Source organism: Escherichia sp. MOD1-EC6475 (assembly GCF_003046645.1).
Lineage (GTDB): Bacteria > Pseudomonadota > Gammaproteobacteria > Enterobacterales > Enterobacteriaceae > Escherichia > Escherichia ruysiae.
Map to the genome: position 1 here is coordinate 57,672 of NZ_PZKQ01000052.1, position 51,074 is coordinate 108,745.

The 51,074-nt window shown below is 51.1% G+C and carries 55 protein-coding genes, 1 other RNA gene and 2 pseudogenes (1 of these 58 only partly in view); 28 read left to right on the forward strand and 30 right to left on the reverse strand.

The window, feature by feature from the left end; genetic code table 11:
• Positions 1–220, reverse strand: the 5' portion of a protein-coding gene (pepP, locus tag A7589_RS16700) for a Xaa-Pro aminopeptidase (RefSeq protein WP_001280374.1). Its footprint begins 1,106 nt before the window's first position; the window shows 220 of its 1,326 coding nt (coding positions 1–220); its start codon is at positions 218–220; its stop codon lies off the left edge, out of view.
• 25 nt (positions 221–245) lie between these two features.
• The gene (gene ygfB, locus A7589_RS16705) at positions 246–824 is read right to left on the reverse strand and encodes a UPF0149 family protein YgfB (protein WP_001295378.1); all 579 of its coding nucleotides are present in this window, start codon (positions 822–824) and stop codon (positions 246–248) included.
• Between the two features lie 166 nt (positions 825–990).
• Here ygfB and zapA point away from each other — a divergent pair, with 166 nt between their 5' ends.
• The 3 genes from zapA (at position 991) to A7589_RS16725 (ending at position 2,168) form a co-directional block, all read left to right on the forward strand.
• On the forward strand, positions 991–1,320 hold the full coding sequence (zapA, locus tag A7589_RS16715) for a cell division protein ZapA (protein ID WP_001276008.1): 330 nt from the start codon (positions 991–993) through the stop codon (positions 1,318–1,320).
• Between the two features lie 41 nt (positions 1,321–1,361).
• Positions 1,362–1,545: non-coding RNA, 6S RNA (gene ssrS, locus A7589_RS16720), on the forward strand.
• Between the two features lie 20 nt (positions 1,546–1,565).
• On the forward strand, positions 1,566–2,168 hold the full coding sequence (locus A7589_RS16725; RefSeq protein ID WP_000192750.1) for a 5-formyltetrahydrofolate cyclo-ligase: 603 nt from the start codon (positions 1,566–1,568) through the stop codon (positions 2,166–2,168).
• 100 nt (positions 2,169–2,268) lie between these two features.
• Here A7589_RS16725 and A7589_RS16730 read toward each other — a convergent pair whose 3' ends face one another.
• From A7589_RS16730 to rpiA, 4 genes are all read right to left on the reverse strand, one after another.
• On the reverse strand, positions 2,269–2,328 hold the full coding sequence (locus A7589_RS16730; protein WP_100635201.1) for a type I toxin-antitoxin system Ibs family toxin: 60 nt from the start codon (positions 2,326–2,328) through the stop codon (positions 2,269–2,271).
• A 333-nt stretch (positions 2,329–2,661) separates the two neighbouring features.
• Complete coding sequence (ibsC, locus tag A7589_RS16740) at positions 2,662–2,721, reverse strand: type I toxin-antitoxin system toxin IbsC (RefSeq protein WP_071524576.1); 60 nt, start codon at positions 2,719–2,721, stop codon at positions 2,662–2,664.
• Between the two features lie 238 nt (positions 2,722–2,959).
• On the reverse strand, positions 2,960–4,192 hold the full coding sequence (gene serA / locus A7589_RS16745) for a phosphoglycerate dehydrogenase (protein WP_001151617.1): 1,233 nt from the start codon (positions 4,190–4,192) through the stop codon (positions 2,960–2,962).
• 258 nt (positions 4,193–4,450) lie between these two features.
• Positions 4,451–5,110, reverse strand: coding sequence for a ribose-5-phosphate isomerase RpiA (rpiA, locus tag A7589_RS16750; RefSeq protein ID WP_024191163.1), 660 nt, complete (start codon positions 5,108–5,110; stop codon positions 4,451–4,453).
• A 439-nt stretch (positions 5,111–5,549) separates the two neighbouring features.
• Between rpiA and argP the strand changes: the two genes are divergently transcribed.
• The 5 genes from argP to scpC all read left to right on the forward strand — a co-directional run bounded on the left by argP (position 5,550) and on the right by scpC (position 12,077).
• Positions 5,550–6,443 carry a DNA-binding transcriptional regulator ArgP gene (argP, locus tag A7589_RS16755; RefSeq protein WP_000828352.1) on the forward strand — a complete coding sequence of 298 codons (894 nt, stop codon included), beginning with the start codon at positions 5,550–5,552 and terminating at the stop codon, positions 6,441–6,443.
• A gap of 201 nt (positions 6,444–6,644) precedes the next feature.
• Positions 6,645–8,789, forward strand: coding sequence for a methylmalonyl-CoA mutase (scpA, locus tag A7589_RS16760; protein ID WP_000073218.1), 2,145 nt, complete (start codon positions 6,645–6,647; stop codon positions 8,787–8,789).
• Complete coding sequence (gene meaB / locus A7589_RS16765; RefSeq protein ID WP_021551343.1) at positions 8,782–9,777, forward strand: methylmalonyl Co-A mutase-associated GTPase MeaB; 996 nt, start codon at positions 8,782–8,784, stop codon at positions 9,775–9,777. Before scpA ends, meaB begins: the two co-directional genes overlap by 8 nt.
• 10 nt (positions 9,778–9,787) lie before the next feature.
• A complete protein-coding gene (gene scpB / locus A7589_RS16770) occupies positions 9,788–10,573 on the forward strand; it encodes a methylmalonyl-CoA decarboxylase (protein ID WP_000122067.1) in 786 nt (261 codons plus the stop codon).
• A 10-nt stretch (positions 10,574–10,583) separates the two neighbouring features.
• On the forward strand, positions 10,584–12,077 hold the full coding sequence (gene scpC / locus A7589_RS16775; RefSeq protein WP_491624857.1) for a propionyl-CoA:succinate CoA transferase: 1,494 nt from the start codon (positions 10,584–10,586) through the stop codon (positions 12,075–12,077).
• Here the strand turns inward: scpC and srsR are convergent.
• The 7 genes from srsR to epd all read right to left on the reverse strand — a co-directional run bounded on the left by srsR (position 12,074) and on the right by epd (position 19,355).
• Entirely contained in the window at positions 12,074–12,970 is an 897-nt protein-coding gene (gene srsR, locus A7589_RS16780; protein WP_000350789.1) for a LysR family transcriptional regulator SrsR, read from the reverse strand. The genes scpC and srsR overlap by 4 nt on opposite strands.
• A 167-nt stretch (positions 12,971–13,137) precedes the next feature.
• Positions 13,138–13,878, reverse strand: a complete 741-nt coding sequence (locus A7589_RS16785; RefSeq protein ID WP_000669826.1) for an oxidative stress defense protein — start codon at positions 13,876–13,878, stop codon at positions 13,138–13,140.
• 92 nt (positions 13,879–13,970) lie between these two features.
• On the reverse strand, positions 13,971–14,606 hold the full coding sequence (gene argO, locus A7589_RS16790; protein WP_000493354.1) for an arginine exporter ArgO: 636 nt from the start codon (positions 14,604–14,606) through the stop codon (positions 13,971–13,973).
• Positions 14,607–14,744: 138 nt separating this feature from the next.
• A complete protein-coding gene (gene mscS / locus A7589_RS16795; protein ID WP_000389808.1) occupies positions 14,745–15,605 on the reverse strand; it encodes a small-conductance mechanosensitive channel MscS in 861 nt (286 codons plus the stop codon).
• A 345-nt stretch (positions 15,606–15,950) separates the two neighbouring features.
• Entirely contained in the window at positions 15,951–17,030 is a 1,080-nt protein-coding gene (gene fbaA, locus A7589_RS16805; protein ID WP_000034374.1) for a class II fructose-bisphosphate aldolase, read from the reverse strand.
• 92 nt (positions 17,031–17,122) lie between these two features.
• Complete coding sequence (gene pgk / locus A7589_RS16810) at positions 17,123–18,286, reverse strand: phosphoglycerate kinase (protein WP_000111269.1); 1,164 nt, start codon at positions 18,284–18,286, stop codon at positions 17,123–17,125.
• Between the two features lie 49 nt (positions 18,287–18,335).
• The gene (gene epd, locus A7589_RS16815) at positions 18,336–19,355 is read right to left on the reverse strand and encodes an erythrose-4-phosphate dehydrogenase (RefSeq protein ID WP_000218494.1); all 1,020 of its coding nucleotides are present in this window, start codon (positions 19,353–19,355) and stop codon (positions 18,336–18,338) included.
• A gap of 371 nt (positions 19,356–19,726) precedes the next feature.
• Here epd and A7589_RS16825 point away from each other — a divergent pair, with 371 nt between their 5' ends.
• The 5 genes from A7589_RS16825 to A7589_RS16845 are packed head-to-tail and all read left to right on the forward strand — an operon-like array spanning position 19,727 to position 22,803.
• Positions 19,727–20,158 carry a PPC domain-containing DNA-binding protein gene (locus tag A7589_RS16825; RefSeq protein WP_000988686.1) on the forward strand — a complete coding sequence of 144 codons (432 nt, stop codon included), beginning with the start codon at positions 19,727–19,729 and terminating at the stop codon, positions 20,156–20,158.
• Positions 20,159–20,180: 22 nt separating this feature from the next.
• Positions 20,181–20,759, forward strand: a complete 579-nt coding sequence (locus A7589_RS16830) for an ECF transporter S component (RefSeq protein WP_105282866.1) — start codon at positions 20,181–20,183, stop codon at positions 20,757–20,759.
• Positions 20,760–21,467, forward strand: coding sequence for an energy-coupling factor transporter transmembrane component T (locus A7589_RS16835; RefSeq protein ID WP_000553237.1), 708 nt, complete (start codon positions 20,760–20,762; stop codon positions 21,465–21,467). It abuts the gene before it with no gap.
• Positions 21,455–22,132, forward strand: coding sequence for an ABC transporter ATP-binding protein (locus tag A7589_RS16840; RefSeq protein WP_000256983.1), 678 nt, complete (start codon positions 21,455–21,457; stop codon positions 22,130–22,132). The genes A7589_RS16835 and A7589_RS16840 overlap by 13 nt, the downstream gene beginning before the upstream one ends.
• Positions 22,126–22,803 (forward strand): ABC transporter ATP-binding protein, encoded by a 678-nt coding sequence (locus A7589_RS16845; protein ID WP_010358665.1) that lies wholly within the window; start codon positions 22,126–22,128, stop codon positions 22,801–22,803. The genes A7589_RS16840 and A7589_RS16845 overlap by 7 nt, the downstream gene beginning before the upstream one ends.
• On the opposite strand, the gene A7589_RS16850 is transcribed toward A7589_RS16845, so the two are convergent.
• The 6 genes from A7589_RS16850 to cmtB are packed head-to-tail and all read right to left on the reverse strand — an operon-like array spanning position 22,775 to position 28,129.
• Positions 22,775–23,488, reverse strand: coding sequence for a nucleoside/nucleotide kinase family protein (locus A7589_RS16850; protein ID WP_105282864.1), 714 nt, complete (start codon positions 23,486–23,488; stop codon positions 22,775–22,777). The two genes, A7589_RS16845 and A7589_RS16850, sit on opposite strands and share 29 nt — an antisense overlap.
• Positions 23,485–23,994 carry a fumarase E gene (fumE, locus tag A7589_RS16855; protein ID WP_000224150.1) on the reverse strand — a complete coding sequence of 170 codons (510 nt, stop codon included), beginning with the start codon at positions 23,992–23,994 and terminating at the stop codon, positions 23,485–23,487. The genes A7589_RS16850 and fumE overlap by 4 nt, the downstream gene beginning before the upstream one ends.
• A 21-nt stretch (positions 23,995–24,015) precedes the next feature.
• Entirely contained in the window at positions 24,016–24,981 is a 966-nt protein-coding gene (gene glpX / locus A7589_RS16860) for a class II fructose-bisphosphatase (RefSeq protein ID WP_000987284.1), read from the reverse strand.
• On the reverse strand, positions 24,978–26,255 hold the full coding sequence (locus A7589_RS16865) for a zinc-binding dehydrogenase (RefSeq protein ID WP_108188930.1): 1,278 nt from the start codon (positions 26,253–26,255) through the stop codon (positions 24,978–24,980). The genes glpX and A7589_RS16865 overlap by 4 nt, the downstream gene beginning before the upstream one ends.
• A gap of 14 nt (positions 26,256–26,269) precedes the next feature.
• Entirely contained in the window at positions 26,270–27,658 is a 1,389-nt protein-coding gene (gene cmtA, locus A7589_RS16870) for a PTS mannitol transporter subunit IICB (protein ID WP_000428776.1), read from the reverse strand.
• 27 nt (positions 27,659–27,685) lie between these two features.
• On the reverse strand, positions 27,686–28,129 hold the full coding sequence (gene cmtB, locus A7589_RS16875) for a PTS mannitol transporter subunit IIA (protein ID WP_001236692.1): 444 nt from the start codon (positions 28,127–28,129) through the stop codon (positions 27,686–27,688).
• 352 nt (positions 28,130–28,481) lie between these two features.
• Here cmtB and A7589_RS16880 point away from each other — a divergent pair.
• Positions 28,482–28,796 (forward strand): annotated as a pseudogene (locus tag A7589_RS16880) (SPFH domain-containing protein); the annotation flags it as partial.
• 216 nt (positions 28,797–29,012) lie between these two features.
• On the opposite strand, the gene tkt reads toward A7589_RS16880, so the two are convergent.
• Complete coding sequence (gene tkt, locus A7589_RS16885; protein WP_000098617.1) at positions 29,013–31,004, reverse strand: transketolase; 1,992 nt, start codon at positions 31,002–31,004, stop codon at positions 29,013–29,015.
• 277 nt (positions 31,005–31,281) lie between these two features.
• On the opposite strand from tkt, the gene loiP reads away from it, so the two are divergent.
• Complete coding sequence (gene loiP, locus A7589_RS16890) at positions 31,282–32,040, forward strand: metalloprotease LoiP (RefSeq protein ID WP_010350362.1); 759 nt, start codon at positions 31,282–31,284, stop codon at positions 32,038–32,040.
• A 149-nt stretch (positions 32,041–32,189) separates the two neighbouring features.
• Here the strand turns inward: loiP and speB are convergent, their stop codons facing one another.
• The 6 genes and pseudogenes from speB to A7589_RS23530 all read right to left on the reverse strand — a co-directional run bounded on the left by speB (position 32,190) and on the right by A7589_RS23530 (position 36,837).
• Positions 32,190–33,110, reverse strand: a complete 921-nt coding sequence (speB, locus tag A7589_RS16895) for an agmatinase (protein WP_000105566.1) — start codon at positions 33,108–33,110, stop codon at positions 32,190–32,192.
• Between the two features lie 135 nt (positions 33,111–33,245).
• Positions 33,246–33,977 carry a hypothetical protein gene (locus A7589_RS16900; protein ID WP_105282889.1) on the reverse strand — a complete coding sequence of 244 codons (732 nt, stop codon included), beginning with the start codon at positions 33,975–33,977 and terminating at the stop codon, positions 33,246–33,248.
• Between the two features lie 143 nt (positions 33,978–34,120).
• Positions 34,121–36,097, reverse strand: coding sequence for a biosynthetic arginine decarboxylase (gene speA / locus A7589_RS16905; protein WP_010347927.1), 1,977 nt, complete (start codon positions 36,095–36,097; stop codon positions 34,121–34,123).
• Between the two features lie 8 nt (positions 36,098–36,105).
• Positions 36,106–36,237: an acid stress response protein YqgB gene (gene yqgB / locus A7589_RS16910; protein ID WP_001338822.1), complete on the reverse strand. Its 132-nt coding sequence runs from the start codon at positions 36,235–36,237 to the stop codon at positions 36,106–36,108.
• 94 nt (positions 36,238–36,331) lie between these two features.
• Positions 36,332–36,475: a small protein YqgG gene (gene yqgG / locus A7589_RS23525; protein WP_272941840.1), complete on the reverse strand. Its 144-nt coding sequence runs from the start codon at positions 36,473–36,475 to the stop codon at positions 36,332–36,334.
• A 110-nt stretch (positions 36,476–36,585) separates the two neighbouring features.
• Positions 36,586–36,837 (reverse strand): annotated as a pseudogene (locus tag A7589_RS23530) (hypothetical protein).
• A gap of 55 nt (positions 36,838–36,892) precedes the next feature.
• On the opposite strand from A7589_RS23530, the gene metK reads away from it, so the two are divergent.
• From metK to ruvX, 8 genes are all read left to right on the forward strand, one after another.
• On the forward strand, positions 36,893–38,047 hold the full coding sequence (gene metK / locus A7589_RS16925; protein ID WP_001062128.1) for a methionine adenosyltransferase: 1,155 nt from the start codon (positions 36,893–36,895) through the stop codon (positions 38,045–38,047).
• A 470-nt stretch (positions 38,048–38,517) separates the two neighbouring features.
• Entirely contained in the window at positions 38,518–39,912 is a 1,395-nt protein-coding gene (gene galP / locus A7589_RS16930; RefSeq protein ID WP_001112301.1) for a galactose/proton symporter, read from the forward strand.
• 76 nt (positions 39,913–39,988) lie between these two features.
• Positions 39,989–40,486 carry a SprT family zinc-dependent metalloprotease gene (locus A7589_RS16935; RefSeq protein ID WP_000858392.1) on the forward strand — a complete coding sequence of 166 codons (498 nt, stop codon included), beginning with the start codon at positions 39,989–39,991 and terminating at the stop codon, positions 40,484–40,486.
• Positions 40,487–40,580: 94 nt separating this feature from the next.
• A complete protein-coding gene (endA, locus tag A7589_RS16940; protein WP_000286194.1) occupies positions 40,581–41,288 on the forward strand; it encodes a deoxyribonuclease I in 708 nt (235 codons plus the stop codon).
• Positions 41,289–41,367: 79 nt separating this feature from the next.
• The gene (gene rsmE / locus A7589_RS16945) at positions 41,368–42,099 is read left to right on the forward strand and encodes a 16S rRNA (uracil(1498)-N(3))-methyltransferase (protein WP_010354526.1); all 732 of its coding nucleotides are present in this window, start codon (positions 41,368–41,370) and stop codon (positions 42,097–42,099) included.
• Positions 42,100–42,111: 12 nt separating this feature from the next.
• Positions 42,112–43,062, forward strand: coding sequence for a glutathione synthase (gene gshB, locus A7589_RS16950; RefSeq protein WP_000593296.1), 951 nt, complete (start codon positions 42,112–42,114; stop codon positions 43,060–43,062).
• Between the two features lie 108 nt (positions 43,063–43,170).
• Positions 43,171–43,734: a YqgE/AlgH family protein gene (locus A7589_RS16955; RefSeq protein ID WP_010354528.1), complete on the forward strand. Its 564-nt coding sequence runs from the start codon at positions 43,171–43,173 to the stop codon at positions 43,732–43,734.
• A complete protein-coding gene (gene ruvX, locus A7589_RS16960; protein ID WP_000017111.1) occupies positions 43,734–44,150 on the forward strand; it encodes a Holliday junction resolvase RuvX in 417 nt (138 codons plus the stop codon). The genes A7589_RS16955 and ruvX overlap by 1 nt, the downstream gene beginning before the upstream one ends.
• Before the next feature lie 207 nt (positions 44,151–44,357).
• On the opposite strand, the gene A7589_RS16965 is transcribed toward ruvX, so the two are convergent.
• Positions 44,358–45,338 (reverse strand): PilT/PilU family type 4a pilus ATPase, encoded by a 981-nt coding sequence (locus tag A7589_RS16965; RefSeq protein ID WP_010354531.1) that lies wholly within the window; start codon positions 45,336–45,338, stop codon positions 44,358–44,360.
• A gap of 17 nt (positions 45,339–45,355) precedes the next feature.
• On the opposite strand from A7589_RS16965, the gene yggS reads away from it, so the two are divergent.
• From yggS to hemW, 5 genes are read left to right on the forward strand one after another with little or no spacing between them, the layout of a single operon-like run.
• A complete protein-coding gene (yggS, locus tag A7589_RS16970; RefSeq protein ID WP_010354533.1) occupies positions 45,356–46,060 on the forward strand; it encodes a pyridoxal phosphate homeostasis protein in 705 nt (234 codons plus the stop codon).
• Positions 46,061–46,077: 17 nt separating this feature from the next.
• The gene (gene yggT / locus A7589_RS16975; protein WP_001094831.1) at positions 46,078–46,644 is read left to right on the forward strand and encodes an osmotic shock tolerance protein YggT; all 567 of its coding nucleotides are present in this window, start codon (positions 46,078–46,080) and stop codon (positions 46,642–46,644) included.
• A complete protein-coding gene (yggU, locus tag A7589_RS16980; protein WP_001277222.1) occupies positions 46,641–46,931 on the forward strand; it encodes a DUF167 family protein YggU in 291 nt (96 codons plus the stop codon). The genes yggT and yggU overlap by 4 nt, the downstream gene beginning before the upstream one ends.
• A gap of 7 nt (positions 46,932–46,938) precedes the next feature.
• Positions 46,939–47,532, forward strand: a complete 594-nt coding sequence (locus tag A7589_RS16985; RefSeq protein ID WP_001174759.1) for an XTP/dITP diphosphatase — start codon at positions 46,939–46,941, stop codon at positions 47,530–47,532.
• Entirely contained in the window at positions 47,525–48,661 is a 1,137-nt protein-coding gene (hemW, locus tag A7589_RS16990) for a radical SAM family heme chaperone HemW (protein ID WP_000239985.1), read from the forward strand. Before A7589_RS16985 ends, hemW begins: the two co-directional genes overlap by 8 nt.
• Positions 48,662–48,725: 64 nt before the next feature.
• Here hemW and A7589_RS16995 read toward each other — a convergent pair whose 3' ends face one another.
• The 3 genes from A7589_RS16995 to A7589_RS17010 form a co-directional block, all read right to left on the reverse strand.
• Complete coding sequence (locus A7589_RS16995) at positions 48,726–49,733, reverse strand: DUF1202 family protein (protein WP_000745198.1); 1,008 nt, start codon at positions 49,731–49,733, stop codon at positions 48,726–48,728.
• 116 nt (positions 49,734–49,849) lie between these two features.
• A complete protein-coding gene (gene ansB / locus A7589_RS17000) occupies positions 49,850–50,896 on the reverse strand; it encodes an L-asparaginase 2 (protein ID WP_000394132.1) in 1,047 nt (348 codons plus the stop codon).
• Positions 50,897–50,936: 40 nt separating this feature from the next.
• Positions 50,937–51,074 (reverse strand): IS1 family transposase (locus A7589_RS17010; RefSeq protein WP_021514769.1); only part of this gene is annotated, 138 nt, incomplete at its 5' end.

Consider the following 51,074-nt stretch of genomic DNA (forward strand, 5'->3'; position numbering starts at 1 on the left):
GGTTATGAGTGTCATCGCTTTTAATCAGCACCAGCACCGCTTCCGGTTCGTTAAAGCCGGTGAAGTACCAGAAGTCACTGTTTTGACGATACGGATATTCGCTGTCGGCGCTACGGGTCACTTCCGGGGCAGCAAAAATCAGCGCGGCGCTGCCGGGTTGCATTTGCTCCACCAGAACCTGACGGCGACGCTGAAATTCTTGCGGGGATATATCACTCATAACACTCTCCTTACGTTTTTTGTTTTTAGTGTAGAGTCGGTTTTTGTACTTCTGGCGCGGTCGGTTGCGGATGAGTAAAGGTGTCGTGGCATAACAGCGCGGCAACACGGACGTACTCGATGATCTCTTCAAGCGACATTTCCAGCTCTTCCTGATCTTCGTCTTCGTCATATCCCAGTTGCGCAATGTTACGCAGATCGTCGATGGCTTCACCGGTTTCGCCAGTCACTTTATCCAGCTTCGGCTGAGTCACGCCAAGACCAAGCAGGAAGTGATTTACCCAGCCTGCCAGCGCATCAGCGCGATCGAAAACGCTGACATCATCGCCATCAGGCAGATAAAGCTGAAAAAGGAAGCCGTCATCTTGCAGGGCATCGCTGGTGGCTGAGTGCATTTTGCGCAATGCCTGTGCCAGCTCATGACCGAAAGCCATGCCTTCGTTCGTCAGGTCGTGAAGCAGCGGCAACCATGAACTGTCATCATTACCACCGCAAATCATCCCGCTGATTAAACCGTGCATCTCAGCAGGGGTCAGACCCGTCCCTTGTTGGTTCAGATACTGGTTCATTTCGTTGTAACCAGGCATTTCGTTCTGTATAGACATAAGCATTCGTCATCAAAGGGAGGAAGATTCATGATATGCTACCACTTTGGACCCTGGTGAACCAGAAAAGGGCTTGTCTCTTCTCATCAGGGTAGCTATAGTTCGCCCCTTCGCAGACCATGGGTCTGAAGACGAAGGAAGCGCAGTCAATCAGCAGGAAGGTGGCATGTCTGCACAACCCGTCGATATCCAAATTTTTGGCCGTTCACTGCGTGTGAACTGCCCGCCTGACCAAAGGGATGCGTTGAATCAGGCCGCAGACGATCTGAATCAGCGGTTGCAAGATCTGAAAGAACGCACTAGAGTCACAAATACTGAACAGTTGGTCTTCATTGCTGCATTGAATATCAGCTATGAGTTAGCGCAAGAAAAAGCGAAGACTCGTGACTACGCGGCAAGTATGGAACAGCGTATTCGGATGCTGCAACAGACCATAGAACAAGCGTTACTTGAACAAGGTCGCATCACCGAAAAAACGAACCAAAACTTTGAATGACACTTTTCGGTTTACTGTGGTAGAGTAACCGTGAAAACAAAATTTCTCTGAGATGTTCGCAAGCGGGCCAGTCCCCTGAGCCGATATTTCATACCACAAGAATGTGGCGCTCCGTGGTTGGTGAGCATGCTCGGTTCGTCCGAGAAGCCTTAAAACTGCGACGACACATTCACCTTGAACCAAGGGTTCAAGGGTTACAGCCTGCGGCGGCATCTCGGAGATTCCCTTCTTATCTGGCACCAGCCATGACGCAACTACCAGAACTCCCACTGACATTATCCCGACAAGAAATCCGTAAAATGATTCGGCAACGTCGTCGTGCGTTAACGCCGGAACAACAGCAAGAAACGGGGCAACAAGCCGCTACCCGGATGATGACTTATCCCCCTGTTGTAATGGCGCATACGGTTGCCGTTTTTCTCTCATTTGATGGCGAACTCGACACCCAGCCGCTCATAGAACAACTCTGGCGCGCCGGTAAGCGCGTGTATCTTCCAGTTTTGCATCCCTTTAGTGCCGGTAACTTACTATTCCTGAATTACCATCCGCAAAGTGAACTGGTAGTGAACAGGTTAAAGATCCACGAGCCAAAACTGGACGTGCGCGATGTGCTTCCCCTTTCCCGGTTAGATGTGCTGGTCACACCGCTGGTCGCCTTTGATGAGTACGGTCAACGCCTGGGAATGGGCGGCGGTTTTTATGATCGGACATTGCAAAACTGGCAGCACTACAAAATGCAGCCAGTAGGTTATGCGCATGATTGTCAGTTAGTAGAAAAACTGCCGGTTGAAGAGTGGGATATCCCACTGCCTGCGGTGGTTACGCCGTCGAAAGTCTGGGAGTGGTGAGGGCGATACTCCCGCATCGCCCTGATTGACATCGTTGATTCTTTAACCTAATTTAGTGAGTAAGGGTAAGGGAGGATTACTCCTCCCCTGAGACTGACTGTTAATAAGCTGGCAAACTTATCAGTAACAGTACAATCAGTATGATGACAAGTCGCATCATAACCCTTCTCCTTTAAGCCCTCGCTTCGGTGAGGGCTTTACCGTTACAGCCCTGTGCTGCCCCGCCATCGTAAACTCTCTTTAAATAACCACAACGCTTTGATCTGGCTTTAAATCTTTTCTTCGAGCGCGCTCGTAAAACATCATGCAAGGTATGAATACATTGTGGGCAAAAGAGATTTATTACGGCAGTAAACGAGGACAGTGATGTGACTATCAAAAAGATCGGTTCAGGGCGACGCCTCCCGCATCGCCCTGATTGACATCGTTGATTCTTTGACCTAATTTAGTGAGTAAGGGTAAGGGAGGATTGCTCCTCCCCTGTGACTGACTGTTAATAAGCTCCGAAACTTATGAGTAACAGTACAATCAGTATGATGACAAGTCGCATCATAACCCTTCTCCTTCAAGCCCTCGCTTCGGTGAGGGCTTTACCGTTACAGCCCTGTGCTGTCCCGCCATCGTAAATCCTCTTCGAATAAAGGCAACGCATTGATCTGGCTTTGATTTATTTCTTCGAGCAGACTCGCAAAGGCGATTGCAGCACACTGCAAATGCAGTGATAAGCGCGGGAAAAAGGATAAAAAAACGGGCAAGTCAGCGACCTGCCCGTTGTTTGTCAGAGAAGGGAATCAGTACAGCAGACGGGCGCGAATGGTGCCCGGAATCGCTTTCATTGCCTGTAATGCTTTTTCAGCAACGTCTTCATCTGCTTCAATATCAATAACTACGTAGCCCATCTGAGCAGACGTTTGCAGATACTGCGCGGCGATGTTAACGCCCTGCTCTGCAAAGATTTTGTTCAGCGCAGTCAGCACGCCCGGACGGTTTTCGTGGATGTGCATCAGACGGCGGCCACCGTGCAGCGGTAGCGAGACTTCCGGGAAGTTCACCGCAGAGAGCGTGGATCCATTGTCAGAGTACTTGATCAATTTACCCGCAACTTCCAGGCCGATATTCTCCTGCGCTTCCTGAGTCGAACCGCCAATGTGCGGCGTCAGCAGGACGTTGTCGAATTCGCACAGTGGTGAGGTAAACGGATCGCTGTTGGTCGCCGGTTCTGTTGGGAATACGTCGATTGCCGCACCAGCCAGATGTTTGCTCGCCAGTGCGTCACACAGCGCCGGAATATCGACCACAGTACCGCGCGAAGCGTTAATCAGCAGCGAGCCGGGCTTCATCAGCGAGATCTCTTTCGCGCCCATCATGTTTTTGGTGGACGGGTTTTCAGGCACATGCAGGCTCACCACGTCACTCATATTCAGCAGGTCGGAAAGATGTTGCACCTGCGTCGCGTTGCCCAGCGGCAGTTTGTTTTCAATATCATAGAAGTAAACATACATCCCCAGCGACTCCGCCAGAATGCCAAGCTGCGTACCGATATGACCATAACCAATGATACCCAGCTTTTTGCCGCGCGCTTCAAAAGACCCCGCCGCCAGTTTGTTCCACACGCCACGGTGCGCTTTGGCGTTGGCTTCCGGCACTCCGCGCAATAGCAGCAGAAGTTCACCAATCACCAGCTCAGCGACAGAACGCGTATTCGAAAACGGTGCGTTAAATACCGGAATCCCGCGTTTTGCCGCAGCATTTAAATCAACCTGGTTTGTGCCTATGCAGAAACAGCCAATAGCGACCAGCTTTTCTGCGGCATTAATCACTTCTTCGGTCAGATGGGTACGGGATCGCAGGCCGATGAAGTGGGCATCGCGGATGGATTCTTTTAATTGTTCATCATCCAGCGCGCCTTTATGAAATTCGATGTTGGTGTAACCTGCCGCGCGAAGACTTTCCAGCGCCTTTTGGTGCACGCCTTCTACCAGCAGAAACTTAATCTTGTCTTTCTCCAGCGATACCTTTGCCATTTACCCAATCCTGTCTTTGAAATGTTGTGTGTGGATTTACATCCGCCTTTCAACATATCAAAAAATAATAATGCGGCAATATGAACGTTTGCGTCGCGATGTTGAGGAAATATCACGAGAGGTTGATTAACAGAAGAAAATGCTGAAGATGAGACTTTCTTTAGCGAGTTAGGCAAAAGTGAGTTAAAAACGTGATAGATGTCACCAAATTTAACAATGCAAAAAATTTTTAACGGGGGAACGAACTCCCCCGTCAGATCATTTCACAATGGTTTTAACGCCGTCAGGCGTGCCAATCAGCGCGACGTCCGCACCACGGTTGGCAAACAGACCAACAGTAACCACACCCGGAATCGCGTTAATCGCATTTTCCATCGCCACCGGATCAAGGATTTCCATACCGTGGACGTCGAGGATTACGTTGCCGTTATCAGTCACCACGCCCTGACGATATTCCGGACGACCGCCAAGTTTCACCAGTTGACGAGCCACTGCACTACGCGCCATCGGAATCACTTCCACCGGCAACGGGAATTTGCCCAGAATATCGACCTGCTTGGAGGCGTCCGCGATGCAGATAAATTTCTCTGCAACCGAGGCGATGATTTTTTCACGCGTCAGCGCCGCACCGCCGCCTTTGATCATCTGCATATGACCGTTGATTTCATCTGCACCGTCAACGTAGATGCCGAGGCTGTCAACTTCATTGAGGTCAAATACATGAATGCCAAGGCTTTTTAGTTTTTCAGTGGATGCATCCGAGCTGGAAACTGCCCCTTCAATCTGACCTTTCATCGTGCCGAGTGCATCAATAAAGTGTGCGGCGGTGGAACCTGTACCAACACCAACAATGGTTCCGGGCTGAACATACTGAAGTGCCGCCCATCCTACTGCTTTTTTCAATTCATCCTGCGTCATGATCGTTTCGCCTGTGGTATGAAATTTCAGACGCATTATATACAAAAAAAGCGATTCAGACCCCGTCAGCAAGTCGTACGGATAACTCATCCATGAAATAACAGACAATGGCGGACATCCCCTTTCACCCCGGCAAAGCTGGGTATCAGGAGGCATCAGAATTACCCTTCTATCCCCCAGTCTGCATATCTGAAACTACGCCGATAAAGGTGAAGCTCTGTAATACAATTAATTGATAATATTACCAATAAAAATCACATCCAGTGCCAGTAACTCGCCCACAGAACCTTGCCTGTACGCTCCACAAAGCCTAAAAAAACACGGTGTTGTCAGTCAAAATTTCCATTATGGCTGCTTTTGTATACGTTAAATGCTCTGTACCCAAAGCAAAATTATGTCATAGTTCGGCATAAGAAAATTTGAGGAGCAGGTTAAAGCAATGAAACGCCCGGACTACAGAACATTACAGGCACTGGATGCGGTAATACGTGAACGAGGATTTGAGCGCGCGGCACAGAAATTGTGCATTACGCAATCAGCCGTCTCACAGCGCATTAAGCAGCTGGAAAATATGTTCGGGCAGCCGTTATTAGTGCGTACTGTCCCGCCGCGACCTACAGAACAAGGGCAAAAACTGCTGGCACTGCTTCGCCAGGTCGAATTGCTGGAAGAAGAGTGGCTGGGGGATGAACAAACCGGTTCAACCCCGCTACTACTTTCACTGGCGGTCAACGCTGACAGTCTGGCAACCTGGCTGCTACCGGCGCTGGCTCCGGTGCTGGCTGATTCCCCTATTCGTCTGAACTTGCAGGTGGAAGATGAAACCCGCACCCAGGAACGTCTGCGTCGCGGTGAAGTGGTTGGCGCGGTGAGTATTCAACATCAGGCGCTGCCCAGTTGTCTTGTCGATAAACTTGGCGCGCTCGACTATCTGTTCGTCAGCTCCAGACCATTTGCTGAAAAATACTTTCCCAATGGAGTAAGCCGCTCCGCGCTGCTCAAGGCACCGGTGGTGGCGTTTGACCATCTTGACGATATGCACCAGGCATTTTTACAGCAAAACTTCGATCTCCCGCCAGGTAGCGTGCCGTGCCATATCGTTAACTCGTCTGAAGCCTTCGTTCAACTCGCTCGCCAGGGAACAACCTGCTGTATGATCCCACACCTGCAAATTGAGAAAGAACTGGCGAGCGGCGAGCTGATCGACCTTACGCCAGGGCTGTTTCAACGGCGAATGCTCTACTGGCACCGCTTTGCCCCAGAAAGCCGCATGATGCGTAAAGTCACCGATGCTTTGCTCGACTATGGTCACAAAGTGCTTCGTCAGGATTAATCAATCACTTAATGCCTGGTAGCACATATCAGGCATTTTCCTTTTTTCTTTTTACCTTCTTTGAACAACGTCACGAAACAGACAAATCTCACGCGGCAAAAAACGACGTCCCAATGCATTTTTTTTGCTGGCGACAACCCCGTGTAAAAAGCTCACCGTAAGCGCATCCCACCATTTTGATTGCGTTTTATGGAGCAAATAATGTCTAACGTGCAGGAATGGCAACAACTTGCCAACAAGGAATTGAGCCGTCGGGAGAAAAACGTCGACTCACTGGTACGGCAAACGGCGGAAGGGATAACCATCAAGCCGTTGTATACCGAAGCCGATCTCGACAATCTGGAAGTAACCGGCACCCTTCCAGGCTTGCCCCCCTACGTTCGTGGTCCACGTGCCACCATGTATACCGCTCAACCGTGGACCATTCGTCAGTATGCTGGTTTCTCCACGGCAAAAGAATCTAACGCCTTTTATCGCCGTAACCTCGCTGCCGGGCAAAAGGGCCTTTCCGTTGCCTTTGACCTCGCCACCCACCGTGGTTACGACTCTGACAATCCGCGCGTTTCAGGCGACGTCGGTAAAGCAGGCGTCGCTATCGACACCGTTGAAGATATGAAGGTGCTATTCGACCAGATCCCGCTGGATCAAATGTCGGTATCGATGACTATGAACGGGGCGGTGTTGCCGGTCCTGGCGTTTTATATTGTGGCCGCTGAAGAGCAAGGCGTTACACCCGATAAACTCACAGGCACCATCCAGAACGACATTCTGAAAGAGTACCTCTGCCGCAATACCTATATTTATCCGCCAAAACCGTCTATGCGTATTATCGCTGACATCATCGCCTGGTGTTCCGGCAATATGCCGCGCTTTAATACCATCAGTATTAGCGGTTACCACATGGGCGAAGCGGGAGCTAACTGCGTGCAGCAGGTGGCGTTTACTCTCGCTGATGGAATTGAGTACATCAAAGCTGCACTTTCTGCTGGCCTGAAAATTGACGACTTTGCCCCGCGCCTGTCGTTTTTCTTTGGCATCGGTATGGATCTTTTCATGAACGTCGCCATGCTGCGCGCCGCACGTTATCTCTGGAGTGAGGCGGTAAGCGGATTTGGAGCCAAAGATCCAAAATCACTGGCACTGCGCACCCACTGTCAGACCTCAGGCTGGAGTCTCACCGAGCAAGATCCCTATAACAACGTTATCCGCACCACCATTGAAGCGTTGGGCGCCACACTTGGCGGTACACAATCACTGCATACCAACGCTTTTGATGAGGCTCTTGGGCTGCCAACCGACTTCTCGGCACGTATAGCCCGTAATACTCAGATAATCATTCAGGAAGAGTCAGAAATCTGCCGCACCGTCGATCCGCTGGCCGGATCTTATTACGTTGAGTCGTTGACCGATCAGATCGTTAAACAAGCCAGAGCTATTATCCAACAGATCGATGAGGCTGGTGGCATGGCGAAAGCGATCGAAGCGGGTTTGCCAAAACGAATGATCGAAGAAGCGTCTGCGCGTGAGCAGTCACTGATCGATCAGGGCAAACGAGTGATTGTTGGTGTTAACAAGTACAAGCTGGATCACGAAGACGAAACCGATGTCCTTGAGATAGACAACGTGATGGTACGTAACGAGCAGATTGCTTCACTGGAGCATATTCGCGCCACCCGCGATGATGCTGCCGTAACCACCGCACTGAATGCTCTGACTAATGCGGCACTGCAAAACGAAAACCTGCTGGCTGCTGCTATTAATGCGGCACGCGTTCGCGCGACATTGGGTGAAATCTCCGATGCGCTGGAAGCCGCTTTTGACCGTTATCTGGTGCCGAGCCAGTGTGTTACCGGCGTGATTGCGCAAAGCTATCATCAGTCGGAAAAATCAGCTTGCGAATTTGATGCGATTGTTGCGCAAACGGAACAGTTCCTCGCGGATAACGGCCGTCGCCCGCGCATTCTGATCGCCAAAATGGGGCAGGATGGACACGATCGCGGGGCCAAAGTTATTGCCAGCGCCTATTCCGATCTTGGATTTGACGTTGATTTAAGTCCGATGTTCTCGACACCAGAAGAGATCTCCCGCCTGGCGGTGGAAAACGACGTTCATGTGGTGGGGGCGTCCTCACTCGCTGCCGGGCATAAAACACTGATCCCGGAACTGGTAGAAGCCCTCAAAAAATGGGGACGCGAAGATATCTGCGTAGTCGCTGGCGGCGTTATTCCACCGCAGGATTATGCCTTCCTGCAAGAACGTGGCGTGGCAGCGATTTATGGTCCGGGTACTCCCATGCTCGACAGCGTACGTGATGTACTGAATCGGATTAGCCAGCGTCATGATTAACGAAGCCACGCTGACAGACAACATTCGGCGCTTACGTCAGGGTGAGCGTGCCACGCTCGCCCAGGCGATGACGCTGGTAGAAAGCCGTCATCCACGTCATCAGGAACTAAGTACTCAGTTGCTCGACGCCATCATGCCGTTTTGTGGAAATGCACTGCGCCTGGGCGTTACCGGCACACCTGGCGCGGGGAAAAGCACCTTTCTTGAAGCTTTCGGTATGTTGCTGATTCGCCAGGGGCTGAAAGTCGCGGTAATTGCCGTCGATCCCAGCAGCCCAGTGACCGGTGGCAGCATTCTTGGCGATAAGACCCGGATGACCGAACTGGCGCGTGCCGATACGGCATTTATTCGCCCGGTTCCATCATCCGGTCATCTGGGCGGCGCCAGCCAGCGGGCGCGGGAGTTAATGCTGTTATGCGAAGCGGCGGGTTATGACGTGGTGATCGTTGAAACCGTCGGCGTCGGGCAGTCAGAAACCGAAGTAGCCCGCATGGTGGACTGTTTTATCTCACTGCAAATCGCCGGTGGTGGTGATGATCTCCAGGGCATTAAAAAGGGGCTGATGGAGATGGCAGATCTGATTGTCATTAACAAAGACGATGGAGATAACCACGCGAATGTCGCCATTGCCCGCCACATGTACGAGGGCGCTCTGCATATTCTGCGTCGCAAATATGACGAATGGCAGCCGCAGGTTCTTACCTGTAGCGCGCTGGAAAAATGCGGTATCGATGAGATTTGGCGCGCAATTATCGATTTCAAAACCGCACTTACCGCCAGCGGTCGTTTGCAACAAATGCGGCAACAACAATCGGTGGAATGGCTGCGTAAACAAACCGAAGAAGAGGTGCTGCACCACCTGTTCGCGAATGAAGATTTCGATCGCTATTACCGCCAGACGCTATTAGCAGTCAAAAACAATACGCTCTCGCCGCGCACCGGTTTGCGGCAGCTCAGTGAATTTATCCAGACTCAATATTTTGATTAAAGGAATTTTTATGTCTTATCAGTATGTTAATGTCATTATCATCAACAAAGTGGCGGTCATTGAGTTTAACTATGGCCGCAAACTCAATGCATTGAGTAAAGTCTTTATTGACGACCTGATCCAGGCACTAAGCGATCTCAACCGACCCGAAATTCGCTGTATCATTCTGCGTGCCCCGAGTGGTTCCAAAGTATTCTCCGCAGGCCACGACATCCATGAATTGCCATCAGGCGGTCGCGATCCTCTCTCTTACGATGATCCGCTACGGCAAATTACCCGTATGATCCAAAAATGCCCGAAACCGATTATCTCAATGGTCGAAGGTAGCGTCTGGGGAGGTGCTTTTGAAATGATCATGAGTTCCGATCTGATCATCGCCGCCAGCACATCGACCTTCTCAATGACCCCAGTTAACCTTGGCGTACCGTATAACCTGGTGGGCATCCACAACCTGACCCGCGACGCGGGCTTCCACATCGTCAAAGAACTGATATTTACTGCTTCGCCAGTCACCGCCCAACGCGCGCTGGCTGTTGGCATTCTCAACCACGTTGTTGACATCAGCGAGCTGGAAGATTTCACCCTGCAAATGGCGCACCACATTTCCGAAAAAGCACCGCTGGCGATCGCGGTAATCAAGGAAGAACTGCGCGTGCTGGGCGAGGCGCACACGATGAATTCAGACGAATTTGAACGTATTCAGGGGATGCGCCGAGCGGTTTATGACAGCGAGGATTATCAGGAAGGTATGAACGCTTTCCTGGAAAAACGTAAACCTACTTTCGTCGGGCATTAATGCTCAGCGAATGAAGGAGCAAAAGATGAATATGATCTGGGCAAGGATGACCGCCGATGAAGCGGCGGAAATTATCCAGCACAATGATATGGTAGCATTCAGCGGCTTTACCCCTGCGGGTTCACCTAAAGCTCTACCTGTCGCTATTGCTCATCGTGCCAACGAACAACATGAGGCGAAAAAACCGTACCAGATTCGCCTGCTAACCGGAGCGTCAATTAGCGCCGCCGCCGATGACGTGCTCTCTGAAGCTAACGCCGTTTCATGGCGCGCTCCGTATCAAACATCATCTGGGTTACGCCAAAAGATCAATCAGGGGGCAGTCAGTTTTGTTGATCTACACTTGAGCGAAGTCGCGCAAATGGTTAACTACGGCTTCTTCGGCGACATTGATGTTGCGGTAATTGAAGCCTCAGCCATCGCGCCGGATGGACGTGTCTGGTTAACCAGTGGGATCGGTAACGCTCCGACCTGGTTACTGCGGGCCAAGAAAGTAATCATTGAACTCAATCACTATCATGATCCGCGCGTTGCGGAACTGGCGGATATTGTGATTCCTGGCGCACCACCGCGACGCAATAGCGTTTCGATCTTCCATGCGATGGATCGCGTCGGTACTCGTTATGTGCAAATTGATCCGAAAAAGATTGTCGCGGTCGTGGAAACCAACTTACCTGATGCAGGTAAGCTGCTGGATAAGCAAAATCCCATGTGCCAACAGATCGCCGACAATGTGGTTACCTTCTTATTACGTGAAATGGCACAGGGGCGCATTCCGCCGGAATTTCTGCCACTGCAAAGTGGGGTAGGCAACATCAATAATGCGGTAATGGCGCGTCTCGGGGATAACCCGGATATTCCACCGTTTATGATGTATTCGGAAGTGCTACAGGAATCAGTAGTTCATCTTCTGGAAACTGGAAAAATCACCGGAGCCAGCGCCTCCAGTCTGACTATCTCTGCCGATTCACTGCGTAAGATTTATGACAATATGGACTATTTCTCCTGTCGCATTGTGTTACGTCCGCAGGAGATTTCCAATAACCCGGAAATTATCCGCCGCCTTGGTGTTATCGCTCTGAACGTCGGCCTGGAGTTTGATATTTACGGGCACGCCAACTCAACGCATGTTGCCGGTGTTAATTTAATGAACGGTATCGGCGGCAGCGGTGATTTTGAACGCAATGCTTATCTGTCGATCTTTATGGCGCCGTCGATCGCCAAAGAAGGAAAAATATCAACCATCGTGCCGATGTGTAGTCATGTTGATCACAGCGAGCACAGCGTGAAAGTGATCATCACTGAACAAGGGATCGCCGATCTGCGCGGCCTCTCTCCACTTCAGCGCGCACGCGCTATCATCGATAACTGCGCCCATCCCATGTATCGTGACTATCTGCATCGCTATCTGGAAAATGCCCCTGGCGGGCATATTCACCACGATCTTAGCCACGTTTTCGATCTGCATCGTAACTTGATCGAAACGGGTTCAATGCTGGGTTAATTGCTCGTACCATCACGATCTTCAGCAATTTGCTGTAGCATCGTGGCGGTATAGCGATGATTTTTCAGTGAATAGAGATATTCCTGCATATACATTGGCGTATGCGGCGCATCAAAATATTTCAGCGTTGCCGGATTCACCAGTCGCCAGGCAAAATGTGGAATGACTGTCAGAAAATGTCCGCGCTCAACGGCGCTGATTTTGGCCATAAAACTGTAGGGGCGATAAATAATTGTTGGATTGATCCCACAAGGGCGCATGTTCGCATCAATCATCGCTTCATAGTTAGCGCGATTCTGAAAGCGCATCTGTAACCACGGTAGCTCCTGTAATAACTCCTGCTCCTGACGTTCTTCAAAACGGCGGGAAACAAGAAACCCTAGCCGCAGCGGCGACAGTTCGCTGATAGTTAGATTTTCCAGCCCCTTTACTCGGGCGGATACATGCTGCGGAGAGATAATAAAATCAAACTGACGGTAGAAGAGATTATCGATAACCCCATTTTCGCTAAACTCAACCGGCTGAGCAGTCACCCCTTCATATTTATCACCAAGACTGATTAGCTGATCAAAAATAATCGTCGGATAAGTATTATCGATGCCAATGACAATTTCATGAGAATGACGCCCGGAATTATGAATTTCATTATCAATAGCAGAAAGTCGTTGGTAAACCGGGAATAGTTTTTGATAAAGTTCCTGCCCGGCTTTATTAAGGCTAATGTTGTTATCTTTACGGGTAAACAGCGTATAACCAATTTGCTCCTCCAGCGCGGCAATACTTTTGCCAAACGGTGAAGCCGTCATATGAATCTTTTCTGCTGCCCGAGCAATATTATTGGTTTGCGCTAATAAAATAAAATTGCGCATCTTTTTTGAAATAAAAATATCCATACCCTCTCCCAAACATCACTGTCCGCTTAACCGTTTCAGTTATTCAATCTTTGATGAAATTGCGAGCAAAGATAGGTAATTGCATCATGGTTTTACAGAAAATTACAGAAAAAGGAGACGATATAAGGTGAAGACATTAGCCCGACAAATGAGTCGGGCTAAATGTATTATTGTGCGGTAGGTGTTTTTGCAGGTTGCTGATCAACGGGTTCTAACTGGAAGACCACATCCACCTGATCATCAAACTGAATAGCGGCCTGCTCGTAAGTTTCCTGAGCAGAAACCGGCGCGGCATCAGCTTTCATCATCCGAACCATCGGGCTGGGCTGATAGTTGGAAACATGGTAGCGCACGCTATACACCGGTCCCAGTTTGCGATTAAAGCCATTTGCCAGCTCCTGCGCCTGATGAATCGCGTTATCTATCGCTGCCTTACGCGCTTTATCTTTATAGGTATCCGGTTGCGCTACGCCCAACGAAACAGAACGAATTTCGTTAAGACCGGCCTTCAGCGCACCATCCAGCAACGAATTCAGTTTGTCTAACTGACGAACTGTTACTTCTACCGTTCTCACTGCCCGATAGCCTTTCAGAATACTTTTGCCATCCTGGTAATCGTAATCTGGCTGGGTACGTAAATTCGCAGAACTGATATCTTTTTTCGCGATCTGATTGAGTTCAAGGAAAGAGATATATTGCGCCACGCGCTCATCCGCTTGTTTCTTGGCGGTAGCAGCATCCTTCGCTGCCACATTAACTTCAATAGCAAGAGTGGCAATGTCTGGCACTGCATCTACGCTTGCCGTTCCTGAAGTGACAATGTGCGGACCATCCGGTAGTTCATTGGCCTGTACTGCCATCCCGCTGAAACCCATCAATGCCGCCAGGGCGATAACTTTGAACTTCACGTTAGTCTCTCCGTGTTAATTTACTTGCCCAAAATTCAAAACCTCTGTAGGCAAGCTTAGCGTCTCTGTTTTTATTTTCCATAAGATAGCGCCTAACTGAACAAGGCTTGTGCATGGGCAATACCATCTCTCGCCAGCTGTAGGGCGATAAACCACATTACGCCACCAACAATAATATTAATAATACGCTGCGCTTTGGCGGTACGCAGACGCGGTGCCAGCCAGGCAGCGAGAAGCGCCAGACCAAAGAACCACAAGAAAGAGGCGCTAATCGTCCCAAGCGCAAACCAGCGTTTTGGTTCGACGTCGAGCTGCCCGCCGAGGCTCCCCAATACCACAAAGGTATCCAGATAAACATGGGGATTCAGCCAGGTCACTGCCAGCATGGTGGCAATAATTTTCCAGCGTCCCTGTTTCATGACTTCAGCACTAACCAGCTCAATATTACTGCTCATCGCCGTTTTAAAAGCGCCAAAGCCATACCACAACAAGAAGGCAACGCCGCCCCAGGTCACTAAGGCCAATAACCACGGTGACTGCATCAGTAACGCGCTACCGCCAAAAATCCCGGCGCAAATCAGAACCAAATCGCTGATTGCACAAAGTAAGGCAATCATAATGTGGTACTGGCGGCGAATACCCTGATTCATCACAAAAGCATTTTGTGGACCGAGCGGCAGGATCATAGCCGCACCAAGTGCAAGACCTTGAAAATAATAAGAAAACACGTTAAACATTCCGAATTAATTATCTGATGCAGAGACTATAGCGCGGGATTGTTATTAGCGGAAATTGATAATATTAATTGGCAATCAGAATAACTAATAAGAGAGAGGCCAGATAGTATTATCTGGCCTCAGTGTTGATTATGCAGCTTTGTCCTCTTTCACCCGCTTAAAATTCACATCCATTTGCGGGTACGGGAAGCTGATACCAGCGGCATCAAATTCGCGTTTAATACGCTCCAGCACATCCCAGTAAACGTTTTGCAGATCGCCGCTGTTGCTCCAGACGCGGACCACGAAATTAATCGAGGATGCACCAAGCTCGTTCAGACGCACGGTCATTTCGCGATCTTTTAAAATGCGATCGTCAGACTGGATAATATCGGTCAGGATCTGCTTCACCTGATCGATATCGGAATCATACGCCACACCAATGATAAATTCGTTACGGCGCGCAGGCTCGCGAGAGAAGTTAATAATATTACCGGCAATAATTTTACCGTTCGGGATAACGATAATTTTACCGTCTGCGGTGCGCATAGTCGTAGAGAAAATCTGCACGCTCTGCACTGTACCGGCAACACCGCCGAGGTCGACATATTCACCGGCACGGAACGGGCGGAACAGTACCAGCAACACGCCAGCGGCCAGGTTAGACAGAGAACCCTGCAACGCCAAACCTACAGCTAAACCTGCGGCACCCAGCACGGCGATAACCGATGCGGTTTGAACGCCCACGCGACCTAACGCTGCGATCAGCGTAAAGGCAATAATCGCATATCGGGCTAATGCAGAGATAAAATCAGCTACGGTGGCATCTATGTTACGGGAGATCATCAGGCGATTCACCGCGTTGGAGATCATCCGCGCGACAATCAAACCGATAATGATAATCGCGAGAGCCGCCACGATGTTTACAGCATAACTCAGCAACAGCGCCTGGTTGTTCACCAACCAGGAACCTGCACCGTGTATGCTATCGACAACATTCAAATCTTCCATTCAATATTCCTTTTTAACTGACTCAAAATGGAGAAATACACTCCGCCGCCTTATGACGGGCGGTCTGACAAGGGTAAACAATAAAGTATAATTTTGCCAAATAGATCACAAAATTCTCATCTGCATCACCTTGCTTTTGGCGAAAAAAAGCCCGCTATGCTGGCCTCCTCAGATTGTTGACAAGGTGCGCTTTGTTCATGCCGGATGCGGCGTAAACGCCTTATCCGTCCTACGAAAGCATTTAAGTTCACGTAGGCCTGATAAGCGTAGCGCATCAGGCAATTTTTCTTTTGGCGAAAAAAAAGACCCGCAAAGCGGGTCTTGAGATAAGCAAAAAGGAATATCTTACAGAACGTCGATCGCGTTCAGTTCCTTGAATGCTTTTTCCAGACGAGCGATCATCGAAGTCTGACCGGCACGCAGCCATACGCGCGGATCGTAGTATTTCTTGTTCGGCTGATCTTCGCCTTTCGGGTTGCCCAGCTGACCCTGCAGGTAAGCTTCATTTTCTTTGTAGTAGTTCAGAACACCTTCCCAGGTTGCCCATTGGGTATCGGTATCGATGTTCATTTTCACTACACCGTAGCTTACGGAGTCTTTGATTTCCTGAGCTGTAGAACCGGAACCGCCGTGGAATACGAAGTTCAGGCTGTTGTGCGGCAGGTTGTGTTTCTTAGAAACATATTCCTGAGAATCGCGCAGGATAGTCGGGGTCAGAACCACGTTACCCGGCTTGTAAACGCCGTGTACGTTACCGAAAGAAGCAGCGATGGTGAAACGCGGGCTGATTTTGCTCAGCTCGGTGTATGCGTAATCAACGTCTTCCGGCTGGGTGTACAGTGCAGAAGCGTCCATGTGGCTGTTGTCCACGCCGTCTTCTTCACCACCGGTGCAACCCAGTTCGATTTCCAGAGTCATGCCGATTTTGGACATGCGCTCCAGGTATTTAGAGCAGATTTCAATGTTCTCTTGCAGAGATTCTTCAGACAGGTCGATCATGTGAGAAGAGAACAGTGGTTTACCGGTAGCAGCGAAGTGTTTTTCACCTGCGTCCAGCAGACCGTCGATCCACGGCAGCAGTTTCTTCGCGCAGTGGTCAGTGTGCAGGATAACCGGAACACCGTAGTGTTCAGCCATCTGGTGTACGTGATGTGCACCAGAGATCGCGCCCAGGATAGCAGCACCCTGCGGAACGTCAGATTTCACGCCTTTACCAGCGATAAAAGAAGCACCACCGTTGGAGAACTGAACGATAACCGGCGCTTTAACTTTAGCAGCGGTTTCCAGTACGGCGTTGATGGAGTCAGTACCGACACAGTTTACTGCTGGCAGTGCGAAGTTGTTTTCTTTTGCTACCTGGAAAACTTTCTGTACGTCATCACCAGTGATTACGCCAGGTTTTACGAAATCAAAAATCTTAGACATGTTTCTTTGTCCTGTATCGTCGGGCTGTAGAAAAAGTGCGTGCTTTAAAAGCGCGCTGAAACAAGGGCAGGTTTCCCTGCCCTGTGATTTTTTTACTTCTTAGCGCGCTCTTCGAGCATCGCTACTGCAGGCAGTACTTTACCTTCCACGAATTCGAGGAATGCGCCGCCGCCAGTGGAGATGTAGGAGATTTTGTCAGCAATACCGAACAGGTCGATTGCTGCCAGAGTGTCGCCGCCACCAGCGATGGAGAACGCTTCGCTGTCTGCGATAGCGTTAGCCACGATTTCAGTACCTTTACGGAAGTTCGGGAATTCGAACACACCAACCGGGCCGTTCCACAGAATGGTTTTCGCATTCTTCAGGATTTCAGCCAGTTCTTGCGCAGAAGCGTCACCGATATCCAGGATCTGCTCGTCAGCTTTCACGTCGTTAACAGATTTCAGAGTAGCCGGAGCAGTTTCAGAGAACTCAGTTGCTACGCGAACATCAGACGGAACCGGGATGTTGCAGGTGGTCAGCAGACGTTTTGCTTCGTCAACCAGGTCTGCTTCGTACAGAGATTTACCCACATCGTGGCCTTGTGCCGCGATAAAGGTGTTAGCAATACCACCACCAACGATCAGCTGGTCAGCGATTTTAGACAGGGAGTCCAGAACGGTCAGTTTGGTAGAAACTTTAGAACCACCAACGATAGCCACCATCGGACGAGCTGGTTCTTTCAGTGCTTTACCCAGCGCGTCCAGTTCAGCCGCCAGCAGCGGGCCTGCGCACGCAACGTCAGCGAATTTACCGATACCGTGAGTAGAAGCCTGCGCGCGGTGAGCAGTACCGAATGCATCCATTACGAACACGTCGCACAGTGCAGCGTATTTCTTGGACAGAGTTTCGTCGTCTTTCTTCTCGCCTTTGTTGAAGCGAACGTTTTCCAGAACAACCAGTTCACCTTCAGCAACGTCAACGCCGTCGAGGTAATCTTTAACCAAGCGAACCGGGTTAGACAGTTTGTCTTTCAGGTAGTTAACAACCGGCAGCAGAGAGAATTCTTCATTGTACTCGCCTTCGGTAGGACGACCCAGGTGGGAAGTTACCATCACTTTAGCGCCTTGTTTCAGAGCCAGTTCGATGGTCGGCAGAGAAGCACGGATGCGTGCGTCGCTGGTTACTTTCCCGTCTTTTACTGGTACGTTCAGATCCGCACGGATAAATACACGTTTCCCAGCAAGATCCAGATCGGTCATCTTAATTACAGACATGGTGAATCCTCTCGTTGATTCTAAAAGTTTTGCAGACGCTGCTTGCGTCTTACCTGAAAGCAACAGTAGCCATCGCTAACGTCGTGTCGAGCATTCGGTTAGCAAAGCCCCATTCGTTATCGCACCAGACCAACGTTTTGATCAGGTGTGCGCCACTGACCCGGGTTTGGGTGCCATCGACAATGGCACTGTGCGGATCGTGGTTAAAATCTACAGAGACCAACGGTAATTCCGTATAGTCAACTATACCATGAAATGCACCTTGTGCCGCCTTTTGCAGCAACTGGTTGACTTCATTGGCTTTTACAGGTTTCTTCACCGTCACGCTTAAATCAATTGCCGTCACATTTATGGTTGGCACGCGTACCGCAATCGCTTCAAAACGATCGTTAAACTGCGGGAAAAAACGCGTGATACCAGCGGCCAGTTTTGTATCGACCGGAATAATCGACTGACTGGCTGCCCGGGTGCGACGCAGGTCAGGATGGTATGCATCAATAACCTGTTGATCGTGCATGGCGGAGTGAATTGTGGTCACAGTGCCGGACTCAATACCGTACGCATCATCTAACAATTTGATGACGGGAATTATGCAATTCGTAGTACAGGAAGCGTTAGAAACGATGCGGTGTTCCGCACGAAGTTGATCCTGATTGACGCCGTAAACAACGGTCGCGTCGAGATCGTTACTGCCAGGATGTGAAAAGAGCACTTTTTTGGCCCCGGCGGCAATATGCGCTTCGCCATGTTCGCGGGAGCCATATACGCCAGTGCAGTCGAGAACCACATCGACGCCAAGTTCACGCCAGGGAAGCGATTGCAGTGAACGTTCATGCAATACGCGGATGGCGTCATCACCAACAAAGAGTTGATCGCGTTCCTGACGTACTTCCCATGCAAAACGGCCATGGCTGGTGTCATATTTCAACAAATGCGCCATGCCCGCAGCATCCGCCAATTCGTTGATTGCCACCACGGTGATTTCCGCCCGGCGTCCGGATTCATACACAGCACGAACCACATTACGCCCGATGCGACCGAAGCCATTTATCGCTACGCGTACGGTCATAGGTCTCCTGCAAGGCTTTCTCTAAGCAAATTTGCCAGACAGAGTAGTCCAGCAAATCGTTCGGGAAAACCTTACCTGTCGCAAATCGCGACTGATTGGTTAATTGTCGAACATTTAATCGACTGAAACGCTTCAGCTAGGATAAGCGAAACGCGGAATAAAAGGAATGATTGTCCAGTCAAAGAAGACAATTATCTGACTTACGTCACGTTTTTCGCTCTGGTTCACCAGGAATTATTCCACCTGGCAGAATCACGAATAAGCGTAGCAAAATCTTTTCGTTGTGCCGTCATAAACCCTGACTTATATCAGAATATGACTGATGCAGCGTCGATATCATCCGCAATACGTCCGAGTTTCGGAGTACTTCAATGATGACATTGCCTCCCCCTTATTCTTCAACTGCACGCTTTTACGCGCTGCGCCTGCTTCCCGATCAGGAAGTTTTCTCTCAATTACGCGCCTTCGCACAGCAGCAACAGCTTCACGCTGCGTGGATTGCTGGTTGTACCGGCAGTCTGGCTGATGTTGCTTTGCGCTATGCCGGGCAAGAAAACACCACCCTTCTAAGCGGTAAGTTTGAAGTGATCGCACTGAACGGCACGCTGGAACAGACGGGCGAACATCTTCATCTCTGCGTTTCCGACCAACACGGCGCGATGCTTGGCGGTCATATGATGCCCGGCTGTACCGTGCGCACCACGCTTGAACTGGTGATCGGCTGCCTGGAAGAACTGGCATTTAGTCGCCAACCTTGTGCACTTTCTGGTTACGACGAGTTGCATATTTCCCCCGTTAACTAACTATTTTCAGAGAGGTTTTCTTATGGCGCTTCGCCACTTTTCCAGTCAGGCTCTGGTGCTGATCGTTATCTCTATCGCCATCAATATGATCGGCGGGCAACTGGCCAGCATGGTCAAACTACCTATTTTTCTCGACTCCATCGGCACGCTTATTAGCGCGGTACTGCTTGGGCCGGTGGTCGGTATGTTGACCGGCTTACTGACCAATTTACTTTGGGGATTATTGACCGACCCGATCGCCGCCGCTTTTGCCCCCGTAGCGATGATCATTGGTCTGGTCGCGGGCTGGCTGGCGCGGGTGGGTTGGTTTCGCACCCTACCGAAAGTCGTTGTCAGCGGCGTGATTATTACCCTGGCGGTCACAGTCGTTGCTGTACCGTTACGTACTGCGCTGTTCGGCGGCGTAACCGGTAGCGGAGCCGATTTGTTCGTTGCCTGGATGCACTCTATGGGGCAAAACCTGGTGGAATCGGTGGCGATTACGGTGATAGGCGCGAACCTGGTCGATAAAATTCTCACGGCGGTGATTGTCTGGCTTTTACTGCGACAACTGCCGATTCGCACTACGCGCCATTTTCCAACGATGGCAGCCGTGCGCTAAATGCATCCGTTTACCTCATTAACGCTGTGGGCGCTGGCGGCCTGCACCACGCTAATCCTGCCCGCGCAGACCATTTTGCCGGTCTATAGCGCGGCGACCTTTCTCTGCCTTATTGCGTTAAAAGCCACGCGGCGACGGGCAAAATATGTCGCCTGGCTGATGTTTTCGCTGGGGGTCGGGCTGTGGCTAGTGCACGGTGGCTGGCTGACAGAATGGATAAGCGGAACGCCGCGCAATCCTGAACGTTGGGCATTTGCTATTACGCTCTGGCTGCGCATTCTGGCTATTGTTTCCACTTCGCAGTTGTGGATGCAGTACGTACCCGTGCAATGTTTTATCCGCGCTTTGTTTGCTTCTCGCCTGCCGCCGGGCGTCGCTTATCTGTTTGCCGGACCGCTGCTGGTCGTTGAGCAGTTAAAACGACAATTAGCAATTATTCATGAAGCACAGCGTGCGCGTGGCGTGCCGCTGGATGAAGGCTGGTATCAGCGTTTACGTGCGATGCCGGCGTTAATTATTCCGCTAACACACAATGCGCTTAACGATCTGGCAATCCGTGGTGCGGCGCTGGATATGCGGGCATTTCGCTTACATAACCGGCGCACTACGCTATGGGCACCACCTGACAGTAAATTACAAAAAGTGTCTCGTTACACCATGATATTGCTGATACTGGCAGAACCCGGAGTGTGGCTATGGTTACGTTAGAACAGTTTCGCTATTGCCCGACGCACTCAACGCACTCTCCGTTCTGTTATGACTTTCACTATGACAAACCGGGGATGGTCGCCATCTTTGGGGACAACGGCAGCGGCAAAAGCACGCTGGCGCAGCTGATGGCGGGTTGGTATCCGGACTTCCTGCCGGGTGATATCGCTGGCATGGGAATGCTCCTCAATACGCCTATTGGGCAACTCTCACTAAACGAACAAGCCGCTACCATTCAACTCGTCCAGCAATCTCCCTATTTGCAGCTTTCTGGCTGTACCTTCAGCGTGGAAGAGGAAATTGCGTTTGGACCAGAAAATCTGTGTCTGGAAGAAGCCGAGGTTATGGCGCGCATTGACGCCGCCCTGACCCTGACCGAGTGCCAGCCGTTGCGCCATCGTCATCCAGCAACGCTCTCCGGCGGAGAGACCCAACGCGTGGTCATCGCCTGCGCTATCGCCATGCAACCAAAACTATTAATTCTTGATGAAGCCTTTAGCCGACTGACGTCGCAAGCCAGCGAAATGCTGTTGCAGCGTTTACAACACTGGGCGCTGGAATGTGATTCGCTGATTATTCTTTTTGAACGTCATCGCACACCTTTCCTGAACTATTGCCAGCAAGCGTGGCAACTGCAAAACGGAGTGCTCCGGTCATTATGTTAACGTTAAATCAGGTAACTTATCGCTGGCCAGGTGCGGCAACGGATTGTCTTTGCGACATTTCTCTGCAACTCAAACAAGGTGAATGGCTGGCGCTGACCGGCGACAACGGCGCGGGTAAATCGACACTGTTACGCATCATGGCGGGTCTTCTTCCCCCATCTTCCGGTACAGTAATATTGCAACAACAGGCATTACATACGCTTAAGAACCGCCAACGCGCGGCAAAGATTGGCGTGCTGTTTCAGGAAGTGGAAAACCAGCTGTTTCATAGCACCGTCGCTGAAGAGGTCGCGTTTGGCCTGAAATTACAAAAATACTCACCCGCAGACATCGCGAAACGCACCGAATACGCCCTGCAATGTTGTCAGTTAGCAGACGTTGCCAGCGCGCATCCATTGGATCTGCATAGCGCACAGCGAAGGATGGTCGCCGTCGCCAGTCTGGAAGCTCTCGCCCCGCCGCTGTTATTACTTGACGAACCGAGCCGGGATTTTGATGCCCAATGGCTGGCGGTATTTGAAAGCTGGCTGGAAAAGTGCCACCAGCGTGGTGCAAGCGTGGTGGCAATCAGCCATGACGCCGCGTTTACCCGGCGTCATTTTTCTCGCGTTGTGAGACTGGAAGGCGGTGTAGTGAGAGACATCAATCCGCCAGACGATATTCACCGCTAGCCGTCATCATTAAGGTCAAATTTGCCGGCAGACTCTGTTCCAGCACCCGGCGAACATTTGGGCCGTCGGTACGTTCATAAAAGGCTTCAGCGTCTGCCAGCGATAACCCTCCCGCCAGCTTGCGCCCCACCAGCCGTTCCCGTAACGCAGCTGCGGGCGCGTTGATAAAGATCGAGAAATCACAAAATTGCGCAAGCGTGCGCCACTTCTCGTCATCCAACAACAGCCAGTTTCCTTCTACGATAATGATCGGTGCAGTAACGTGTAACGCATCTTCTACGGGATCATGCTTTTGTCGATCGTACTGCGGCCACGTACAATCCCCTTCCACTGCCCGGCGCAGATTTTCCGCCAGTTTCGCCACGTCAAACGTCTGCGGTGCGCCTTTATAAGGGCGAAGCTGATGCTCATCCAGCCAGCCATTGTAATGGTGAAAACCATCCATCGGGAGCGTCTGAATAGCGGGTAATTCGGGATCTTGTTGTGCAAGATATTCCCAGAAGGTCGTTAGCGTAGATTTGCCCGTCCCCGGTGGAGCGCAAAGAAATACCACCGTGCGCCGCTGCGGATTTACCGCCTGCAAGGCGGCCAACATGCGCAGCAATGGTTTATGCACGTGTTTTATCTCTTCATCATGGTACTGCGCTTGCACGTTCAGCCCATTCACCGTTAATTCAATTTTCACGGCGTTAATTCCTTTAAGGTTGTCGTTACTGCCAGCGTCAACGCCGTTTTGACCATCCCGGTAAAACGCCCCTCTGACCAGACGGCGAAATCGGCGAACTTCATCGCCTTTAACGCATCATAGAGAGTCGCATTGCGGGTTATACTATTGACGTTGCTGATAAAATCCCAGGTTATGTCATCGGCAAATCCTGGGGGGGAATCCTGTTCGTTCAGGTAATGCCAGAACTGGGAAAAGTGCGTGATATCGGCGTACAGCCATTTATCCATTTTCCCCAGCGCATAAATCAAACGCAGCGCAACATCAATATCGTCAAGCGGGCCGCTTTGGGCGAGTAACGGCTTCACTGCATATTCCACGATCTCTTCATCGTTATCGATAAACAGCGACGGCAGAAACTGGCGTATTCCCTGGAGCAAAATGGTATGCGTAGTTTTCATAAATGAAAATAAATTGTCCTGTGCGTCCAGTTGCTCAAGCACATCATCTTCTGTCAGCGTCGCCATTCGTCTTCCGATAGATCACCATCAATGCAGGGAATCTATTATATTACACGTTTGGTCCGCGCCGCCGATCAGTAATGTCTGCGTCCGCACCCCATTCGCCGTCTGTTGTATACCGTTCACCAGCTCTCCGCCCGTGACGCCCGTGGCACTAAAGAGGATATTTTTTCCCCTCACCAGTTCGTCGAGTGAGTACACACGGTTAACGTCAACACCCATTTCCTTACTCCGCTTGCGCTCCTGCTCTGCAATTTGTCGATTTTCGGTGTAGTCACCTTTGGCCTGGCAAAAATCGATTAATTCCGCCTGCATATCCCCGCCTAATGCTTTAACAGCACAAGCAGAAATAACGCCTTCCGGCGCGCCGCCGATGGTGTACATCACGTCGTAAGGATTATCCTGCCAGCAGGTCAGCACGCTGGCGGCGACATCGCCATCCGGCAGAGCAAAAACCTTCACGCCAAGCTGCGTCGCTTCCTCAATCGCGGCACTCAGGCGCGGTTTATCCAGCGTAACCATACGTAACCGATCCAGTGGTTTACCTAACGCTTTCGCTACGTTGCGCAAGTTTTCTGTAAGGGGCAAAGACAGATCGATTGCCCCGGCAGCCAGTCGATTAACGACCAGTTTTTTCATATACATATCGGGCGCGTGTAACAGGCTGTCTCGTGGGGCGAAAGCCATGACCGCCAGCGCATTGCTCTGCCCCATCGCCACCATCCGGGTGCCTTCAATCGGGTCAACCGCGATATCGACTTCTGGCCCATCGCCTTTGCCCACCTCTTCGCCAATCCACAGCATCGGCGCATGGTCAATTTCCCCCTCGCCGATAACCACTCGCCCACGAAAAGCGACATCGTTTAATGCCTGGCGCATCGCTGTGACCGCCAGGCCATCAATTTTATTTTTGTCGCCACATCCGGTTTGCGGCCAGGCAGCCAACGCTGCCTGCTCCGTAACGCGAAATAATGGCCACGCCAGGGACATCATTGCGCGGCCTCCCCGATATCAACGCCAAATTGCGCCAGCAGATATTTCTCGGCCTGCTCATTCCAGATACCGTGCGTTTCCTCAACCAGCCGCGCCAGCTCTTTAAACAGCGGATCTGTTTTGCCTTTTTCGGCAAAATCGCTAATGGCGGTGAGCGGCATGGTGACGCCGTTGTAGATGAGTTTTTTACCGCCGGGGATATCCGGCAGATTGAGCACGGTTTCTGGCACCGCATCCAGCCCACCGATATGGGTAACCATAAACGACGGCTGCAACTGCCCCGTGGCGCTTAGCGCAATCGCCTCTTTCATATCGTCCGTTGAACCGCCGGATGTACCGACGACGTGGATACTGTTGTAATGGACGTTGTAGAAATTAAATGGCACTTTGAAGTTTTTATCCGTTGGCCCGGCAAAGAAGTTCAGGCAGCCATCTTCCGCCAGTAATTCGTCAGCCATCTCAACGACAGCAGGCACCGCCGCATAGACAAACACGTCATCGAACCCGGCATCTCCTGTCAGCGTCCGTAGCGTCTGGACTGGATCGCTCATCCCTTTGGTATTCACATACACCAGCTCAATGCCCTTGCTTGCAGCCAGTTCCACCGGCAACAACTTCTGCACCTGCGCCAGGCGTTTTTCGTCGATATCGACCACCACTACCCGCGACGGTTGTACGCCGCCGTTAATGGCGTAATCTATAGCGCCAATTCCCATCGGGCCAGCACACGCCAGCAGCGCAATATTGCCACCAGGTTTGACGCCCATGCGATGCTCATAAACATATTGTGTGGTGTGATAATTGGCATGATAAGCGCCAATAATGCAGCACATCGGCTCCGCCAGCGACGCCGCTGCAAAATAAGAACCGTGATACGGTAATACACAGCCCAGGTTAATGGCGATTTCGGGAATAATCATATAGGTGGCATTACCGCCGAAATATTCGTAGCTGTATCCGGCTGAATATCCACTGGGTAATCCCATTGCCGGTTGCAGTACAAAACGTTGGCCTTTTTTATATTTGTCGGTGAGATTTTTACCCACTTCGACAATAACCCCGGCACATTCATGCCCGGTAATGACCGGATGATTTTCTAAATCGTCAGGCACCCGTTTATGTTCGCTACCGAGTAACGCCGCTTTCCAGGTCGATAAACAAACGCTGTCAGAAATTACACTCACTAACAGTTCATTATCGGTAATTTCTGGCAGTTCAAATTCGCGCAGACGGACATCCCGCTTGCCATAAATAGCAGCAACTTTGGTTTTCATTTTTACCTCTGTAATCAGTGTTTATGTTCGGCGGTTAATTGATTAAATAAAGTGTCGAGCTTTGGATCACCAATATAGTTATTAATCAATATCAGCGGTTTATCCGTCACACGTTTCACGCGTCCTTCCAGACTGGCGTGTGTGACCACAATATCGGCATCCGCAGGCACGTTTTCTATCGCGTAATGTTTTACTTCTATTGCCAGCCCCGCTTTTTCCAGGCGCTTACGGAAGGTGGTTGCGCCCATCGCGCTGGAGCCCATCCCCGCATCGCAAACAAAGGCAATGCGTTTCACACGGCTTAACGAAAATGCGCCTTCCTGCTTCATTGCTTTAACCGCATTGGCTGACTCGGTGAACTCATCTTCACTCTCAGTCTCCACCGTTTTTTCCATCTTCAGAATCAGAGAAGTGATGACAAAGGAGACCAGGGTGCCGACCGTAACACCGGCAATTGTCGCAAGGAACGAGCCTTTCGGCGTCAGTGCCAGGTACGCAAAGATAGACCCCGGACTTGGGCCTGCAACTAAACCGCCATCCAGTAAGTTAAACATCCAGGTGCCAGACATACCGCCCGCAATCATGGCAATAATGGTCAGTGGCTTCATCAGCACATACGGGAAATACAGTTCGTGGATGCCGCCAAGAAAGTGAATAATCATCGCACCTGGCGCAGAACGTTTACTCATTCCTTTACCAAACAGACTAAACGCCAGCAGCAACCCCAACCCAGGCCCCGGATTCGACGCCACCATAAAGAAGATGGATTTGCCGTTAACCGAAGCCTGTTGCATACCCAACGGGTAATAAACACCCTGATCGATCGCGTTATTGAGGAAAAGCACTTTCGCAGGTTCATTGATAACAGACAGCAGAGGCAGATAGCCCGCATGTACCAGCGCCTCAATACACTCTTTGACGAAAGTATTGGCTATTAACACCGCTGGACCGATAACTTCAAAACCTAACAGGCAGAGAGCCATACCGGCGATACCTAATGAGAAGTTATTGATAACCATCTCAAAACCAGCGGGGATGCGTTTTTCCAGTGCCTTATCGACATATTTAATCATCAGGCCGCCAAGCGGTCCCATAATCATCGAACCCAGGAACATGGGGATCTCAGCACCAACAATTACGCCAATCGTCCCTATGCCCCCCATCACCGCACCGCGTTTACCGCCGACAAGGTGGCCACCGGTAGAACCAATCATCACCGGTAATAAATAGGTAATCATTGGGCCGACAATTTTGGCGAAATGTTCATTCGGCAGCCAGCCGGTAGGAATAAATAATGCAGTAATAAAACCCCAGGCAATAAAAGCTCCGATATTGGGAATGACCATAGCGGTCAAAAAGCCCCCAAAAGCCTGAACCTTTGCACGAGCAGACTTGTTTTCCATAATATTATCCTGTAGAGGAGAGAGTCATTATTCGCGGCTGATAATGTCCGCTAATTGTTTTTCTGATGATGCTGTTAAGAGTTGTTCAAGTATTTCTTCTTCGCACAGTAATTCACTTAACGCCTGAATAGCGCCAATGTGCGAATCGGCATCGGCAGCAGAAAGCCCGATGAGTAATTTAATCGGTTCGTCATTCCCGGAAAAATAAACACCTTGTTTAAGTAACGTCAAAGACATCCCGGTTTTGAGCGCCCCACATTCCGGTCGCGCATGAGGCATTGCCACGCCTGGTGCGAGAATATAATAAGGGCCATTGCTAATGGTGGAATCTTTAATAGCCTGAATGTAATTCTCGCTGATATAGTCTTTTGTTAATAATGATGCCATCGAAAAATCAATAGCCTCCTGCCAGTCTTTAGCTGCATGTATCACTGAGATTGATGATTCTGGAAAATAATCAATAAGCCGCATAAATTATCCCTATTTTTAGAGTACCGACTGTCGGTGAAAATAAAATACGCGCGCAAAAAATTGAAAGCAATTGGGCTAAAAAGGCGAAACACCAGAAGAGGGAAAACAAACAAGCCATAAATAACAACAGGTTGCGATTAGTAATTATAAAGTCAACTTTCTGTTTGTGAGTTGAATTGCAAATAAGACAAATTTATGATTATTGTGTTTGTGATCATGCTCACCATTTATAGCTTGAAAGTACGAAAACAGATAAAATTAAATCTTACAGCCCCTTCTTTATAGATTCTTAATATTCGGGGTTGACTGTTATCCTCACATCAGAGGGGGCATATTCCTTGCTTTGCTCAATTCTGACGCTTATGAGAAGTCGATTGAAGATCGAATGAAAGCGGAAGTCGCCATTGCCACACGTAAGCAAAATCTGGAAACGGAGAAAATCCAGGCGCAAATTGCGGTAACTCAGGCTCAGGCAGAAGCAGACAGCAGCTAAAGCGGAGACTATTGCGTAAGAGGTGCGGCTAAAGCCGAAGCTATCCACCTGCACGGTGAGGCTCTGCGGGACAATCCGGGTCTTGTTGCCCTTACCACTGCTGAGCGTTGGGATGGCAAATTACCCGATACCATGATCCCCGGTAGTACTGTTCCGTTTATCTCAACCAAGTAAAAAGAGCCGCGTTTGCGGCTCTTGAAACTGATGGCAAGGGCTAAACTGCCTGATGCGCTACGCTTATCAGCCTACACAGTTCCTGCAATTTATTGAATTTGCATGATTTCGTAGGCCGGATAAGGCGTTCACGCCGCATCCGGCATGTACAACGCGCACTTTGCCAACAATATGAAGGGCCGCTTTCGCGGCCCTTCTCACAAAGCATCTTACCGATTACAGCAACGCTTTTGCTTTCGCAACAACGTTTTCAACGGTGAAGCCGAACTCTTCAAACAGTTGCTCTGCCGGTGCAGACTCACCGAAGGTGGTCATGCCGACGATAGCACCGTTCAGGCCAACATACTTGTACCAGTAGTCAGCAATGCCCGCTTCCACAGCTACGCGTGCAGTAACCGCTTTCGGCAGTACGGATTCACGGTAAGCCGCATCCTGCTTGTCGAATGCGTCGGTAGAAGGCATGGAAACCACGCGCGCTTTTACGCCTTCAGCAGTCAGTTTTTCGTAGGCAGCGACAGCCAGCTCAACTTCAGAACCGGTAGCGATGAAGATCAGTTCCGGCTGACCGGCACAGTCTTTCAGCACATAACCACCGCGCGCGATGTTTGCCAGCTGCTCTTCAGTACGTTCCTGCTGCGCCAGGTTCTGACGGGAGAGGATCAGCGCGGTCGGGCCGTCCTGACGCTCAACGCCGTATTTCCACGCTACAGCGGATTCAACCTGGTCACACGGACGCCATGTAGACATGTTCGGGGTCACGCGCAGAGAAGCCACCTGCTCAACCGGCTGGTGAGTCGGGCCATCTTCGCCCAGACCGATGGAGTCGTGGGTGTAAACCATCACCTGACGCTGTTTCATCAGCGCAGCCATACGTACCGCATTACGTGCGTATTCTACGAACATCAGGAAGGTGGATGTGTACGGCAGGAAGCCACCATGCAGAGAGATACCGTTAGCAATCGCGGTCATACCGAACTCGCGAACACCGTAGTGGATGTAGTTACCGGCAGCATCTTCGTTGATTGCTTTAGAACCAGACCACAGGGTCAGGTTAGACGGAGCCAGGTCAGCGGAGCCGCCGAGGAATTCCGGCAACAGCGGACCAAACGCTTCGATAGCATTCTGAGACGCTTTACGGCTGGCGATTTTCGCCGGATTAGCCTGCAACTTCGCGATGAACTCTTTCGCTTTCGCGTCGAAGTCAGACGGCATTTCGCCTTTCATACGACGGGTAAATTCAGCGGCTTCCTGCGGATAAGCTTTCGCATAAGCAGCGAATTTCTCGTTCCATGCAGATTCTTTCGCCTGGCCTGCTTCTTTCGCATCCCACTGAGCATAGATTTCAGACGGGATTTCGAACGGTGCATATTTCCAGCCCAGCTGTTCGCGGGTCAACGCGATTTCAGCGTCGCCCAGCGGCGCACCGTGGGAATCGTGCGTACCAGCTTTGTTCGGCGAACCGAAACCGATGATGGTTTTGCACATCAGCAGGGACGGTTTGTCAGTCACTGCGCGCGCTTCTTCTACTGCGCGTTTGATAGATGCTGCGTCATGACCATCGATGTCGCGAATGACGTGCCAGCCATAGGCTTCGAAACGCATTGCAGTGTCGTCGGTGAACCAGCCTTCAACGTGACCATCGATAGAGATACCGTTGTCATCGTAGAACGCAATCAGTTTGCCCAGCTTCAGCGTGCCCGCCAGAGAGCAAACTTCGTGGGAGATGCCTTCCATCATGCAGCCATCGCCCATGAAGGCGTAGGTGTAGTGGTCGACAATGTCGTGGCCCGGACGGTTAAACTGCGCCGCCAGCGTTTTTTCTGCAATCGCCATACCGACTGCGTTCGCAATACCCTGCCCCAGCGGACCAGTGGTGGTTTCTACACCTGCGGTGTAGCCCACTTCCGGGTGGCCCGGAGTTTTAGAGTGCAGCTGACGGAAGTTTTTCAGTTCTTCCATCGGCAGATCGTAACCCGTGAGGTGCAGCAGGCTGTAGATCAGCATGGAGCCGTGGCCGTTGGACAGCACGAAGCGGTCACGGTCAGCCCAGGACGGATTCTGCGGGTTGTGTTTCAGGAAATCACGCCACAGGACTTCGGCAATGTCAGCCATACCCATCGGGGCGCCCGGGTGACCGGATTTGGCTTTCTGTACTGCGTCCATGCTCAGCGCACGAATAGCATTGGCAAGCTCTTTACGTGAGGACATTTTGACTCCAGATCGGATGATGAAGGGCACGCCCTTAACGACTTGACGACAGCGCGTTTTGGGCTACGCCGGAAAATTTGCCAACAATTTACCGCAAGCCGCGCGTCATGTACATGGAACATCCTTTTGCCGCTTCAGAAATCTCTGGATCATGCTCGCATGTTGCGCAATCTGCTCGCCCGTCCGCTGCGCTTTTCCTTATACTGAGACTGAGCGTCGATTCACCTGCAAACGGCGCATTTTTAGAATAATCCTGACCTTGTGCGGAAGAGAAAACATGAAAATTCGCGCCTTATTGGTAGCAATGAGCGTGGCAACGGTACTGACCGGTTGCCAGAATATGGACTCCAGTGGACTGCTCTCATCAGGAGCGGAAGCTTTTCAGGCTTACAGTTTGAGTGATGCGCAGGTGAAAGCCCTGAGCGATCAGGCCTGTCAGGAGATGGACAGCAAGGCGACGATTGCGCCAGCCAATAGCGAATATGCTAAGCGACTGACCACCATTGCTAACGCGCTAGGCGACAATATCAACGGTCAGCCGGTGAACTACAAAGTATATATGGCGAAGGATGTGAATGCCTTTGCAATGGCTAACGGCTGTATCCGCGTTTATAGCGGCCTGATGGATATGATGACCGATAACGAAGTCGAGGCGGTGATCGGTCACGAAATGGGGCACGTGGCGTTAGGCCATGTGAAGAAAGGGATGCAGGTGGCACTTGGTACAAATGCCGTGCGAGTAGCTGCGGCCTCTGCGGGCGGGATTGTCGGCAGTTTATCACAATCACAACTCGGTGATCTGGGCGAGAAATTAGTCAATTCGCAATTCTCCCAGCGCCAGGAAGCAGAAGCCGATGATTATTCTTACGATCTTCTGCGCCAACGCGGCATCAGCCCGGCAGGTCTTGCCACCAGCTTTGAAAAACTGGCGAAACTGGAAGAAGGCCGCCAAAGTTCAATGTTTGACGACCATCCGGCATCCGCCGAACGCGCCCAGCATATTCGCGATCGTATGAGCGCGGATGGGGTTAAGTAAGGTTCGGGGGTGCCTAACGTAGGTCAGATAAGGCGTTCACGCCGCATCTGACATGAATGGCACATGTATTACCCCGTGCGCATTGCCGGATGCGATGCTGACGCATCTTATCCGGCCTACGGGTGATGAGCGTAAGCAGGATAAGGTGCTTACTCGCCCTTTTTCGCCGCCTGAATATAGAGCATCTCCAGCGCCAGCGTTGCCGCAGCCAGCGCGGTGATTTCCGACTGATCGTATGCCGGAGCCACTTCCACTACGTCCATCCCAACGATGTTGAGATCTTTCAGGCCGCGTACCAGTTTAATGGCGCGATCGGAGGTCAGGCCGCCAATCACTGGCGTACCGGTTCCTGGCGCGAATGCTGGATCAAGACAGTCGATATCAAAAGTCAGATAAACCGGCATATCACCCACAATCTGTTTCACCTGGGCGATAACATCATCCACGCTGCGATCGTTCACCTGGCAGGCGTCCAGCACGGTAAAGCCGTTGTCTTTATCAAACTCGGTACGAATACCAATTTGCACGGAATGATTCGGGTCAATCAGACCTTCTTTCGGCGCGGTATAGAACATCGTGCCGTGGTCAAATTCACAACCGTTAGCGTAGGTATCGGTGTGGGCGTCAAAGTGTACCAGCGCCATTTTGCCGAAATGTTTCGCATGAGCGCGCAGCAGTGGCAGCGTGACAAAGTGGTCACCACCGAAGGAGAGCATACGTTTACCGGCAGCCAGCAGTTTCTCTGCGTGCGCCTGCAATTTCTCGCTCATCTCACGAGCATCGCCGAAGGCATATACCAGATCGCCGCAGTCCACGACGTTCAGGCGCTCACGCATGTCGAAATTCCACGGGAAACGGTTGTGTTCCCAGGCCAGGTTAGTTGATACCTGACGGATAGCCGCCGGACCGTGACGACCACCCGCACGACCAGAAGTGGCCATATCGAACGGCACGCCGGTAATCACCCAGTCAGCATCGCTGTCATACGGCTGGAAGTTCATCGGCAGGCGTAAAAAACCAAAGGCGTTGGAAACCAGTGAGTTATCGTATTGATGCCCTAAGGTGCTCATGGATGGACTCCTCTTACAAAGTCGATATAAAAAAACCCTTCCGCGTCGTTAGGCCCGACGAGGAAGGGTTGGATTTGCGAAACACAAGTTTGCGCTAATTATCGCCTTAAATGGGCGAGGCATCAAGCGAGGTTGCTATTTACGACACGGTGGCGGCGCATAGCCATTGTTGTCAGCCGGAAAGGCTTGTCCAGAGCACGGCGGCAGCGCGCTTTTCGCCGAGCCTTGCAATTCAAAGGCGGCAAAGCCGATCACCCCGGTATTACGCACATCGCCTTGCGCCGAATTGGCGGCGTAGGAATCTGCAACATTGGCGAACTGAAAAGCCGCTTCGGTATGTTTATCTTTGCGGAATCCTTTAATCGCTAACGAATCACCAGCGTTCACAATATAGCCATTGTTATTCAACGAACCTTGTTTACCATTCAGAACATCCAGGCCATCAACCGTAGCAACGATCTCGTAGTTAGTGTTCCGGCTGTAGTTACGGACATATAATTGATAATTCATCCCCACTCTGGCATGAACAATATATCGCGGTTCATTATTTGATGAATCATAAACTCGCGTAATAGGTAAAGAATTAAAATTCGCATCACGAATAGCATATTCCAGTTCGTTAATCCGAATGCTATAAACACGGTCGTAGCCGGAAGGAATATTTGTCGAATAATTAATAACGATCATCTCTGCCGGATCGCGCCAGGCGCGTTCAGCAGATACACCCTGAACCGTTGAGTGCACATCTCCCCCCCAGGCAGTGCCGACATTGCCCGATGCACTGCTATTATACTGCGCATTACTTGCGCAACCTGCCAGCAGCACGACTAATGCCACCAACGCGCTACGTACTTTCCATTTTTTCATAACCGTTCCCTCTATTTAATTAATACAGCGATTGTAGGGAGATTATTTAATAAGAAAAGCAGCCAAATTATTTTTAAGAATATATAAAAAGAAAGCGAGCCGATTTACGTAAATAAATCGACCCGCCAGCGGAATAATCTTAATTATTCATCTTCAAGATAGGTATAACCGTACAAACCTGCCTCGAACTCTTCCAGGAACTGTTGTTGCAGCTCAGCATCCAGATCGGTTTTCTTCACTTGATCACGGAACTGGGTTAACAGCGTTTTCGGATCGAGCTGTACATATTGCAACATGTCCGCAACGGTATCGCCTTCATCAGACAGCTCCACTTCTACGCTGCCGTCAGGGAAGACGAACACATCAACCGCTTCGGTATCACCGAACAGGTTGTGCATGTTGCCGAGGATCTCCTGATAGGCACCGACCATGAAGAAACCGAGCATCGGCGGATTCTCCGGATCGTACTCCGGCATAGGCATTGTCGTGGCAATACCGTCACCATCGATATAGTGGTCGATAGCACCGTCAGAGTCACAGGTGATATCCAGCAGCACAGCGCGACGTTCCGGCACTTGATCCAACCCTTCAAGCGGCAGAACCGGGAACAACTGGTCGATCCCCCAGGCATCCGGCATTGACTGGAACAGCGAGAAGTTGACGTACATTTTGTCCGCCATACGTTCCTGCAATTCGTCGATAATCGGACGATGAGCGCGGTTTTGCGGATCCAGCTGCTTCTGCACTTCATGGCACATGCTCAGATAGAGCTGTTCCGCCCATGCACGTTCTTGCAGGCTAAAGGTGCCGGAAGAGTATCCGATATGAATATCGTGCAGATCCATCTGGCTGTCATGCAGCCACTCACGCAGAGAACGGCGAGTCCCCGGTTCGTGCATTTCCTGCCAGGTTTCCCACATGCTTTGCAGTGCGCGCGGCGCATCTTCTGCGGGCGCGGTCGGCACCGTGTATTCATTACGTTCCACGCCGATGATATTAGACACCAGCACGGTGTGATGCGCAGTCACCGCACGACCCGATTCGGTGATCACCGTCGGATGCGGCAGGCCGTTTTCCTCACAAGCATCGCCAATCGCCCAAATGATGTTGTTGGCGTATTCATTGAGGCCATAGTTCACCGAACAATCGGACTGTGAACGGGTGCCTTCATAGTCCACGCCCAGGCCGCCGCCGACGTCAAAGCACTGAATATTGACGCCCAGCTTGTGCAACTCAACGTAGAAACGCGCGGATTCCCGAACGCCGGTGGCGATATCGCGAATATTCGCCATCTGCGAACCGAGGTGGAAGTGCAGCAGTTGCAGGCTGTCGAGACGTCCGGCTTCACGCAGCGTTTCAACCAGTTGCAGTACCTGGGTTGCAGCCAGACCGAACTTCGATTTTTCCCCGCCAGAAGACTGCCATTTGCCAGAACCTTGTGAGGCCAGACGCGCACGCACACCCAGACGCGGAACAACGTTCAGGCGTTCAGCTTCATCCAGCACAATGGCGATTTCCGACATCTTCTCAATAACCAGATAGACCTTATGGCCCATCTTCTCGCCAATCAGCGCCAGGCGGATATATTCGCGGTCTTTATAACCGTTACAGACGATGACGCTACGGGTCATGCCCGCATGAGCCAGCACCGCCATCAACTCGGCTTTGGAACCTGCTTCCAGTCCCAGCGGCTCACCAGAATGAATCAGAGATTCAATCACGCGGCGATGCTGGTTAACTTTAATCGGATAAACGAGGAAGTAGTCACCGTTATAACCGTAGGATTCCCGCGCACGTTTAAACGCAGCATTAATGGAACGCAAACGGTGCTGGAGGATCTGCGGGAAGCAGAACAGTGCTGGCAGGCGCTGCCCCTGCGCTTCGCGGGTTTTCACCAACTGCGCGAGATCGACGCGAGCTTCCGGGACGTCCGGGTCCGGGCACACGCTGATGTGACCCAGCTCGTTAACGTCATAGTAGTTATTGCCCCACCAGGCAATATTGTAAGTACGCAGCATCTTGCTGGCTTCCTGGGAGCTCATTGCAACCTCCTGCATGGAGCGTAGTACACCGTGTTCGCCCGCTGACGAAGGCAAACTCATAGACATGTCGTCAGACATAGCGAACCTCAAATTATTTTATTAAGTGTAAAACAGTTAACCACTATCGCAGCCTGAAACTGCGATAACAACCCATAAGCACACGGATTTTCCAGCAGCGTATGCTGACGCTCCGACTGCGCAACCGGTTTCTTTTTCATAACATTATTAAACACATAACCGAACGTAAGTGTGACAGTTCGGCGAAACCACGAGAAAACTCTTGTTTTTTACAAGAGCGCCCTTGTTCAGTCTTCAGTAACTGTTGCCAGCTCTTGAATCCTGAGAAGCGCCGAGATGGGTATAACATCGGCAGGTATGCAATGCAGAGATGCAGAATGCGGGGAACGAATCTACACCAGAACGGTGCGACAGATTAAGCAGCAGACAACGATTCATTATTTCGTATCACCTCCACGGCCGCCTGCGAAGACGAACCAACAAGCTAAAACACTGATTTCAACCCGGCTGGAAGTGGCAACACGAAAGAAACGTCGTGTGCTTTTTATTTAAGCCGCGCGCCGCGTTTTATACCCCACAATGGCAGAAAATTGCAAAAGATAAATGCGCAGAATGCCAGCATTGTCAGGAAAAATTTCCAGCTACGTTTTTAGCAGAATGAGACACGATTCAAAAAAAAGTGGAAATTGGGTGAAGAAGTGACCTAAAATAGCCGTCCAGATGTTAATCCATCCATACTGATTAACACTCAGACTGCCAGTGTTTTTAATCTGCAGAGTCGTGGTAGGATCCGCTACCACAGAAAATCCACACAACAGTTTGAGCTAACTAAATTCTCTTTTGGTGATATTAAATATGGCAAAACACCTTTTTACGTCCGAGTCCGTCTCTGAAGGGCATCCTGACAAAATTGCTGACCAAATCTCTGATGCTGTTTTAGATGCGATCCTCGAACAGGATCCGAAAGCACGCGTTGCTTGCGAAACCTACGTAAAAACCGGCATGGTCTTAGTTGGCGGTGAAATCACCACCAGCGCCTGGGTAGACATCGAAGAGATCACCCGTAACACCGTTCGCGAAATTGGCTATGTGCATTCCGACATGGGCTTTGACGCTAACTCCTGTGCGGTTCTGAGCGCCATCGGCAAACAGTCTCCTGACATCAACCAGGGTGTTGACCGTGCCGATCCGCTGGAACAGGGCGCGGGTGACCAGGGTCTGATGTTTGGTTACGCAACCAATGAAACCGACGTGCTGATGCCAGCACCAATCACCTATGCACACCGTCTGGTACAGCGTCAGGCTGAAGTGCGTAAAAACGGCACTCTGCCGTGGCTGCGCCCGGACGCGAAAAGCCAGGTTACTTTCCAGTATGACGACGGCAAAATCGTCGGCATCGATGCTGTAGTGCTTTCCACCCAGCATTCTGAAGAGATCGACCAGAAATCCCTGCAAGAAGCGGTGATGGAAGAGATCATCAAGCCGATTCTGCCCGCTGAATGGCTGACTTCCGCAACCAAATTCTTCATCAACCCGACCGGACGTTTTGTTATCGGCGGCCCGATGGGTGACTGCGGTCTGACTGGTCGCAAAATCATCGTCGATACTTACGGCGGCATGGCACGTCACGGTGGCGGCGCATTCTCTGGTAAAGATCCATCAAAAGTGGACCGCTCCGCAGCCTACGCGGCACGTTATGTAGCGAAAAACATCGTTGCTGCAGGTCTGGCCGATCGTTGTGAAATTCAGGTTTCCTACGCGATCGGCGTGGCAGAACCGACCTCCATCATGGTCGAAACTTTCGGTACTGAGAAAGTACCTTCTGAACAGCTGACCTTGCTGGTACGTGAGTTCTTCGACCTGCGCCCATACGGTCTGATTCAGATGCTGGATCTGCTGCACCCGATCTACAAAGAAACCGCAGCATACGGTCACTTTGGTCGCGAACATTTCCCATGGGAAAAAACCGACAAAGCGCAACTGCTGCGCGATGCAGCCGGTCTGAAATAATCTTTTATCCCTGCTTTCAAAGGCCAGCCTCGTGCTGGCCTTTTTCTTTTCTAAAAAAATGCCCGATGCACTACGCTTATCAGTCCTACAAACTCCAAACGTAGTTATTCACGCCGCATCCGGCAAAAAGCCGCCCACACGATAGCAACTTTCCATTGCTGAACACGTTTACCCGCAAATTATCACCATTACTGAAACCGATTACACCAACCACGAAGAGCAAACATTCACAGTATTTTCATCTTGTGATTCATTTTTCATAACTGTTACATTTCTTTTCAGCAAAGTCTTAATTGCAGATAACTATGTTTAATCTATGATGATATAAATCAATTGTTTTCATGCACTTAAATTATAACTACTATAAATGCCAGTGTAAGCGATTACACTGATGTGATTTGCTTCACATCTTTTTACGTCGTACTCACCTATCTTAATTCACAATAAAAAATAACATATTGGAGGGCATCATGCCTGACGCTAAAAAACAGGGGCGGTCAAACAAGGCAATGACGTTTTTCGTCTGCTTCCTTGCCGCTCTGGCAGGATTACTCTTTGGCCTGGATATCGGTGTAATTGCTGGCGCACTGCCGTTTATTGCAGATGAATTCCAGATTACCTCGCACACGCAAGAATGGGTCGTAAGCTCCATGATGTTTGGTGCGGCAGTCGGTGCGGTAGGCAGTGGCTGGCTCTCTTTTAAACTCGGGCGCAAAAAGAGTCTGATGATCGGCGCAATCCTGTTTGTTGCCGGTTCGCTGTTTTCTGCGGCTGCGCCGAACGTTGAAGTATTGATTCTTTCCCGCGTTCTGCTGGGGCTGGCGGTGGGTGTTGCCTCTTATACCGCGCCGCTTTACCTCTCTGAAATTGCACCGGAAAAAATTCGCGGCAGTATGATCTCGATGTATCAGCTGATGATTACCATCGGCATCCTCGGTGCTTATCTTTCTGATACCGCCTTCAGCTACACTGGCGCATGGCGCTGGATGCTGGGTGTGATTATCATCCCGGCAATTCTGCTGCTGATTGGTGTCTTCTTCCTGCCAGACAGCCCACGTTGGTTTGCCGCCAAACGTCGCTTTGTTGATGCCGAACGCGTGCTGCTGCGCCTGCGCGACACCAGCGCGGAAGCGAAACGCGAACTGGATGAAATCCGTGAAAGTTTGCAGGTTAAACAGAGTGGTTGGGCGCTGTTTAAAGAGAACAGCAACTTCCGTCGTGCGGTGTTCCTTGGCGTACTGTTGCAGGTGATGCAGCAATTCACCGGGATGAACGTCATCATGTATTACGCGCCGAAAATCTTCGAACTGGCAGGTTATACCAACACCACCGAGCAAATGTGGGGGACGGTGATCGTCGGCCTGACCAACGTACTCGCCACCTTTATCGCTATCGGCCTTGTTGACCGCTGGGGACGTAAACCAACGCTGACGCTGGGTTTCCTCGTCATGGCTGCGGGCATGGGCGTACTCGGCACAATGATGCATATCGGTATTCACTCACCGTCGGCGCAGTATTTCGCTATCGCCATGTTGCTGATGTTTATTGTCGGTTTTGCGATGAGCGCCGGTCCGCTGATTTGGGTACTGTGCTCCGAAATTCAGCCGCTGAAAGGCCGCGATTTTGGCATCACCTGCTCCACCGCCACCAACTGGATTGCCAACATGATCGTCGGCGCAACGTTCCTGACCATGCTCAACACGCTAGGCAACGCCAACACCTTCTGGGTGTATGCGGCTCTGAACGTGCTGTTTATCCTGCTGACGCTGTGGCTGGTGCCGGAAACCAAACACGTTTCGCTGGAACATATTGAACGTAATCTGATGAAAGGTCGTAAACTGCGCGAAATCGGCGCTCACGATTAATCTCCTCAGGCTTCCTCCCGTCGCGGAGGAAGCCGCCTCTTGCAGTCATCTTTTCTTCGCTTTATCCTCAGCCGCTATGAAAACTTCCCGTCTCCCTATCGCCATCCAACAGGCCGTTATGCGTCGCCTGCGGGAAAAACTCGCCCAGGCCAACCTGAAGCTGGGGCGTAATTACCCGGAGCCAAAAATTTCGTACACCCAGCGTGGTACATCCGCCGGAACAGCATGGCTGGACAGCTATGAAATTCGCCTCAATCCGGTTTTGCTGATGGAAAACAGCGAGGCTTTTATAGAAGAAGTCGTACCGCACGAGCTGGCGCATTTACTGGTCTGGAAACACTTCGGTCGCGTGGCGCCGCATGGAAAAGAGTGGAAGTGGATGATGGAAAACGTGCTGGGCGTTCCCGCCCGCCGCACGCATCAGTTTGAGCTACAATCCGTGCGCCGCAACACCTTCCCTTACCGCTGTAAATGCCAGGAGCATCAGCTTACCGTACGCCGCCATAATCGCGTGGTGCGTGGAGAGGCCGTCTATCGCTGCGTTCACTGCGGTGAACAACTGGTTGCCCAATAACCAGTAGAACTATCAGGAATTTTACTGATCTGGCTGATTGCATACCAAAACAACTTTCGCTACGTTGCTCGCTCGTTTTAACACGGAGTAAGTGATGTACCGTAATTTGTCTGTGGCTGCGGTGGTACTGAGCGCAGCATTTTCCGGCCCTGCATTGGCCGAAGGCATCAATAGTTTTTCCCAGGCGAAAAATGCGGCGGTAAAAGTCTATGCTGACGTGCCGGGAACATTTTACTGCGGATGTAAAATCAACTGGCAGGGTAAAAAAGGCATCGTGGATCTGGAGTCGTGCGGATACCAGGTGCGCAAAAATGAAAACCGCGCTAGCCGCGTAGAGTGGGAACATGTGGTTCCTGCCTGGCAGTTCGGCCACCAGCGTCAGTGCTGGCAGGAAGGCGGTCGTAAAAACTGCGCCAAAGATCCGGTTTATCGCCAAATGGAAAGCGATATGCATAACCTTCAGCCCGCAATAGGCGAAGTGAACGGCGATCGCGGCAATTTTATGTATAGTCAGTGGAACGGCGGCGAAGGGCAGTACGGGCAGTGCGCCATGAAGGTGGATTTCAAAGAAAAAGTGGCTGAACCGCCAGCTCATGCCCGTGGCTCCATTGCGCGGATTTACTTCTACATGCGCGACCAGTACAACCTGACACTCTCACGCCAACAAACGCAGCTTTTTAACGCCTGGAACAAGATGTATCCGGTGACCGATTGGGAGTGCGAGCGCGACGAACGTATTGCGAAGATGCAAGGCAATCATAACCCGTATGTGCAACGCGCTTGCCAGGCGCGAAAGAGCTAACCTACACTAGCGGGATTCTTTTTGTTAACCCCTACCCCACGCGGACAACCGCGTGGGGAGACGACGCGGATTTTTAACCATGCGTATCCCCCGCATTTATCATCCAGAACCACTTATCAGCAACTCTCACATTGCGCTTTGCGAAGATGCAGCCAACCATATCGGACGTGTGCTGCGTATGGGACCTGGACAGGCGTTGCAATTGTTTGACGGCAGCAACCAGGTCTTTGATGCAGAGATTACCAGCGCCAGCAAAAAAAGCGTGGAAGTAAAAGTGCTGGAAGGTCAGCTCGACGATCGTGAATCCCCGTTGCATATTCATCTCGGTCAGGTGATGTCGCGCGGTGAAAAAATGGAATTTACTATCCAGAAATCGATCGAACTTGGAGTAAGCCTCATTACGCCACTTTTTTCTGAACGCTGCGGCGTTAAACTGGATAGCGAACGTCTGAACAAGAAGCTCCAGCAGTGGCAGAAAATTGCGATTGCCGCCTGCGAGCAGTGTGGTCGTAATCGGGTGCCAGAAATCCGTCCGGCGATGGATCTGGAAGCCTGGTGTGCAGAGCAAGATGAAGGCTTGAAACTCAATCTTCACCCGCGCGCCAGTAACAGCATCAACACGTTGCCGTTGCCGGTCGAACGCATCCGCCTGCTGATTGGCCCGGAAGGCGGTTTGTCGGCAGATGAAATTGCCATGACTGCCCGCTATCAATTTACTGATATCCTGTTGGGACCTCGCGTTTTGCGTACAGAGACAACTGCGCTCACCGCCATAACTGCGCTACAAGTACGTTTTGGCGATCTGGGCTAACGGAGAAGAATAATGATCAAGCTCGGCATCGTGATGGACCCCATCGCAAGCATCAACATCAAGAAAGATTCCAGCTTCGCTATGTTGCTGGAAGCACAACGTCGTGGTTACGAACTTCACTATATGGAGATGGCCGATCTCTATTTGATTAACGGTGAAGCCCGTGCTCATACGCGTACTCTGAGCGTTGAACAAAACTACGATCAATGGTACGAGTTTACAGGAGAGCAGGATCTGCCACTGGCCGATCTCGACGTGATCCTGATGCGTAAAGATCCGCCGTTTGATACCGAGTTTATCTACGCCACTTATATTCTGGAACGTGCCGAAGAGAAAGGTACGCTGATCGTTAACAAGCCGCAGAGCCTGCGCGACTGTAACGAAAAACTGTTTACCGCCTGGTTCTCTGACTTAACACCGGAAACGCTGGTCACGCGCAATAAAGCACAGTTGAAAGCGTTCTGGGAAAAACACACCGACATTATCCTTAAGCCGCTGGACGGTATGGGCGGCGCGTCTATTTTCCGGGTGAAAGAAGGCGATCCGAACCTCGGCGTAATAGCCGAAACCCTGACCGAACACGGCACGCGCTACTGCATGGCGCAGAATTATCTGCCTGCCATTAAAGATGGCGACAAGCGCGTGCTGGTCGTCGATGGCGAGCCGGTGCCGTACTGTCTGGCACGTATTCCACAAGGTGGCGAAACCCGTGGCAATCTGGCTGCCGGTGGTCGTGGCGAACCTCGTCCGCTAACTGAAAGTGACTGGAAAATCGCACGCCAGGTCGGGCCGACGCTGAAAGAAAAAGGGCTTATCTTTGTTGGCCTGGATATTATCGGCGACCGTCTGACTGAAATTAACGTCACCAGCCCAACCTGTATTCGTGAGATTGAAGCAGAGTTTCCGGTCTCGATCACCGGAATGTTAATGGATGCCATCGAAGCACGTTTACAGCAGCAATAACCCAGTTTAACGAGAGGGATCTCGTTGAGACTCTGAGTGACAGCGCCCTTCTTTCCACGCATACTGGGCGCTGTTGCTTTTTTGAACCAGGAAACAGAACCTCTGACAATGAATTTACAGCATCACTTTCTTATTGCCATGCCTGCTCTCCAGGATCCGATTTTTCGTCGTTCCGTGGTCTACATTTGCGAACATAATACCAATGGCGCAATGGGGATCATCGTCAACAAGCCACTGGAAAATCTCAAAATTGAAGGGATTCTGGAAAAGCTGAAGATCACGCCGGAGCCGCGTGATGAATCAATCCGTCTGGACAAACCGGTTATGCTTGGCGGCCCGCTGGCTGAAGATCGCGGGTTTATTTTGCATACTCCACCATCAAATTTTGCTTCCAGTATTCGCATTTCAGACAACACGGTGATGACCACCTCCCGTGATGTACTTGAAACGCTCGGCACCGATAAACAACCGTCTGACGTATTGGTGGCGCTGGGTTACGCCTCCTGGGATAAAGGCCAGCTGGAACAAGAGATTCTCGACAACGCCTGGCTAACCGCCCCGGCAGATCTGAATATTCTGTTCAAAACGCCGATTGCCGACCGCTGGCGCGATGCGGCAAGACTGATTGGTGTTGATATTCTCACTATGCCAGGTGTGGCGGGGCACGCCTGATGAGCGGAACCTTACTCGCCTTCGATTTCGGCACTAAAAGCATTGGCGTGGCGGTAGGTCAACGTATTACCGGCACCGCTCGCCCTTTGCCTGCAATTAAAGCGCAGGACGGTACGCCGGACTGGAACCTTATTGAACGTTTACTGAAAGAGTGGCAGCCGGACGAAATCATCGTCGGTTTGCCGCTGAATATGGACGGCACCGAACAGCCATTAACCGCCAGGGCGCGTAAATTCGCCAACCGTATTCATGGTCGTTTCGGTGTTGAAGTAAAGCTACATGACGAGCGTCTTAGCACCGTAGAAGCGCGTTCCGGGCTTTTTGAACAAGGTGGTTACCGGGCGCTCAACAAAGGTAAAGTCGACTCTGCCTCTGCGGTTATCATTCTCGAAAGTTATTTCGAGCAGGGTTATTAAGGCGATTTATAAGCCTGGCGAATTGTCATTACCGTCATCTTGCCGGATGCGGCGTAAACGCCTTATCCGCCTACATGTGGCAACGGCCGTAGGTCTGATAAGACGCGTTAGCGTCGCATCAGACGTTTATTGCTGGATGCTGCGTTTGTATGCCTGATAAGCGTAGCAAATCAGGCATATTTACGAAGCTAATCAACCAATTTCGCCTCACAAACGCCCTTCCCCCACCCGCTGCTGATAACTCTGCTGAAACGTTATCATCCCCACCTGCTGCCCGGTTTGAATAACATGCGGCAACTGGTGGGTTTTCCCTTCGCGAATCAAATTCCCCACCGCTGGCGTGTTAATCAATAATTCAAACAGCGCCACGCGCCCTTCCTGCTTATCCACTTCCAGCTTTTGTGACAACACCGCCCGTAAACTCCCCGCCAGTTGATTACGCACGGGATCTTTTTCCTGCGCCGGAAATGAATCCACCAGCCGCTCAACGGCCTGCGCCGCACCGCGCGTATGTAAGGTCGCCAGCACCAGATGTCCGGTTTCTGCCGCCGTCAGCGCCAGACGTATTGTCTCGCTGTCACGCAGCTCTCCGAGCAATATCACATCGGGATCTTCCCGCAATGCGGCACGCAATCCCGATGCGAACGTCATACAGTGCAAACCGATTTCTCGCTGCTGGATCAAACATCGTTGGCTGGCATAGAGATATTCAACAGGATCTTCCAGCGTCAGAATATGCGCATCGGCATGTTGATTAAGATAGCCAACCATCGCCGCCAGCGTGGTAGATTTGCCACTCCCCGTCGCCCCCGTCACCAGAATCAGGCCATTCTCGCTCTTGAGTAATTCCGGCAATACCGGTGGCGCACCAAGCTGTTCGAGCTGCGGGCAGTACGAAGGTAACAACCGTAACGCCAGAGAAATGCCTTGCCGTTGCGCGAACGCACTGCCGCGCAACCGCTGGTTTTCCGCCAGCGATACGGCAAAATCAAGCTGACCATTTTCAAGCAATATCGCCCTCTGCTCGTCATCCAGCCACTCCCGCAGTAGCTCTTCCACGTCCGGCGCGTCAAACGGTGCAGCTTCCATTCTGCCGCGAATGCGCCATCGTGCGGGCCAGGCGCTGCACAGGTGTAGATCCGAGACGTTATGCTTTACACTAAGGGCCACAATTTCTTCCATATTCATACTAAGATCCTCGGAAAATGAACGATATTGCGCATAACCTGGCACAGGTCCGGGACAAAATCTCAGCGGCTGCAACGCGTTGCGGCCGTTCTCCAGAAGAAATTACGCTGCTTGCAGTCAGTAAAACAAAACCTGCGAGCGCCATCGCAGAAGCCATCGACGCCGGGCAGCGTCAATTTGGTGAAAACTACGTTCAGGAAGGGGTAGATAAAATTTGCCACTTTCAGGAACTGGGCGTAACAGGATTAGAATGGCATTTTATTGGTCCGCTACAGTCCAACAAAAGTCGCCTGGTGGCAGAGCATTTCGACTGGTGTCATACCATCGACCGTTTACGTATCGCTACCCGCCTGAACGACCAGCGACCGGCAGAACTTCCACCTCTTAACGTACTGATTCAAATTAATATTAGTGATGAAAACAGTAAGTCCGGGATTCAACTGGCAGAACTGGACGAACTGGCGGCTGCGGTCGCTGAACTACCGCGTCTACGCCTGCGCGGGCTGATGGCTATCCCGGCGCCTGAGTCAGAATATGTAAGGCAGTTTGAAGTTGCACGCCAAATGGCTGTAGCATTTGCCGGACTGAAAACGCGCTACCCGCATGTCGATACGCTCTCTCTGGGGATGTCGGACGATATGGAAGCCGCCATTGCGGCAGGTAGCACAATGGTTCGCATCGGCACAGCCATCTTTGGTGCGCGTGATTACTCTAAAAAATAAGGAATTAAAGGAACGCCATGAATACGTTGACTTTCCTGCTTTCAACGGTCATTGAGCTGTATACCATGGTGCTGTTATTACGCATCTGGATGCAGTGGGCTCATTGTGATTTTTACAACCCTTTCTCACAGTTTGTGGTGAAAGTGACACAGCCAATTATCGGGCCACTGCGCCGCGTTATTCCGGCAATGGGGCCAATTGACAGCGCCTCGCTTCTGGTTGCCTATATTCTCAGTTTCATCAAAGCCATTGTGCTGTTTAAAGTGGTGACCTTCCTGCCAATCATCTGGATTGCCGGTTTATTAATTCTGCTGAAAACCATCGGCCTGCTGATTTTCTGGGTACTGCTGGTGATGGCGATTATGAGCTGGGTAAGCCAGGGTCGTAGCCCGATTGAATACGTGCTGATTCAGCTTGCCGATCCGCTGCTGCGCCCGATTCGCCGCCTGCTGCCGGCAATGGGTGGGATTGATTTCTCGCCGATGATCCTCGTTCTGCTGCTGTATGTCATCAATATGGGTGTCGCAGAAGTATTACAGGCGACAGGAAACATGCTGCTGCCGGGGCTGTGGATGGCGTTATGAGTGCCGTAACAGTTAACGATGACGGCCTGGTTTTGCGGCTCTATATTCAGCCGAAAGCCAGCCGTGATTCTATTGTCGGTTTACATGGCGACGAGGTAAAAGTCGCCATTACCGCGCCGCCGGTTGACGGTCAGGCCAACAGCCATCTGGTGAAGTTTCTCGGTAAGCAATTCCGGGTAGCCAAAAGCCAGGTGGTGATTGAAAAAGGCGAACTTGGCCGCCACAAACAAATTAAAATCATTAATCCGCAACAAATCCCGCCAGAAATCGCGGCGTTAATTAATTAGGTATCCTATGCAAAAAGTTGTCCTCGCAACCGGCAATGCCGGTAAAGTGCGTGAGCTGGCGTCGCTGCTTAGCGACTTCGGTCTTGATATTGTGGCTCAGACGGAACTTGGCGTTGATTCCGCTGAAGAAACCGGCCTGACCTTTATCGAAAACGCGATTCTGAAAGCGCGCCACGCGGCAAAAGCGACCGGTTTACCAGCGATTGCCGACGACTCCGGTCTGGCGGTAGATGTACTTGGCGGCGCACCAGGGATTTACTCCGCGCGTTATTCTGGTGAAGACGCGACCGATCAAAAGAATCTGCAAAAACTGCTGGAAACACTGAAAGACGTACCGGACGACCAACGTCAGGCTCGCTTCCACTGTGTGCTGGTGTATCTGCGTCACGCGGAAGATCCCACTCCGCTGGTGTGCCACGGCAGCTGGCCGGGCGTGATTACCCGTGAACCAGCCGGTACTGGTGGCTTTGGTTATGATCCGATTTTCTTTGTGCCTTCCGAAGGTAAAACCGCTGCCGAACTGACCCGCGAAGAAAAGAGCGCCATTTCCCATCGTGGTCAGGCATTGAAACTGCTGCTGGACGCTTTACGTAATGGTTAAATTACCGCCGCTGAGTCTCTACATTCACATCCCGTGGTGCGTGCAGAAATGCCCGTACTGCGATTTCAACTCTCACGCGTTGAAAGGGGAAGTGCCGCACGACGATTATGTTCAGCATCTGCTTAGCGATCTGGACAACGATGTCGCTTACGCCCAGGCTCGTGAGGTAAAGACAATCTTTATTGGCGGTGGTACGCCGAGCCTGCTTTCCGGCCCGGCGATGCAAACGCTGCTGGACGGTGTGCGCGCACGTTTGCCACTGGCAGCGGATGCAGAAATTACCATGGAAGCGAACCCCGGCACGGTAGAAGCCGATCGCTTTGTCGATTACCAGCGTGCTGGCGTGAACCGCATTTCCATTGGTGTACAGAGCTTTAGCGAAGAAAAGCTGAAACGGCTGGGACGTATTCATGGCCCGCAAGAAGCGAAGCGTGCTGCAAAACTGGCAAGCGAGCTGGGGCTGCGTAGCTTTAACCTTGATTTAATGCATGGGCTGCCGGATCAATCGCTGGAAGAGGCGCTTGGCGATCTGCGCCAGGCTATTGAACTGAATCCGCCGCATCTTTCCTGGTATCAACTGACCATCGAACCTAATACGCTGTTTGGTTCACGCCCGCCGGTACTGCCGGACGACGACGCGCTGTGGGATATTTTCGAACAGGGGCATCTGTTATTAACCGCAGCGGGTTATCAGCAATATGAAACCTCCGCTTATGCCAAACCGGGTTATCAGTGCCAGCATAATCTTAACTACTGGCGATTTGGTGACTACATCGGCATCGGCTGCGGCGCGCACGGCAAAGTGACCTTCCCGGATGGGCGCATTCTGCGTACCACCAAAACGCGTCATCCGCGTGGTTTTATGCAGGGAAGGTATCTGGAAAGCCAGCGCGATGTTGAAACCGCAGATAAGCCATTCGAGTTCTTTATGAATCGCTTCCGTTTGCTGGAAGCCGCACCGCGCATGGAGTTTAGCCAGTACACAGGTCTTTCTGAAGAGGTGATACGTCCACAGTTAGACGAGGCTATCGCTCAGGGTTATCTCACTGAGTGTGCAGATTACTGGCAGATAACGGAACATGGGAAGTTGTTTTTAAATTCGCTGCTGGAGCTTTTTCTGGCGGAGTAAATTTGTGTAGCCGGATACGGCGTGAACGCAGCATCCGACTACAAGTCATGCGTCATCGCAGAAATTACTTAATCACCCCATTACGCCGTAATTCTTCGGTATCTTTTTTCCAGCAATCGCTCGCCTGGTTGATATCGTCAATCTTCATTAATATCGCGACTTTTTTACTGTTTATTTCTGAAACCTTCATCGTTAACGGATATTGCCCTTTCTCGAGCGTTATCCAGTCATCCTGCAATTTACGGCTAAGTTTTTGTGATTGCAGAAAGGTCTGTCGCCGCTGTTCGTTGATATCGAAATCCCGTTTCTGCTGAATCGGCACTTCATAACACTCTTCGCTTTGTTTATGACATGCCGCAATCGCCGGTTGATAAACCTCTTTGTCATATTTAACCGCGAACGCCTCGCTATCATTCTGTTTATTAAACTCATCACGCTGTTGGTGTATTTTTTTGAAGGCGTCTTCGCGGGTCATTTGCTTGCCGTTTGCATCTTTTCCCCAATATGCATCCGCTGCTTTCTGCGCCGCCGCCATTTGCTTATCAAGCTCTTTCACTTCCTTTTCCAGCGCAGGAATCGAGCTCTTCTGGGTATTCAACGCTGACTCAAGCTGACTAAAGCGATAATTGAAATCTTCGCTATTCACGATCAGATACTTATTATTCGTTTTGATATCGTCGACCACCCGCCCACGATCGCTGGCTGCTGCCTGAAAAGAGTAAAAGCTCACCGTCCAGCCAGACGCAGGTGTTCCTTTACTGGTTAACATCGCCGAAAATTTTACGGGCTTATCTTTCGTCCAGGTCTGTTCCAGTAGTTGGTAGTCTGCCAGTTGACCAACCCAGGTATAGAGATCATCACTGGAAGAAACATCGCCTTCCGCTGACCAGGTGGCCTGATTACCTTTCGCATCAAGGTTTTTTAAACTGATGGCATCAAGCTTGAGAATACCGTGATACTGCTTGTTGAATTGTTCTTTTAAGACATTTTCAGTTGGCGGTTCGCCATCGGCCCAGCCATTACCAGACATCAACACAAACAGCGCCGTGCCTACAATCCATTGCTTTTTCACCAGAAAACCCTCGCGAGGAATAATTTATTCCAGTGATTATCATCAGGGTAATAACAATTGGCAATGGACGTGAGTCTGAAGTGAAAAAGCCCCGGCACGATACCGGGGCGAGGCGATTAGTACTGATTGAAAATCTGCTGGATCTGCTGTGGATCTTTAGTTTGCGTCAGTGCCAGTTGCAGCAGAACGCGCGCTTTTTGCGGGTTCAGCGTGCCAGAAGCGACGAAACCGTATTTTGCATCATCCACTTCGGCATCCTGAGTGGTTGCGCCCGTCGGTACGCGGGAAGAACGAACTACCGCAGTGCCGTTTTTCGCAGCGGTCGCCAGGGTGTCGAACACGGTTTTATACAGATTGCCGTTACCCACACCGGCGCTAACGATACCGTCGTAGCCTGCATCTACCAGTGCTTTTGCCGGAAGATCGGATGCGTTGGCGTAGTTATAAACGATGCCGACTTTCGGCAGTTCATTTAGCTTAGAGACATCGAACGGCGTGTCGCTGGTGTGCTTACGTGCCGGAGTACGCTGGTAGTCAATCTTACCGTTGTGAATGTAACCCAACGGACCGTAGTTAACAGACTTGAAGGTCGCTACATCGGTGGTATTAGTTTTGGTGACGTCACGACCATCAAGCACGGTGTCGTTCATCACCACCAGCACACCACGGTTGGCGGAGGCTTTATCGGCTGCGGTCACTACCGCGTTATACAGATTAAATGGACCGTCTGCGCTCATGGAAGTGGACGGGCGCATTGCGCCTACCATCACCACTGGCTTGTCACATTTCACGGTCAGGTCGAGGAAGTAAGCGGTTTCTTCCATCGTGTCAGTACCGTGGGTAATAACGAAGCCATCAGTTTTATCGCAGTCGGTGTTAATTTTTTTCGCCAGCGTCAGCCAGACATTGTCATTCATGTCCTGGGAGCCGATATTAACTACCTGCTCGCCTTTAACGTTCGCAATGTCCTTCAGTTGCGGCACCGCATTGACCAGATTTTCTACGCCAACTTTACCCGCTGTGTAGTTAGATTTGGTTGCGGAGTCACCACCGCCGGCAATCGTCCCGCCGGTCGCTAGAATGGTGATATTCGGTAATGCTAATGCTGCACCACTAAAACCCATAACCAGTGCGGCAAGTGCCGTCTTTTTGAAAAACTCCATTTCATTCCTCCAGTTACGTGAACGCGGTAATGACTCCAACTTATTGATAGTGTTTTATGTTCAGATAATGCCCGATGACTTTGTCATGCAGCTCCACCGATTTTGAGAACGACAGCGACTTCCGTCCCAGCCGTGCCAGGTGCTGCCTCAGATTCAGGTTATGCCGCTCAATTCGCTG

Bases quoted from the DNA above. Each gene is read 5' to 3' on its own strand.
- ygfB (WP_001295378.1), bottom strand. From the start codon at position 824: ATGTCTATACAGAACGAAATGCCTGGTTACAACGAAATGAACCAGTAT.
- zapA (WP_001276008.1), top strand. From the start codon at position 991: ATGTCTGCACAACCCGTCGATATCCAAATTTTTGGCCGTTCACTGCGT.
- A7589_RS16725 (WP_000192750.1), top strand. From the start codon at position 1,566: ATGACGCAACTACCAGAACTCCCACTGACATTATCCCGACAAGAAATC.
- serA (WP_001151617.1), bottom strand. From the start codon at position 4,192: ATGGCAAAGGTATCGCTGGAGAAAGACAAGATTAAGTTTCTGCTGGTA.
- rpiA (WP_024191163.1), bottom strand. From the start codon at position 5,110: ATGACGCAGGATGAATTGAAAAAAGCAGTAGGATGGGCGGCACTTCAG.
- argP (WP_000828352.1), top strand. From the start codon at position 5,550: ATGAAACGCCCGGACTACAGAACATTACAGGCACTGGATGCGGTAATA.
- scpA (WP_000073218.1), top strand. From the start codon at position 6,645: ATGTCTAACGTGCAGGAATGGCAACAACTTGCCAACAAGGAATTGAGC.
- meaB (WP_021551343.1), top strand. From the start codon at position 8,782: ATGATTAACGAAGCCACGCTGACAGACAACATTCGGCGCTTACGTCAG.
- scpB (WP_000122067.1), top strand. From the start codon at position 9,788: ATGTCTTATCAGTATGTTAATGTCATTATCATCAACAAAGTGGCGGTC.
- scpC (WP_491624857.1), top strand. From the start codon at position 10,584: ATGAAGGAGCAAAAGATGAATATGATCTGGGCAAGGATGACCGCCGAT.
- srsR (WP_000350789.1), bottom strand. From the start codon at position 12,970: ATGGATATTTTTATTTCAAAAAAGATGCGCAATTTTATTTTATTAGCG.
- mscS (WP_000389808.1), bottom strand. From the start codon at position 15,605: ATGGAAGATTTGAATGTTGTCGATAGCATACACGGTGCAGGTTCCTGG.
- fbaA (WP_000034374.1), bottom strand. From the start codon at position 17,030: ATGTCTAAGATTTTTGATTTCGTAAAACCTGGCGTAATCACTGGTGAT.
- pgk (WP_000111269.1), bottom strand. From the start codon at position 18,286: ATGTCTGTAATTAAGATGACCGATCTGGATCTTGCTGGGAAACGTGTA.
- epd (WP_000218494.1), bottom strand. From the start codon at position 19,355: ATGACCGTACGCGTAGCGATAAATGGCTTCGGTCGCATCGGGCGTAAT.
- A7589_RS16825 (WP_000988686.1), top strand. From the start codon at position 19,727: ATGATGACATTGCCTCCCCCTTATTCTTCAACTGCACGCTTTTACGCG.
- A7589_RS16830 (WP_105282866.1), top strand. From the start codon at position 20,181: ATGGCGCTTCGCCACTTTTCCAGTCAGGCTCTGGTGCTGATCGTTATC.
- A7589_RS16835 (WP_000553237.1), top strand. From the start codon at position 20,760: ATGCATCCGTTTACCTCATTAACGCTGTGGGCGCTGGCGGCCTGCACC.
- A7589_RS16840 (WP_000256983.1), top strand. From the start codon at position 21,455: ATGGTTACGTTAGAACAGTTTCGCTATTGCCCGACGCACTCAACGCAC.
- A7589_RS16845 (WP_010358665.1), top strand. From the start codon at position 22,126: ATGTTAACGTTAAATCAGGTAACTTATCGCTGGCCAGGTGCGGCAACG.
- fumE (WP_000224150.1), bottom strand. From the start codon at position 23,994: ATGGCGACGCTGACAGAAGATGATGTGCTTGAGCAACTGGACGCACAG.
- glpX (WP_000987284.1), bottom strand. From the start codon at position 24,981: ATGATGTCCCTGGCGTGGCCATTATTTCGCGTTACGGAGCAGGCAGCG.
- A7589_RS16865 (WP_108188930.1), bottom strand. From the start codon at position 26,255: ATGAAAACCAAAGTTGCTGCTATTTATGGCAAGCGGGATGTCCGTCTG.
- cmtA (WP_000428776.1), bottom strand. From the start codon at position 27,658: ATGGAAAACAAGTCTGCTCGTGCAAAGGTTCAGGCTTTTGGGGGCTTT.
- cmtB (WP_001236692.1), bottom strand. From the start codon at position 28,129: ATGCGGCTTATTGATTATTTTCCAGAATCATCAATCTCAGTGATACAT.
- tkt (WP_000098617.1), bottom strand. From the start codon at position 31,004: ATGTCCTCACGTAAAGAGCTTGCCAATGCTATTCGTGCGCTGAGCATG.
- loiP (WP_010350362.1), top strand. From the start codon at position 31,282: ATGAAAATTCGCGCCTTATTGGTAGCAATGAGCGTGGCAACGGTACTG.
- speB (WP_000105566.1), bottom strand. From the start codon at position 33,110: ATGAGCACCTTAGGGCATCAATACGATAACTCACTGGTTTCCAACGCC.
- A7589_RS16900 (WP_105282889.1), bottom strand. From the start codon at position 33,977: ATGAAAAAATGGAAAGTACGTAGCGCGTTGGTGGCATTAGTCGTGCTG.
- speA (WP_010347927.1), bottom strand. From the start codon at position 36,097: ATGTCTGACGACATGTCTATGAGTTTGCCTTCGTCAGCGGGCGAACAC.
- yqgB (WP_001338822.1), bottom strand. From the start codon at position 36,237: ATGAAAAAGAAACCGGTTGCGCAGTCGGAGCGTCAGCATACGCTGCTG.
- yqgG (WP_272941840.1), bottom strand. From the start codon at position 36,475: ATGAATCGTTGTCTGCTGCTTAATCTGTCGCACCGTTCTGGTGTAGAT.
- metK (WP_001062128.1), top strand. From the start codon at position 36,893: ATGGCAAAACACCTTTTTACGTCCGAGTCCGTCTCTGAAGGGCATCCT.
- galP (WP_001112301.1), top strand. From the start codon at position 38,518: ATGCCTGACGCTAAAAAACAGGGGCGGTCAAACAAGGCAATGACGTTT.
- A7589_RS16935 (WP_000858392.1), top strand. From the start codon at position 39,989: ATGAAAACTTCCCGTCTCCCTATCGCCATCCAACAGGCCGTTATGCGT.
- endA (WP_000286194.1), top strand. From the start codon at position 40,581: ATGTACCGTAATTTGTCTGTGGCTGCGGTGGTACTGAGCGCAGCATTT.
- rsmE (WP_010354526.1), top strand. From the start codon at position 41,368: ATGCGTATCCCCCGCATTTATCATCCAGAACCACTTATCAGCAACTCT.
- gshB (WP_000593296.1), top strand. From the start codon at position 42,112: ATGATCAAGCTCGGCATCGTGATGGACCCCATCGCAAGCATCAACATC.
- A7589_RS16955 (WP_010354528.1), top strand. From the start codon at position 43,171: ATGAATTTACAGCATCACTTTCTTATTGCCATGCCTGCTCTCCAGGAT.
- ruvX (WP_000017111.1), top strand. From the start codon at position 43,734: ATGAGCGGAACCTTACTCGCCTTCGATTTCGGCACTAAAAGCATTGGC.
- A7589_RS16965 (WP_010354531.1), bottom strand. From the start codon at position 45,338: ATGAATATGGAAGAAATTGTGGCCCTTAGTGTAAAGCATAACGTCTCG.
- yggS (WP_010354533.1), top strand. From the start codon at position 45,356: ATGAACGATATTGCGCATAACCTGGCACAGGTCCGGGACAAAATCTCA.
- yggT (WP_001094831.1), top strand. From the start codon at position 46,078: ATGAATACGTTGACTTTCCTGCTTTCAACGGTCATTGAGCTGTATACC.
- yggU (WP_001277222.1), top strand. From the start codon at position 46,641: ATGAGTGCCGTAACAGTTAACGATGACGGCCTGGTTTTGCGGCTCTAT.
- A7589_RS16985 (WP_001174759.1), top strand. From the start codon at position 46,939: ATGCAAAAAGTTGTCCTCGCAACCGGCAATGCCGGTAAAGTGCGTGAG.
- hemW (WP_000239985.1), top strand. From the start codon at position 47,525: ATGGTTAAATTACCGCCGCTGAGTCTCTACATTCACATCCCGTGGTGC.
- ansB (WP_000394132.1), bottom strand. From the start codon at position 50,896: ATGGAGTTTTTCAAAAAGACGGCACTTGCCGCACTGGTTATGGGTTTT.